Source organism: Alicyclobacillus contaminans DSM 17975, from assembly GCF_000429525.1.
GTDB lineage: Bacteria > Bacillota > Bacilli > Alicyclobacillales > Alicyclobacillaceae > Alicyclobacillus_A > Alicyclobacillus_A contaminans.
The window spans coordinates 1-55,087 of the sequence record NZ_AUCA01000013.1; the positions used below are offsets into that span (position 1 = coordinate 1).

Annotated in this window: 70 protein-coding genes, 1 rRNA gene and 1 other annotated feature; of the genes, 69 read left to right on the top strand and 2 right to left on the bottom strand. The window is 57.8% G+C overall.

The genetic code is table 11. The annotated features are described in order from the left end of the window. Positions 1 to 146 precede the first annotated feature (146 nt). A 5S ribosomal RNA gene (rrf, locus tag G463_RS0106910) occupies positions 147 to 263 on the top strand. A 142-nt stretch (positions 264 to 405) separates the two neighbouring features. Here the strand turns inward: rrf and G463_RS0106915 are convergent. Continuing rightward, positions 406 to 993, bottom strand: a complete 588-nt coding sequence (locus G463_RS0106915) for a TetR/AcrR family transcriptional regulator (RefSeq protein ID WP_026974575.1) — start codon at positions 991 to 993, stop codon at positions 406 to 408. Between the two features lie 272 nt (positions 994 to 1,265). Between G463_RS0106915 and G463_RS0106920 the strand changes: the two genes are divergently transcribed. From G463_RS0106920 to G463_RS0107255, 68 genes are all read left to right on the top strand, one after another. Then, a complete protein-coding gene (locus G463_RS0106920; protein WP_026974576.1) occupies positions 1,266 to 1,739 on the top strand; it encodes a CtsR family transcriptional regulator in 474 nt (157 codons plus the stop codon). Positions 1,740 to 1,760: 21 nt separating this feature from the next. Next, positions 1,761 to 2,273, top strand: a complete 513-nt coding sequence (locus G463_RS0106925) for a UvrB/UvrC motif-containing protein (protein ID WP_026974577.1) — start codon at positions 1,761 to 1,763, stop codon at positions 2,271 to 2,273. Positions 2,274 to 2,316: 43 nt separating this feature from the next. Further along, positions 2,317 to 3,390, top strand: a complete 1,074-nt coding sequence (mcsB, locus tag G463_RS0106930; protein ID WP_026974578.1) for a protein arginine kinase — start codon at positions 2,317 to 2,319, stop codon at positions 3,388 to 3,390. A gap of 2 nt (positions 3,391 to 3,392) precedes the next feature. Further along, positions 3,393 to 5,819: an ATP-dependent Clp protease ATP-binding subunit gene (locus G463_RS0106935; protein WP_026974579.1), complete on the top strand. Its 2,427-nt coding sequence runs from the start codon at positions 3,393 to 3,395 to the stop codon at positions 5,817 to 5,819. 136 nt (positions 5,820 to 5,955) lie between these two features. Then, a complete protein-coding gene (gene radA, locus G463_RS0106940) occupies positions 5,956 to 7,317 on the top strand; it encodes a DNA repair protein RadA (RefSeq protein WP_026974580.1) in 1,362 nt (453 codons plus the stop codon). A 10-nt stretch (positions 7,318 to 7,327) separates the two neighbouring features. Next, positions 7,328 to 8,407 carry a DNA integrity scanning diadenylate cyclase DisA gene (gene disA, locus G463_RS0106945; RefSeq protein WP_026974581.1) on the top strand — a complete coding sequence of 360 codons (1,080 nt, stop codon included), beginning with the start codon at positions 7,328 to 7,330 and terminating at the stop codon, positions 8,405 to 8,407. Positions 8,408 to 8,482: 75 nt separating this feature from the next. Beyond that, positions 8,483 to 9,208, top strand: coding sequence for a CDP-diacylglycerol--serine O-phosphatidyltransferase (pssA, locus tag G463_RS0106950; protein WP_026974582.1), 726 nt, complete (start codon positions 8,483 to 8,485; stop codon positions 9,206 to 9,208). 256 nt (positions 9,209 to 9,464) lie between these two features. Then, on the top strand, positions 9,465 to 10,541 hold the full coding sequence (locus G463_RS0106955; RefSeq protein ID WP_026974583.1) for a PIN/TRAM domain-containing protein: 1,077 nt from the start codon (positions 9,465 to 9,467) through the stop codon (positions 10,539 to 10,541). A gap of 104 nt (positions 10,542 to 10,645) precedes the next feature. Then, on the top strand, positions 10,646 to 11,338 hold the full coding sequence (locus G463_RS0106960; RefSeq protein ID WP_026974584.1) for an IspD/TarI family cytidylyltransferase: 693 nt from the start codon (positions 10,646 to 10,648) through the stop codon (positions 11,336 to 11,338). Beyond that, the gene (ispF, locus tag G463_RS0106965; RefSeq protein WP_026974585.1) at positions 11,339 to 11,833 is read left to right on the top strand and encodes a 2-C-methyl-D-erythritol 2,4-cyclodiphosphate synthase; all 495 of its coding nucleotides are present in this window, start codon (positions 11,339 to 11,341) and stop codon (positions 11,831 to 11,833) included. Then, positions 11,830 to 13,284, top strand: a complete 1,455-nt coding sequence (gene gltX / locus G463_RS0106970; RefSeq protein WP_026974586.1) for a glutamate--tRNA ligase — start codon at positions 11,830 to 11,832, stop codon at positions 13,282 to 13,284. Before ispF ends, gltX begins: the two co-directional genes overlap by 4 nt. Before the next feature lie 455 nt (positions 13,285 to 13,739). Beyond that, positions 13,740 to 15,158 carry a cysteine--tRNA ligase gene (cysS, locus tag G463_RS0106975; protein ID WP_026974587.1) on the top strand — a complete coding sequence of 473 codons (1,419 nt, stop codon included), beginning with the start codon at positions 13,740 to 13,742 and terminating at the stop codon, positions 15,156 to 15,158. Beyond that, positions 15,155 to 15,550 (top strand): Mini-ribonuclease 3, encoded by a 396-nt coding sequence (locus G463_RS0106980; protein WP_026974588.1) that lies wholly within the window; start codon positions 15,155 to 15,157, stop codon positions 15,548 to 15,550. The genes cysS and G463_RS0106980 overlap by 4 nt, the downstream gene beginning before the upstream one ends. A 5-nt stretch (positions 15,551 to 15,555) precedes the next feature. Continuing rightward, entirely contained in the window at positions 15,556 to 16,455 is a 900-nt protein-coding gene (rlmB, locus tag G463_RS0106985; protein ID WP_342663813.1) for a 23S rRNA (guanosine(2251)-2'-O)-methyltransferase RlmB, read from the top strand. Continuing rightward, on the top strand, positions 16,430 to 16,978 hold the full coding sequence (locus G463_RS0106990) for an NYN domain-containing protein (protein WP_035486159.1): 549 nt from the start codon (positions 16,430 to 16,432) through the stop codon (positions 16,976 to 16,978). Before rlmB ends, G463_RS0106990 begins: the two co-directional genes overlap by 26 nt. A gap of 90 nt (positions 16,979 to 17,068) precedes the next feature. Further along, on the top strand, positions 17,069 to 17,695 hold the full coding sequence (gene sigH / locus G463_RS0106995) for an RNA polymerase sporulation sigma factor SigH (RefSeq protein ID WP_051322046.1): 627 nt from the start codon (positions 17,069 to 17,071) through the stop codon (positions 17,693 to 17,695). Positions 17,696 to 17,804: 109 nt separating this feature from the next. Beyond that, positions 17,805 to 17,954, top strand: a complete 150-nt coding sequence (gene rpmG, locus G463_RS0107000; protein WP_026974592.1) for a 50S ribosomal protein L33 — start codon at positions 17,805 to 17,807, stop codon at positions 17,952 to 17,954. A gap of 65 nt (positions 17,955 to 18,019) precedes the next feature. Further along, complete coding sequence (gene secE, locus G463_RS0107005; protein WP_026974593.1) at positions 18,020 to 18,247, top strand: preprotein translocase subunit SecE; 228 nt, start codon at positions 18,020 to 18,022, stop codon at positions 18,245 to 18,247. 96 nt (positions 18,248 to 18,343) lie between these two features. Next, positions 18,344 to 18,889 carry a transcription termination/antitermination protein NusG gene (nusG, locus tag G463_RS0107010; protein WP_026974594.1) on the top strand — a complete coding sequence of 182 codons (546 nt, stop codon included), beginning with the start codon at positions 18,344 to 18,346 and terminating at the stop codon, positions 18,887 to 18,889. A gap of 172 nt (positions 18,890 to 19,061) precedes the next feature. Beyond that, on the top strand, positions 19,062 to 19,490 hold the full coding sequence (rplK, locus tag G463_RS0107015) for a 50S ribosomal protein L11 (protein ID WP_026974595.1): 429 nt from the start codon (positions 19,062 to 19,064) through the stop codon (positions 19,488 to 19,490). 58 nt (positions 19,491 to 19,548) lie between these two features. Beyond that, positions 19,549 to 20,253: a 50S ribosomal protein L1 gene (rplA, locus tag G463_RS0107020; protein ID WP_026974596.1), complete on the top strand. Its 705-nt coding sequence runs from the start codon at positions 19,549 to 19,551 to the stop codon at positions 20,251 to 20,253. A gap of 53 nt (positions 20,254 to 20,306) precedes the next feature. Further along, positions 20,307 to 20,438: a sequence feature (ribosomal protein L10 leader region), on the top strand. A 43-nt stretch (positions 20,439 to 20,481) separates the two neighbouring features. Beyond that, positions 20,482 to 20,982 (top strand): 50S ribosomal protein L10, encoded by a 501-nt coding sequence (gene rplJ / locus G463_RS0107025; protein WP_026974597.1) that lies wholly within the window; start codon positions 20,482 to 20,484, stop codon positions 20,980 to 20,982. A gap of 47 nt (positions 20,983 to 21,029) precedes the next feature. Next, on the top strand, positions 21,030 to 21,407 hold the full coding sequence (gene rplL, locus G463_RS0107030) for a 50S ribosomal protein L7/L12 (RefSeq protein WP_026974598.1): 378 nt from the start codon (positions 21,030 to 21,032) through the stop codon (positions 21,405 to 21,407). A gap of 99 nt (positions 21,408 to 21,506) precedes the next feature. Next, entirely contained in the window at positions 21,507 to 22,112 is a 606-nt protein-coding gene (locus G463_RS0107035) for a class I SAM-dependent methyltransferase (RefSeq protein WP_026974599.1), read from the top strand. A gap of 201 nt (positions 22,113 to 22,313) precedes the next feature. Further along, on the top strand, positions 22,314 to 25,832 hold the full coding sequence (rpoB, locus tag G463_RS0107040) for a DNA-directed RNA polymerase subunit beta (protein WP_425387061.1): 3,519 nt from the start codon (positions 22,314 to 22,316) through the stop codon (positions 25,830 to 25,832). A 160-nt stretch (positions 25,833 to 25,992) separates the two neighbouring features. Continuing rightward, entirely contained in the window at positions 25,993 to 29,616 is a 3,624-nt protein-coding gene (gene rpoC / locus G463_RS0107045) for a DNA-directed RNA polymerase subunit beta' (RefSeq protein WP_026974601.1), read from the top strand. 183 nt (positions 29,617 to 29,799) lie between these two features. Beyond that, the gene (locus G463_RS0107050; protein WP_026974602.1) at positions 29,800 to 30,051 is read left to right on the top strand and encodes a ribosomal L7Ae/L30e/S12e/Gadd45 family protein; all 252 of its coding nucleotides are present in this window, start codon (positions 29,800 to 29,802) and stop codon (positions 30,049 to 30,051) included. 135 nt (positions 30,052 to 30,186) lie between these two features. Beyond that, on the top strand, positions 30,187 to 30,603 hold the full coding sequence (gene rpsL / locus G463_RS0107055; RefSeq protein WP_026974603.1) for a 30S ribosomal protein S12: 417 nt from the start codon (positions 30,187 to 30,189) through the stop codon (positions 30,601 to 30,603). A 96-nt stretch (positions 30,604 to 30,699) separates the two neighbouring features. Beyond that, positions 30,700 to 31,170 (top strand): 30S ribosomal protein S7, encoded by a 471-nt coding sequence (rpsG, locus tag G463_RS0107060; RefSeq protein WP_026974604.1) that lies wholly within the window; start codon positions 30,700 to 30,702, stop codon positions 31,168 to 31,170. Positions 31,171 to 31,200: 30 nt separating this feature from the next. Next, positions 31,201 to 33,276: an elongation factor G gene (fusA, locus tag G463_RS0107065; protein ID WP_026974605.1), complete on the top strand. Its 2,076-nt coding sequence runs from the start codon at positions 31,201 to 31,203 to the stop codon at positions 33,274 to 33,276. 20 nt (positions 33,277 to 33,296) lie between these two features. Then, positions 33,297 to 34,484 carry an elongation factor Tu gene (gene tuf, locus G463_RS0107070; RefSeq protein ID WP_026974606.1) on the top strand — a complete coding sequence of 396 codons (1,188 nt, stop codon included), beginning with the start codon at positions 33,297 to 33,299 and terminating at the stop codon, positions 34,482 to 34,484. Positions 34,485 to 34,744: 260 nt separating this feature from the next. Further along, the gene (gene rpsJ, locus G463_RS0107075) at positions 34,745 to 35,053 is read left to right on the top strand and encodes a 30S ribosomal protein S10 (protein ID WP_026974607.1); all 309 of its coding nucleotides are present in this window, start codon (positions 34,745 to 34,747) and stop codon (positions 35,051 to 35,053) included. A 73-nt stretch (positions 35,054 to 35,126) separates the two neighbouring features. Further along, entirely contained in the window at positions 35,127 to 35,756 is a 630-nt protein-coding gene (gene rplC, locus G463_RS0107080; RefSeq protein WP_026974608.1) for a 50S ribosomal protein L3, read from the top strand. Between the two features lie 29 nt (positions 35,757 to 35,785). Then, positions 35,786 to 36,406, top strand: coding sequence for a 50S ribosomal protein L4 (gene rplD / locus G463_RS0107085; RefSeq protein WP_026974609.1), 621 nt, complete (start codon positions 35,786 to 35,788; stop codon positions 36,404 to 36,406). Then, entirely contained in the window at positions 36,406 to 36,690 is a 285-nt protein-coding gene (rplW, locus tag G463_RS0107090) for a 50S ribosomal protein L23 (RefSeq protein ID WP_026974610.1), read from the top strand. Before rplD ends, rplW begins: the two co-directional genes overlap by 1 nt. Positions 36,691 to 36,723: 33 nt before the next feature. After that, positions 36,724 to 37,554 (top strand): 50S ribosomal protein L2, encoded by an 831-nt coding sequence (gene rplB, locus G463_RS0107095; RefSeq protein ID WP_026974611.1) that lies wholly within the window; start codon positions 36,724 to 36,726, stop codon positions 37,552 to 37,554. Between the two features lie 53 nt (positions 37,555 to 37,607). Next, on the top strand, positions 37,608 to 37,889 hold the full coding sequence (gene rpsS, locus G463_RS0107100; protein ID WP_026964700.1) for a 30S ribosomal protein S19: 282 nt from the start codon (positions 37,608 to 37,610) through the stop codon (positions 37,887 to 37,889). Positions 37,890 to 37,917: 28 nt separating this feature from the next. Beyond that, positions 37,918 to 38,259 carry a 50S ribosomal protein L22 gene (rplV, locus tag G463_RS0107105; protein WP_026974612.1) on the top strand — a complete coding sequence of 114 codons (342 nt, stop codon included), beginning with the start codon at positions 37,918 to 37,920 and terminating at the stop codon, positions 38,257 to 38,259. A 15-nt stretch (positions 38,260 to 38,274) separates the two neighbouring features. After that, a complete protein-coding gene (gene rpsC, locus G463_RS0107110; protein ID WP_026974613.1) occupies positions 38,275 to 38,940 on the top strand; it encodes a 30S ribosomal protein S3 in 666 nt (221 codons plus the stop codon). Positions 38,941 to 38,943: 3 nt separating this feature from the next. After that, positions 38,944 to 39,378: a 50S ribosomal protein L16 gene (gene rplP / locus G463_RS0107115; RefSeq protein WP_026974614.1), complete on the top strand. Its 435-nt coding sequence runs from the start codon at positions 38,944 to 38,946 to the stop codon at positions 39,376 to 39,378. Then, entirely contained in the window at positions 39,368 to 39,565 is a 198-nt protein-coding gene (gene rpmC / locus G463_RS0107120) for a 50S ribosomal protein L29 (protein WP_026974615.1), read from the top strand. Before rplP ends, rpmC begins: the two co-directional genes overlap by 11 nt. Before the next feature lie 43 nt (positions 39,566 to 39,608). Next, a complete protein-coding gene (gene rpsQ / locus G463_RS0107125; RefSeq protein ID WP_026964695.1) occupies positions 39,609 to 39,869 on the top strand; it encodes a 30S ribosomal protein S17 in 261 nt (86 codons plus the stop codon). Between the two features lie 28 nt (positions 39,870 to 39,897). Next, entirely contained in the window at positions 39,898 to 40,266 is a 369-nt protein-coding gene (gene rplN / locus G463_RS0107130; protein WP_026974616.1) for a 50S ribosomal protein L14, read from the top strand. A gap of 107 nt (positions 40,267 to 40,373) precedes the next feature. Then, complete coding sequence (gene rplX, locus G463_RS0107135) at positions 40,374 to 40,694, top strand: 50S ribosomal protein L24 (protein ID WP_026974617.1); 321 nt, start codon at positions 40,374 to 40,376, stop codon at positions 40,692 to 40,694. Between the two features lie 25 nt (positions 40,695 to 40,719). Beyond that, positions 40,720 to 41,262, top strand: a complete 543-nt coding sequence (rplE, locus tag G463_RS0107140) for a 50S ribosomal protein L5 (RefSeq protein ID WP_026974618.1) — start codon at positions 40,720 to 40,722, stop codon at positions 41,260 to 41,262. Between the two features lie 32 nt (positions 41,263 to 41,294). Further along, the gene (locus G463_RS0107145) at positions 41,295 to 41,480 is read left to right on the top strand and encodes a type Z 30S ribosomal protein S14 (RefSeq protein WP_026964691.1); all 186 of its coding nucleotides are present in this window, start codon (positions 41,295 to 41,297) and stop codon (positions 41,478 to 41,480) included. 30 nt (positions 41,481 to 41,510) lie between these two features. Further along, positions 41,511 to 41,909: a 30S ribosomal protein S8 gene (gene rpsH / locus G463_RS0107150; RefSeq protein ID WP_026974619.1), complete on the top strand. Its 399-nt coding sequence runs from the start codon at positions 41,511 to 41,513 to the stop codon at positions 41,907 to 41,909. Between the two features lie 28 nt (positions 41,910 to 41,937). Beyond that, positions 41,938 to 42,477: a 50S ribosomal protein L6 gene (rplF, locus tag G463_RS0107155; RefSeq protein WP_026974620.1), complete on the top strand. Its 540-nt coding sequence runs from the start codon at positions 41,938 to 41,940 to the stop codon at positions 42,475 to 42,477. 29 nt (positions 42,478 to 42,506) lie between these two features. Further along, entirely contained in the window at positions 42,507 to 42,875 is a 369-nt protein-coding gene (rplR, locus tag G463_RS0107160; protein ID WP_026974621.1) for a 50S ribosomal protein L18, read from the top strand. 20 nt (positions 42,876 to 42,895) lie between these two features. Continuing rightward, the gene (rpsE, locus tag G463_RS0107165) at positions 42,896 to 43,393 is read left to right on the top strand and encodes a 30S ribosomal protein S5 (RefSeq protein WP_026974622.1); all 498 of its coding nucleotides are present in this window, start codon (positions 42,896 to 42,898) and stop codon (positions 43,391 to 43,393) included. 11 nt (positions 43,394 to 43,404) lie between these two features. Beyond that, the gene (rpmD, locus tag G463_RS0107170; RefSeq protein ID WP_026974623.1) at positions 43,405 to 43,596 is read left to right on the top strand and encodes a 50S ribosomal protein L30; all 192 of its coding nucleotides are present in this window, start codon (positions 43,405 to 43,407) and stop codon (positions 43,594 to 43,596) included. 21 nt (positions 43,597 to 43,617) lie between these two features. Then, complete coding sequence (rplO, locus tag G463_RS0107175) at positions 43,618 to 44,061, top strand: 50S ribosomal protein L15 (protein WP_026974624.1); 444 nt, start codon at positions 43,618 to 43,620, stop codon at positions 44,059 to 44,061. Between the two features lies 1 nt (position 44,062). Further along, a complete protein-coding gene (gene secY / locus G463_RS0107180) occupies positions 44,063 to 45,346 on the top strand; it encodes a preprotein translocase subunit SecY (RefSeq protein WP_026974625.1) in 1,284 nt (427 codons plus the stop codon). A gap of 25 nt (positions 45,347 to 45,371) precedes the next feature. Beyond that, on the top strand, positions 45,372 to 46,022 hold the full coding sequence (locus tag G463_RS0107185; RefSeq protein WP_026974626.1) for an adenylate kinase: 651 nt from the start codon (positions 45,372 to 45,374) through the stop codon (positions 46,020 to 46,022). 9 nt (positions 46,023 to 46,031) lie between these two features. Next, on the top strand, positions 46,032 to 46,334 hold the full coding sequence (locus G463_RS0107190) for a KOW domain-containing RNA-binding protein (protein WP_026974627.1): 303 nt from the start codon (positions 46,032 to 46,034) through the stop codon (positions 46,332 to 46,334). Between the two features lie 19 nt (positions 46,335 to 46,353). Next, positions 46,354 to 46,572, top strand: coding sequence for a translation initiation factor IF-1 (gene infA / locus G463_RS0107195; protein ID WP_026964681.1), 219 nt, complete (start codon positions 46,354 to 46,356; stop codon positions 46,570 to 46,572). 97 nt (positions 46,573 to 46,669) lie between these two features. Then, positions 46,670 to 46,783 carry a 50S ribosomal protein L36 gene (gene rpmJ / locus G463_RS0107200; protein WP_021296640.1) on the top strand — a complete coding sequence of 38 codons (114 nt, stop codon included), beginning with the start codon at positions 46,670 to 46,672 and terminating at the stop codon, positions 46,781 to 46,783. A gap of 110 nt (positions 46,784 to 46,893) precedes the next feature. Continuing rightward, entirely contained in the window at positions 46,894 to 47,262 is a 369-nt protein-coding gene (rpsM, locus tag G463_RS0107205) for a 30S ribosomal protein S13 (protein ID WP_026974628.1), read from the top strand. 67 nt (positions 47,263 to 47,329) lie between these two features. After that, entirely contained in the window at positions 47,330 to 47,737 is a 408-nt protein-coding gene (gene rpsK, locus G463_RS0107210; RefSeq protein ID WP_026974629.1) for a 30S ribosomal protein S11, read from the top strand. An 87-nt stretch (positions 47,738 to 47,824) separates the two neighbouring features. After that, positions 47,825 to 48,451 carry a 30S ribosomal protein S4 gene (rpsD, locus tag G463_RS0107215; RefSeq protein ID WP_026974630.1) on the top strand — a complete coding sequence of 209 codons (627 nt, stop codon included), beginning with the start codon at positions 47,825 to 47,827 and terminating at the stop codon, positions 48,449 to 48,451. 164 nt (positions 48,452 to 48,615) lie between these two features. Then, positions 48,616 to 49,554, top strand: a complete 939-nt coding sequence (locus tag G463_RS0107220; RefSeq protein WP_026974631.1) for a DNA-directed RNA polymerase subunit alpha — start codon at positions 48,616 to 48,618, stop codon at positions 49,552 to 49,554. Between the two features lie 41 nt (positions 49,555 to 49,595). Continuing rightward, on the top strand, positions 49,596 to 49,958 hold the full coding sequence (gene rplQ, locus G463_RS0107225; RefSeq protein ID WP_026974632.1) for a 50S ribosomal protein L17: 363 nt from the start codon (positions 49,596 to 49,598) through the stop codon (positions 49,956 to 49,958). Between the two features lie 43 nt (positions 49,959 to 50,001). Continuing rightward, positions 50,002 to 50,748 carry a tRNA pseudouridine(38-40) synthase TruA gene (gene truA, locus G463_RS0107230; RefSeq protein ID WP_026974633.1) on the top strand — a complete coding sequence of 249 codons (747 nt, stop codon included), beginning with the start codon at positions 50,002 to 50,004 and terminating at the stop codon, positions 50,746 to 50,748. Positions 50,749 to 50,845: 97 nt separating this feature from the next. Next, positions 50,846 to 51,286 carry a 50S ribosomal protein L13 gene (gene rplM / locus G463_RS0107235; RefSeq protein ID WP_026974634.1) on the top strand — a complete coding sequence of 147 codons (441 nt, stop codon included), beginning with the start codon at positions 50,846 to 50,848 and terminating at the stop codon, positions 51,284 to 51,286. Between the two features lie 18 nt (positions 51,287 to 51,304). Beyond that, the gene (rpsI, locus tag G463_RS0107240) at positions 51,305 to 51,697 is read left to right on the top strand and encodes a 30S ribosomal protein S9 (protein ID WP_026974635.1); all 393 of its coding nucleotides are present in this window, start codon (positions 51,305 to 51,307) and stop codon (positions 51,695 to 51,697) included. 127 nt (positions 51,698 to 51,824) lie between these two features. Beyond that, the gene (locus G463_RS19255) at positions 51,825 to 52,550 is read left to right on the top strand and encodes an N-acetylmuramoyl-L-alanine amidase (protein WP_051322047.1); all 726 of its coding nucleotides are present in this window, start codon (positions 51,825 to 51,827) and stop codon (positions 52,548 to 52,550) included. Then, on the top strand, positions 52,547 to 53,044 hold the full coding sequence (locus G463_RS21665) for a hypothetical protein (RefSeq protein WP_051322048.1): 498 nt from the start codon (positions 52,547 to 52,549) through the stop codon (positions 53,042 to 53,044). Before G463_RS19255 ends, G463_RS21665 begins: the two co-directional genes overlap by 4 nt. Positions 53,045 to 53,118: 74 nt before the next feature. Then, positions 53,119 to 54,204 carry an Mrp/NBP35 family ATP-binding protein gene (locus G463_RS0107255; RefSeq protein ID WP_026974636.1) on the top strand — a complete coding sequence of 362 codons (1,086 nt, stop codon included), beginning with the start codon at positions 53,119 to 53,121 and terminating at the stop codon, positions 54,202 to 54,204. A gap of 66 nt (positions 54,205 to 54,270) precedes the next feature. On the opposite strand, the gene gerD is transcribed toward G463_RS0107255, so the two are convergent. Beyond that, positions 54,271 to 54,933 carry a spore germination lipoprotein GerD gene (gene gerD / locus G463_RS0107260; protein WP_035486166.1) on the bottom strand — a complete coding sequence of 221 codons (663 nt, stop codon included), beginning with the start codon at positions 54,931 to 54,933 and terminating at the stop codon, positions 54,271 to 54,273. Positions 54,934 to 55,087 lie beyond the last annotated feature (154 nt).

Here is a 55,087-nt window from a genome sequence, read left to right on the forward strand (position 1 = left end):
AGGGTACCTTGGAGAAAGGATGTAGCGTGAGCGCAGGGCGGAATGCAAAGCAGAAGCCCAGGCAATCACGATACACATAGAGGTTCGCGGGGTGTCTGCGAACGGCTCGCTTGAGCGCAGGAGTGAGCAGACACCCACGAACCGGGTCTGGTGGCGATAGCGGAGGGGAAACACGCGTACCCATCCCGAACACGACCGTTAAGACCTCCAGCGCCGAGGATACTTGGGGCGGGAGCCCCTGGGAACGTAGGACGCTGCCAGGCGAAGGAACATGAGCCCAACAGGTCTTCACCTGTTGGGCTCTTTGTGTGTTCAAGTGACCAAAGTGTTCCGCCCGCTCATCCAAAATTGGGCCGAGGGTTACAACGGGCGAATCGAATCGGCGCGGATGGCGCTGCTGCGCCTTCACGGCCGGTCAGACTCTGCCTTGAGCAGGCCGTTCAGAAACAGTGACGAAAAGACTTCGGCCACCTCTTCTGCGGAGAGCTGTCCGTCTGGATTGAACCACCGGTAGACCCAATTGCACGAGCCGAGGATGGCCAGTGCCGTAACTTTGGGATGGGTGACTTGAAACTCTCCATTGGCATTGCCCTCTTCGAGGATGCGGGTCCACAGGTCCACATATTTGTCCGTGAGATCTTGAATCATCTGATGTTGGTTTTCACCCAAAGAAAACGCTTCTCGCAGCAATACGGTCGTCGTCTGCAGATTCGACACAGAGACGGTCAGATGGTTCGCAATCGCTTGAACCAGCTTTTGCTTCGCCGACATATTCGTTGCAAGGGTTCGTTCGAGGCGCTGATTGAATTCTGAAATGGCCTGATGCGCGATTTGCAGCAGCAGATCCTCTTTGGAGTGAATGTAATGGTACAAGCTGCCCTTCTGCAGACCGACCGCATCCGCGATATCCTGCACGGAAGTGGCATGGTAGCCCTTCTGTTCGAAAAGCTTCACCGCCGCTAACGCAATTTCCATGTGTTTATTGGAAGGCATTGTGGACAACCTTTCTGTCTGACGAGTTCAAATGGCTTTCATTGTGCTATTAATCAAGAAGTGTAGACGGAATCGTCCCTTCGGTCAACGAACCCTGTGAACCGCAAGAATCCGGGCCGCGCGGTTTGGTCATCATAGTACAAGCGGACGATTGCATTTTGACGGCGTGTGGAGTAATATAGTCAACAAACATCAAGGTCAACAAAAGTCAAAGTCAAGGAGCTTATTGCCCGAGAGGGACGGCATCGTTTGGAGTAACGGAGGAGGAGTTCATGGGTAACAACATCTCAGATTTTATCGAGAGATATCTGAAGCAGATCTTGCAGCAGAGCCAGACCGGCGTTGTGGAACTGCAACGGAGTGAACTCGCCGAGTTGTTTCAATGTGTGCCTTCCCAAATCAATTACGTCATCAGCACACGTTTTTCGGTTGATCACGGCTATATGGTGGAGTCTAAACGCGGCGGCGGCGGGTACATCCGGATTCGGCAGATCCGGCTCGACCAAAACGAGCCCTTGCTGCGCGTGGCGCAATCGGTTGGCAACGCGGTCAGTCAGCGTGAAGCCGAGGGCATGATTGATCGGTTGCGCCGCGAGGATGTCATCACAGACCGGGAAATGGCCATGTTGAAGAGCGCGGTGAGCAGAGAAGCGCTTCCCGTCGATCTACCGCTTCGCGACGAGTTGCGCGCCCGTCTCGTGACGCAGATGCTTGTGGCTTTAGCCGGGGCGCGCAAGGAGACTTGAGGTGACAAGGAGGGAGCCGAAATGCTCTGTCAGAGATGTCATGAGCGACAGGCGACCGTTCATTTGAAAAAGGTTGTCTCGGGAGAAGAAACCGAGTACCACCTGTGCGAAGTTTGCGCAATGGAGCAGGGAGATTGGATTGCAAAAGCGATGAAGGCGTTCGACTTCAACCACCTTCTCAGTGGGCTTTTGAACACCGATTCATCACCTGGAATCCCCTCTCAGGTTCAGGCTCCGTTGCGTTGCGATGTCTGCGGTATGACGTATCAGCAGTTCACGGATGTGGGGCGATTTGGCTGCCCGCACTGTTACAAGAGCTTTGCGCCCAGACTGAACGCGTTGTTGCGGCGGATTCAGAGCAGCACGACGCATACGGGGAAAGTTCCGAATCGTGCGGGCGAAGCCGTGCAGCGGCGACGGCGGTTGGAGCAGCTGCGAAAGCAACTCAATCAAGCCATTGCTGCGGAACGGTACGAGGAGGCCGCACACTTACGGGATCAAATTCGTCAACTGGAGCAGGCGTCCGGCCACTGAGTGTGGAATGGTTGTACTGCCCTGGAAAGTGAGGCGAAGAACGATGTCGCTCAGCGATTTCATGCAGCAAGCCATGAGCCGCTGGATGAAAGGAGGCGGGCCGCAGGACGACATCATCCTGTCCAGCCGCATACGGATTGCGCGGAATCTGCAGGACCTGCCGTTTCCCATCCTTCAGACGGACGTGCATGCGGAGCAGGTCATCTCCGATGTCCAGAACGCCATGGCACACCCTGATGTGCAAAAACTAGGTACGTTTGAATTTGCGCGCTGCCGTGAGATGTCCCAGTTGGATCGGCACGTATTAGTAGAAAAACACCTCATCAGCAAGGACTTGGCAGATCAGGTTCGTCACGGTGCGGTCGTTTTGCGGAACGACGAAGTGATGAGCATTATGATCAATGAAGAGGACCATCTTCGCATACAGGTGATCATGCCCGGTTTTCGCCTGACGGAGGCTTGGCAACTCGCGAATGCTATGGACGATGCCCTGGAGGGGCAACTTCCCTACGCCTTCGATGATACGCTGGGCTACCTGACGGCCTGCCCGACCAACGTCGGAACGGGCATTCGAGCATCCGTGATGATGCATCTGCCCGGATTGGTTCTGTCAGGACAGGTGAATCGCATGCTGTCCGCCGTCTCTCAGGTCGGGCTGACCGTGCGCGGCCTGTACGGCGAGGGGAGTGAGGCGGCCGGCAATATCTTTCAGGTTTCAAACCAGGTCACTTTGGGCGAATCTGAAGAAGAGATCATCAACAACCTGTCGAGCGTGGTGCAGCAATTGATTGATCATGAGCGCGCGGCGCGACGGGCGCTCCTGCAGCAAAACCGCGAGGTGTTGGAGGACAGGGTGTGCAGATCCTTCGGTATTCTCGCCTACGCGCGTCGGATGGATTCCAAGGAATCGCTGCAGCGCCTGTCCGATGTTCGCCTGGGGATTGATCTCGGGATCATCAAGGGCGTCTCCGCTGGAATCCTGCAGGAACTCACAGTCATGACGCAACCGGCGTTCTTGCAGAAATACTATGGACAAGAATTGGGACCTAGTGAACGAGATATCCGTCGCGCCACTTTGATTCGCGAACGCTTGCGATTAGATACGGAGGTGCGTTGACTATGTACACCCGCTTCACGGAACGTGCGCAAAAGGTGCTCGCATTGGCTCAAGAGGAGGCGTCTCGACTGCACCACCCCGGCGTTGGCACCGAGCATATCCTGCTCGGTCTGGTCCGCGAAGGTGATGGCATTGCGGCCAAGGCACTGTCTTCGTTGGGTGTCAGCGCCGAGAAGGTTCAGCAGGAAGTGGAAAAAATCATCGGTCCCGGTCAGAGTCAAACCAGCGCCATGACGTACACCCCCCGCGCCAAAAAGGTGATTGAGCTATCCATCGACGAAGCGCGCAAGCTCAATCACACTTACGTCGGCACCGAGCACATTTTGTTGGGGCTAATTCGTGAAGGCGAGGGTGTGGCGGCACGGGTGCTGGCCAACCTGAACATCAGCCTCAACAAGGCGCGTCAACAGGTTCTGCAGTTGCTCGGTGGCGAGCATGTGGATGCGGGTGGAGACAAGGACTCGGCGGCGGGAACGCCCACGTTGGATTCGCTCGCCCGAGACTTGACTCAAATGGCGCGGGACGGCAAGCTCGATCCGGTGATTGGCCGCAGCACTGAGATTGAACGCGTCATCCAGGTTCTGTCCCGACGCACCAAAAACAACCCTGTGCTGATTGGCGAACCGGGGGTTGGGAAAACGGCGATTGCCGAAGGTTTGGCCCAGCGCATTGTGGCAGGAGACATTCCGGAAACCCTGCGCAACAAACGGGTTATGGTGCTGGACATGGGAACAGTGGTGGCCGGCACCAAGTACCGCGGTGAATTTGAAGATCGGCTGAAGAAAATCACGGAAGAGATCCGTCACGCCGGCAATGTGATTCTGTTTATCGATGAACTGCACACACTGATTGGCGCTGGAGGCGCCGAGGGGGCCATCGATGCGTCCAACATTCTGAAGCCCGCGTTGGCCCGCGGCGAACTGCAGTGTATCGGCGCGACGACGCTGGACGAATACAGGAAACACATTGAGAAAGACGCAGCGCTCGAACGTCGTTTCCAACCCATCACGGTGGATCAGCCGTCACCGGAAGAAGCGGTGTTGATTCTAAAAGGTCTGAGGGACCGGTACGAAGCGCATCATCGCGTGAAAATCACGGATGAAGCGCTGGAGTCGGCGGTGCGCTTGTCCGACAGGTACATCACGGATCGGTTCTTGCCGGATAAAGCGATAGATCTGATTGACGAAGCGGCCTCGCGCGTCCGTCTGCAGAGCCATACGGCACCGCCGAATCTAAAGGAACTGGAAGCGCAGTTGGAAAAGGTCCGCAACGAGAAAGACGCGGCGGTGCAGAGCCAGGAGTTTGAGAAGGCGGCGGCGATGCGGGACCAGGAGCAGAAGTTGAAACAGGAACTGGAGTCCCGCAAGAACGAGTGGAAACGAATGCAGGACGACAACGACATCAAGGTCACGGCGGAAGATATCGCCCACATCGTGGCCGCGTGGACGGGCATTCCCGTCAAGCAATTGGCCGAGGAAGAATCGGAGCGGCTGCTCAATATGGAAAAGATTCTTCACGACCGGGTGATTGGCCAGCAGGAAGCGGTGCAGGCGGTGTCCCGGGCCATCCGTCGGGCGCGGGCCGGGCTGAAGGATCCGAAGCGCCCCATCGGATCATTCATATTCCTCGGGCCCACGGGCGTTGGCAAGACCGAGTTGGCGCGTGCCCTAGCGGCTGCCATGTTCGGGGATGAGGACGCCATGATCCGGATTGACATGTCGGAATACATGGAGCGTCATACGACCTCCCGCTTGGTCGGGGCGCCTCCTGGTTACGTGGGCTATGAGGAAGGCGGACAACTCACGGAGAAAGTTCGCCGTAAGCCGTACTCCGTTGTGTTGCTGGACGAGGTGGAAAAGGCGCATCCCGAGGTGTTCAACATTCTCCTGCAAGTGTTGGATGACGGGCGGTTGACCGACGGGAAAGGCCGTACCGTGGACTTCCGGAATACGGTGATCATCATGACGTCCAACGTCGGTGCGGAAATGATTCGCAAAGGCAGCAGTCTCGGCTTCAGGCCAGACACCGCCAACCAGTACGACGACATGAAAACGAAGGTGATGGACGAACTGAAAAAGTCATTCCGGCCCGAGTTTCTCAACCGGATTGACGAAATCATTGTGTTCCATCCGTTGAACGAGTCGGAAATTGGAGAGATTGTCGATCTGCTGGTGCGCGAATTGCAAAAGCGTCTGGAGGAACAGGATATTCGCTTCCAATTGACCGACAAGGCCAAGGCGTTCCTGGCCAAAGAAGGTTTTGACCCGCAATACGGTGCGCGGCCGCTGAAGCGCGCCATTCAGCGCCACATCGAAGACAAGTTGTCCGAGGCGCTGTTGGCGGGGAAGGTGAAGCGCGGCGACCGGGTGACCATCGACGCAGACGATACGGGCTTGGTGATTCAGCCGGCAGCCGTGCAGGCCACCTGACCGTCTCTCGGTGTCCGTTGAAATCCGCAGTGGACTTCGTTTCCACTGCGGATTTTTAACACCTGACGATGTCCATTCGGGCGAAGATTCGGTATGATGGTGCATACAACCAAGCACGGACAGGTGGGGAATCAGGTTGGCCAAGTTGTCCACGAAGTTTGTCTGCCAAGAGTGCGGTTACGAGTCCGTTAAGTGGAACGGTCGCTGCCCAGGGTGCGGCCAGTGGAACACGTTCGTCGAAGAAGTGGCGGCTCCCCGCGCTCGAGCCCATGCGGCGGAGAACCAGGCGGTGCGTGTGCACCCGCTGCCGATAGGGGATATTCCGTCTCAGCAGGAGCGAAGGTTCACGACAGGGATGGCGGAGACCGACCGGGTGCTCGGAGGCGGCGTGGTCGCCGGGTCGCTGGTGTTAATTGGCGGGGATCCCGGTATCGGGAAATCCACGTTGCTGTTGCAGCTGTCACATCATCTGGCGGCAGCAGGCAAGAAAGTGTTGTACGTTTCGGGGGAAGAGTCCGCAACGCAGTTGAAATTGCGCGCGGAGCGCCTGCAAACGATGCATGACAATATCTACGTGTTGGCGGAAACGGACTTGGATGCGGCGATGTTTACGGTGGAACAGATGAAACCGGAATTTCTGATTGTGGACTCCATTCAGACCGTGTATCGACCCGCCATGACGTCGGCGCCTGGAAGTGTGTCGCAGGTCAAGGAATGCACCGGCCTGCTGCTCAGGACCGCCAAGTCGCTGAACATTGCCACGTTCATCGTGGGGCACGTTACAAAGGAGGGCAATCTGGCGGGCCCGCGAATGCTGGAACACATGGTTGACGCGGTGCTATACTTTGAGGGGGAGCGGCACCATACGTATCGAGTGCTGCGCGCTGTCAAGAATCGATTTGGTTCAACGCATGAGCTGGCGATTTTTGACATGGTTGAAGACGGTCTCCGAGAAGTCTCCAATCCGTCGGAGATGTTTCTGTCAGAGCGTGCGGACATGTTGCCGGGATCTGCTGTCGTGGCGGCGATGGAAGGATCTCGGCCATTGCTGTTGGAAGTGCAAGCGCTCGTGGCGCCGACCACGTTCGCCACGCCGCGGCGGATGGCGACCGGCGCTGACCCAAATCGTGTCAGTTTGATCATGGCAGTGCTCGAAAAGCGGCTGGGGCTGCGTTTGCAGGCGTTGGATGCGTATGTCAACCTGGCCGGAGGTGTGCGTATCGACGAGCCGGCGTTGGATTTGGGGGTGGCGATGGCCATCGCGTCCAGCCTGCGGGATGTGCCTCTGCCTGCCGGAGATGTGTACATTGGGGAAGTTGGATTGACAGGCGAGGTTCGGTCGGTGTCCAAGTTGGAACAGCGATTAAAGGAAGCGGAAAAACTGGGGTTCAGCCGCTGCATTGTGCCTGCGTACAGTCTGCGCGGGCGGCGACGGCCGGGGAACATCGACGTTGTCGGGGTGCAATCAGTGGCGGAGGCTATGGGAATGGTCATGTAGGGGTGTGCGCATGAGGGACGACACGAAGCGGGAAACGACCATTAACAAAATTCTGAGAATGGTGGCGCCGGGCACGGTGCTTCGCGAGGGCATCGAAAACATCTTGCGTGCCAAGACCGGCGGGTTGATTGTTGTGGGCGCCACGGACGCGGTGCTCAGCATCGTGGACGGAGGGTTTACGATTCAGTGTGATTTGACGCCATCCCACCTCTACGAATTGGCCAAGATGGATGGCGCCATCGTCATCAGCGAAGATCTCAAAAAAGTGTTGTACGCCAACACGAACTTGAATCCAGATCACACCATTTCGACGTCGGAAACGGGAACGCGCCATCGCACTGCGGAGCGTGTGGCCAAGCAGACCGGACAGCTGGTCATCTGTATTTCACAGCGACGCAATGTCATCACGCTGTACCAAGGCAACTTCAAGTACAGCTTGAAGGATATCGGTGTGATTCTAACCAAGGCAAATCAGGCGATTCAAACCCTGGAAAAATACAAAGCCGTTTTGGATCAGGGTCTGACCAATCTGAGTGCCCTGGAGTTTGAGGAATTGGTGACGCTTCAGGAGGTCACCCTGGTTCTTCAACGTTTTGAAATGGTGCTTCGCATTAAATCGGAGATTCGGCGATATATTACCGAATTAGGCAGCGAAGGTCGGCTCATCAGCATGCAGTTGGATGAGTTGGTGGCCCGTGTGGACGAAGAGGCGTACCTGTTGGTCAAAGACTACGCCAGGTTGGATGCGGATCAGACGCCGCACCAAGTGCTCTCCGCGATTCACGAGCTCTCGTCAGAGGAGCTGTTGGACGGTGCGACGTTGGCGAGAATTTTGGGGTATCCCAACACCACCAACATTGGCGACGAGCCGGTGGCGTCGCGGGGGTATCGGATCTTGAACAAGATTGCGCGCCTGCCGCAACCGGTCATTGAGAATTTGGTCGAGCACTTTGAAACGCTGTCCAACGTGTTGTCCGCGACCATTGAGGAATTGGACGCGGTGGAAGGTATCGGTGCGGTGCGCGCCCGGGCGATTCGCGACGGATTGAAACGAATTCAGGAACAGGTGTTTGTAGACAGGCATATCTAGCACGAGGAGTGGAGTGACAAGAAGAGTTCGGCGCACAGAGCATGGTTTGCGTTGCATCTCAAGGGGGATTTTCTCATGATAACGAAAGCCGTCCCGAGTCTGTTGACTGTGGCGAACCTGGTTCTTGGACTCATTGCCTTGATCTTATCGTACCAGGGTTTCACCGCAAACGCTGCGCTGTTGGTTGTGATTGGCATGGTGCTGGATGGTATGGACGGCCGGGTGGCCCGCTGGTTGCACGCGGAAAGCCTGTTCGGCAAAGAGCTGGATTCGCTGTCCGATATCGTCACGTTCGGTGTGGCGCCGGCATTCATCATGTACAACACCTCGCTGCACTACGAGGGATGGATGGGGCTCTTTTTGACCGTGATGTTTCCCGTCTGCGGGGCGCTCCGGTTGGCTCGCTTCAACCTGCAGACCAAATCCACGAATTATTTCGTCGGACTACCCATCACGGCTGCGGGGGGTATCCTCGCGACCATGGCGCTGTACCATGGTTTGCTGAATCAGGCAGACATCATCCTGCCACTGGCCATGCTGGTGCTGGCCTTACTGATGGTGAGCCAAGTTCGGTATCCGAACTTTAAGAAGGTCGCCTTTCCAAAGTCGGCGGTGGTGGTGGTTCCACTGCTCGCGATCTTGGTGTTTGTGGTCTTCCGCTATCACCACTCGGCGGTCAATCGATTGATTTTCATTCCCCTCGCCGTCTACGCGCTGTACGGTATCCGGCGCATGTTCAAGAAAGGCAAGTTGGCCGACGATGAAGCAGATGCGCAGATCTATAAGACAAGCATGAAGTAAGCGTATCTGTGATGTAGCCGCCGATAGGCGGCTTTCATACTTTCTGAGACCTTTTGACGGTTTCTCGGGCGGATGTTACACTAGGGGCACTACACCAGAAATTGTTAGACTTTATCGGGCGCGTTATGGTTTCTACGAGAATTGGGTTCGTCCTGATTTGCGCTCACGGGCTGCGTGTTCAGCGGAGGCAATGAGGGTTGAAGTTTGGTTGTGTTGGTGATTGCCCATACTAGTACCAGGAGGTGACGGTGTCATTATGGTACGAAAAATGGTTCAGCTATTTTTTGCGGTCATTGGGGTGGTTCTTGGCTATGAGTTCTGCCCGGACTTATTCCGCCTTCTTCACCTGGATTATCCACCGTTCAGTTACCGATGGTTTGGCGCCCTCCTCGGGGGCAGTGTGTTCGTTTTATGTACCTTTTGGTTGGTCAACTACACCACCACGCTCATCAAATGGGTGGAAGAGAAACTGTTGAAGACGCCGGTGGCGGACATTCTGTCGGGGACCATCGGAATGGTCATCGGCCTTTTGGTCGCCTATCTGTTTGCGCCGGCGATTCGGGTCATCCCCGTGGTGGGGCTGCCCATTCAGTTTTTCGTCAGTATTCTTTTGGCATACCTGGGTTTGCGGATTGGATTCACCAAGCGTGGGGATTTACTGGCCCTGTTCTCGGGGAAACTGTCGTCCAAGGAGAAGGACAAGGACAAGAAAGGATTCCGGGCCGGTGAGGCCAAACTGCTGGATACCAGTGTGATCATTGATGGGAGAATTGCGGACCTGGTGCAGACCGGCTTTCTTGACGGCACACTGGTGATTCCGTCGTTCGTCCTCGAAGAACTGCAGCATATCGCTGACTCATCGGATGTTCTCAAGCGGAATCGAGGACGCCGCGGGCTGGACGTCCTGAATCGCATCCAGAAGGAATCGAAAGTCAAGGTGCAGGTCTACGAGATTGACTTCGATGACATTCAGGAAGTCGATTCGAAGTTGGTGCGCCTGGCCAAACAGATCCACGGGAAAGTGGTGACCAACGACTTCAACCTGAATAAAGTGTGCGAGCTGCAGGGGGTCTCCGTGCTCAACATCAACGATTTGGCGAACGCCTTAAAACCAGTGGTTCTCCCAGGAGAGGAACTGAACGTCCAGGTCATCAAGGACGGAAAGGAACAAAACCAAGGCGTGGCGTACCTGGATGATGGCACCATGATTGTCATCGAAGGGGGACGGGATTATATCGGCGGTCGGGTGGATGTGCTGGTGACCAGTGTGCTGCAAACGTCCGCCGGGCGGATGATTTTTGCGAAGCCCAAGCTGCTGGAGAAAGCACTGTGACCAAGAGGAATGGAACGGGACCGGTGGAGTGCACCGGTCCCCTTTTTACAACCTGCTTGCAATTGAAGGCTGGGCGTGGTGTGATGTAGAACGGGTGAAGTCACGTGGTGCATGGCATTGTGGTTGCGGGCGGGCAAGGGACCCGCATCGGTTTTCAGAAGCAGTTCGCGCAACTGGCCGGCAAAGCCGTGTGGCGCAGATCCGCTGAGGCGTTGCGTGCCGGCGGCGTGGCGCGTATTTGGCTGGCCGTACCGGAAGCGGATGTGGAGCGTTTGTGCCAGGAGATCTCATCGTCGGCGGATGCGGCGTGGCTTACCGTCACAGCCGGTGGCAACAGTCGGTTTGAGTCGGTGCGCAACGCCCTCGCCGCATTGCTGCAAGATGACGAAGGTGCGCGCTGCGACTTCGTGGCCGTGCACGATGCGGCTCGTCCGTTTGTTCACCCCGACGACGTGCGCGCGGTGATTGCCGCCGCGAGATCATGTGGTGGGGCCATTCTGGCCGTGCCGTCACCCGACACGGTGAAATCGGTTCGCGACGGCCGAGTGGTTCACAGCATTCCGAGGGAACAGGTGTGGCTTGCGCAAACGCCGCAGGTGTTCGCGTTGGAGTGGATGCGGAGCCGGTATTTTTCGACGGAGCCTTCCGCCGCGCTGACCGATGACGCGTCGCTGTTTGAAAATGCGTCGCACGAGATTCACGTCGTTCCGGCAACCCAGGAAAATCGAAAGATCACCACGCCCGCGGACTGGGCGTATGCGCAGTGGCTGGCTGCGCAGCGGTGGGGAGGTGTGTAAATGGACAGAGTGGGACTGGGGTTTGATGTCCATGCGTTCGCGCCCGACCGCAGATTGGTTCTCGGCGGTGTGGAAATTCCATTCACACACGGATTGGCCGGGCATTCGGATGCGGACGTGGTGCTGCATGCGGTCATGGACGCGTTGCTTGGCGCCCTGGCATTGGGGGACATCGGGCAACACTTTCCAAACACCGATGAGCGCTATCGAAACGCCGACAGCAAGCTGCTGTGCGAGCAGGTGTACGCGATGATTCGCAGTCGGGGCTATCAGGTGGGGAATATTGACGTTATGATCATGGCGGAACAGCCGAAGATTGCGCCGCACACCACGGCGATGCGCGCGTGCATCGCTGAGTTGGTTGGATGCACCATGGACGCCGTCAGTGTCAAAGCAACGACCATGGAAAAAATGGGGTTTGTCGGCCGACGGGAGGGCATTGCCGCGCAGGCCGTGGTGCTGCTGACGCCAAGCGGGAAGGATGTGCATCAATGACAGTACGGGTTCGGTTTGCCCCGAGTCCGACGGGACACTTACATATTGGCGGTATTCGCACCGCGCTGTTCAACTATCTGTACGCGAAGCACCACCATGGGCAGTTCATCCTGCGGTTCGAGGACACCGATTTGGAGCGGAATATGCCCGGTGCGGAAGAGGAAATTCTGGAGGGATTCCGCTGGCTCGGATTCACCTGGGACGAAGGTCCTGATGTGGGCGGAGAACACGGTCCCTATCGTTGTACGGAACGTCTGGAGATTTACCAACAGTATGCGGACAAGCTGCGCGCTGAGGGCCGCATCTACCCCTGTTTCTGCACGCCTGAGGAGTTGGAGGCGGAACGCGAACAGGCGCAGCGGGAGGGGCGCATGCCGCGCTACAGTGGCAAGTGCCGACACCTCTCGGAGGCAGAACGGGCAGCCAAACTCGCGGAGGGGCGAGTGCCCAACTGGCGATTTGCCATACCCGCCCACCAGGAGATTGCATTCCATGACTTAATTCGCGGCGACGTCCAGTTCCACACAGACGACATGGGGGACTTCGTCGTCGTCAAGTCCAACGGGATCCCGACCTACAATTTCCAGGTGGTGATTGACGACGCGCTGATGGGGATCACGCACGTCATTCGGGGAGAGGAACACCTGTCCAACACCCCGCGCCAGCTGCTGATTTTCCGCGCCCTCGGCTGGGATGAACCGCAGTTCGCACACCTTCCGCAGGTGCTGAACACGGACCGGAAGAAGTTGAGCAAGCGCGATCCGAACGTGATGCCGGTCGCCGCGTATCGCGAGAAGGGCTATCCGCCTGAGGCCATCGTCAACTTCCTGGCACTGCTCGGATGGTCGCCGGGCGGGGAAGAAGAGATCATGAGTCTGGAGGAAATCGCCGAACGCTTCGACCTGGACCGAGTCAGTCGAAGCGGTGCGGTCTTTGATGCCGACAAACTTCGGTGGATGGCTGGACAGTACATCAAACGGATGCCCTTGGCGACCCTGGTGGAAAGCGTATCGCACCAATTGCAAGCGCATGGAATCTCCATTCCGGCGGGCAGGGATGAGCATTGGCTGGATCACGTGGTCTCGTTGTATCAGGAACAGATGAGCTGTGCGGAAGAATTTGTGTCGCTCGCTCGCCGGTTCTTTACTCCGGATGTGACATGGAGCGACGAGGCCACAGCGGTGCTGCGGGAACCGGGCGCGAGCGCGGTGGTGGCCCGCTATTTGGATCTGGCCAAAGCGGACAGCGAGTGGACCGCGGATGCGAGTCGGGCGCGATTCAAAACGATTCAACAGGAACTGGGCGTGAAAGGCAGACAGCTGTACATGCCGGTTCGCGCAGCGGTGACCGGAGAAGTTCACGGGCCGGACTTACAGTTGTCCATCGCCTGTCTGTCGAAGGACTGGGTGCTGCGCCGGCTCCAGGCCGCCTTGCAACGAGCCGCTGAGTGAGACGTTCCGCGATACATTTCTTAGCGGCCACAGCAGCGGGTTGCATCCGATGGGCGTACGGTTTGACAAAACGGCCGCCTTTTGCACAAAATAACGTGTGAGCCAGCGTGGAGATTCCTCTGCGCTTGATATCATGAACGGCAAGGCACTGGGCGGGAGAAATCGCGGGGAACGCGTAGGGTACAGAGAGAGGACGCCGGAGGACCCCGGCTGCAAGCGTCCTTCCCTGCGTTCGCGACGTGCGCCCGTCCGCTTCGGAAGGAACCATCCACCGCGCGGCGGATGCAGTAAAATCCGACGGAATGGCCCCGTTATCGGTCACGTGAGCGGCTGCCCTTGGCAGCAATTCAGAGTGGAACCGCGGTCAACACCGTCTCTGTTGGAGAGACGGTGTTTTTTCACAAGACAGTATCCGGCCATGTTTGTGGGACTGACAGGTGAAGGAAGGGTTGCGTATGACCATACAGTTGTACAATACGCTCACAGGGAAGAAGGAGCCGCTGCAGACGTTGGAACCGGGCAAGGTTCGGTTCTACGCCTGCGGGCCTACGGTCTACAACTATTTTCACGTGGGCAATGCGCGGATGTTCGTCGTGTTTGATACTGTCCGACGGTATCTCGAATACCGCGGTTACGATGTCACGTTCGTGCAAAATTTCACGGACGTCGACGACAAGATTATCCAGCGGGCGATTGAGACAGGCAGCGATGTGCGCAGTGTGGCCAACCATTACATCCAGACGTACTTCGAAGACGCCGATGCGCTCGGCATCCGCCGAGCGACCGTTCATCCCCGTGTTACGGAATGCATTCCGGACATCATTCAATTCATTCAGGATCTGATTGACTCCGGTCATGCATACGTGCGGAATGGAGACGTGTACTTCGATACCTCGTCGTTCCCGGAGTACGGCAAGCTGTCCGGCCAGTCTCCCGAGGATCTGCGCGCGGGATTTCGGATTGAGGTGAATGAAGAAAAGGACGATCCCACCGATTTCGCCCTCTGGAAAGCGGCCAAACCGGGCGAAGAGTTCTGGGAGAGCCCCTGGGGGCCGGGGCGACCGGGATGGCACATCGAGTGCTCGGTGATGAGTCAGAAGTATTTGGGGAAACAGATTGATATACACGGCGGTGGCCGGGATCTCGTTTTCCCGCATCACGAAAACGAGATTGCTCAGAGCGAAGCCCACTCCGGGACCTGGTTCGCGCGGTACTGGATGCACAACGGGACGCTCAACATCAACGGAGAAAAAATGTCGAAGTCGCTAGGGAATTTTATCATGACTCGGGATTTGTTGGCGCAGCGGCCGGCGCGGGCGGTTCGGTTCTTCCTGCTCAGCGCACAGTACCGACATCCCCTGAACTACACGGAGGAGGCCATGGACCAGAGCGAACAGGCCATGGAGCGAATAGATAGGGCGCTCCGGAATCTGTCGTACCGCCGGCAGGTCCTTGAACAGGCCGCAGGCGGATTTCCGCAGGTGGACGACGCTGCGGAACAGCGGGCTCTGGTGGAGGAGGTTCGGCAGCAGTTCATCTCCGTGATGGATGACGATTTCAACACCGCGGACGGCATCTCTGCATTGTTTGAGGGCGTGCGTCGCGCGAACACCTATCTGGCGCGGGATGCGGTATCCACGCAGGGCTTGGACATCTGGGCCGCTTTAATCCGAGAACTGCTGGATGTCCTCGGATTGTCGGCCCCTGCAGCCGAGAATGACCTCACGGCGGAAGTGGAACGGTTGATAACAGAACGCAACGAGGCCCGCAAGCGCCGCGACTTCGCCCGCGCGGATGAAATTCGCCAGCAGCTTCAGACTTGGGGCATCGTCCTGGAGGACACCGCCCAGGGAACGAGATGGTACAGGCGATGACCTCCTGGCAGCCTGGTGTGCTCTCCCCGCTGGAACTGGCGTTCATCGGGGACGCGGTGTGGGAACTGTATGCCCGCAACCATGTCCTCGGAAAGGGTGTGCGGCGCCCTGGACAACTGCACCGGGAGACCACGCGCTACGTTCGGGCGGATGCGCAGGCTGCCGCTGCCGCAGCGCTGTGGGATGACCTGACCTCGGAGGAACAGGCGATTGTGCGCAAAGGTCGTAACGCCAAGTCGGGAACTGTCCGCAAGAACGCGGCGGTGCTCGATTATCGACACAGCACAGGGTTTGAGGCGTTGATTGGATATCTGTATGGACAGGCGGATCGAACGCGTTTGGACGAGGTGTGTGCTCAAGCGCTGAAGTATCTCGACAATCGGGAAGGATGATGCAGATGCCGCGTGGAGGCAGAATTGCAAAGGCCGGAGGGAGGTCCGGTCGAAACGCGGGGGAAGACCGCCGGCGTGGCCGAAAGCTTGAAGATCCGGGAGCGAACCGGAAACGACTGGGTGCGGTGCGAACGGCACCGGCGCAGATGGACGGGCGAGGGACGGCGGAGGCGACTTCACCCCGCGCCAATCTGGTGCACGGACGCCATCCGGTGTTGGAAGCGTTGAAAGCAGGGCGCCCTATCAACAAAATTCTCGTCTCCGACGCGTCGGAAGGCGGAAGTTTGCTTGAAATCCTCGGGAAAGCGCGTGCCGCTGGCGTGGTGGTCCAAACGGTTCCCAAGGCACACCTGCAGAAAGTGGCGGGAGAAAACCACCAGGGCGTGGTCGCGTTCGTGGCGCCGCGAGACTACGTGGAGCTCGACGACCTGGTGGCTCGCGATACGGGACAGCAGCCCCTCATCCTGTTGTTGGATGAAGTGTCCGATCCGTACAACTTTGGCGCCATCCTCCGCACCGCGGAAGCGGTCGGCGCGCAGGGGGTGGTGATTCCCAAGCGGCGGGCCGTGCCGTTGACGGAAACGGTGGCCAAAGCCGCCGCGGGCGCGGTCGAATACGTGCCGGTGGCGCGCGTGTCCAATCTCGTGCAGGCCATCGAGCGTCTTCAGAGTGCCGGATATTGGGTGGTCGGCGCCGACGTGGCGGGGGAGTCTCTGTATACGGACGTGGACTATCGCGGGGCGATTGCGGTGGTGATTGGCGCGGAAGGCAAGGGGCTCAGCAGACTGGTGAAAGAGCGCTGCGACTACTTGGTGAAGTTGCCCATGCACGGCAAGCTGCAGAGCCTGAACGCGTCTGTCGCGGCGGGCGTGTTGTTGTATGAAGTGGTCCGGCAGCGCGGATAAGCGTCGGAGGCGCGGATTGGCCTGTGTGATTGTGGATGGATACAATGTCCTCCCGCACTTGTTTCAATCCGCGCTGGACACTCTCTCGAACATCGAAGAGGCCAGAGGCGAATTGTTGGAGTGGTTGAAAGAATACCGGGCATTCTCAGGGCAGGATGTCATGGTGGTGTACGATGCGCATCAAACCAAGCAGCCCGGATCAGACGAGGACATTGGCGGGGTTCGCGTCATCTTCACGGCCTATCAGGAAACGGCGGATGAACGGATTGAACGCTTGGTCTATGAATTGAGGGATGCGTATCGGAACATCACGGTGGCGACGTCTGACTTGGCAGAACAGCAGGTCGCGTTTGGCGGTGGCGCGCTGCGCATTTCTTCGCGGGAGTTCGCACAGCAGTTGCGGGCGATGAAACAGTCCATTCGGGGGGTGGTCGAGGGGCAGCATCAGCCGCTCCGCAATCCATTGTCTGACAGCGTCCGACAGGATATCGCAAAGATTCTCGAAAAATGGCGGCGGGGGTAATCGATAGATTGACCTTCGTAGATTACATAATGTATAATGCTCACATCGCGACAGCCGATTCGGGGTGATTCCGTGACAACTCAGACAGAAATGTTGAAACATGTTCCTGCCCTTGAGGATCGCACCGACGAAGATCTCGTTGAAGCTGTTCGGAATGGAGATAACGAGGCGCTGGAGTACCTCATTCACAAGTACCGAAATTTTGTTCGTGCGAAGGCGAGAGCCTATTTCCTGATAGGTGCCGACCGCGAAGATATCGTTCAGGAAGGCATGATTGGACTCTACAAGTCCATCCGTGATTTTCGAGAGGATAAGTTGACGTCGTTTAAGGCGTTTGCTGAATTGTGCATCACGCGTCAAATCATCACCGCCATCAAGACGGCGACGCGGCAAAAACACATTCCGCTCAACTCCTACGTGTCACTGGACAAGCCCATCTACGACGAAGATTCGGATCGGACACTGCTGGACATCATTTGCGCAGCGCGCGTGACAGATCCGGAGGAACTCATCATTCACCAAGAAGAGTTTGATGACATCGAGGTCAAAATGTCCGAATTATTAAGCGACTTGGAGCGCAAGGTCTTGATGCTGTACTTGGATGGGCGTTCCTATCAAGAAATCGCGGTGGACTTGGATCGGCATGTGAAGTCGATTGACAACGCGTTGCAGCGCGTGAAGCGAAAATTGGAGAAATATTTGGCTGGTCGAAGGTGAACTGAACACTTCTTGACACGGCGCGGGTCGCTGTGCTACTTTTAAAAAAGTGTATGGGGGTCGAACCCCTTTTATTTATGATGTTGCCCTTTTGAGGGAGGTGTGCCTGATGCGCGTCATTATTACCCTTGCTTGCACGGACTGCAAACAGCGGAACTATACCACGACGAAGAACAAGAAGAACGATCCGGACCGGATTGAACTGAAGAAGTTCTGCCGTTACTGCAACAGCCATACGGTTCATCGTGAAACCCGCTGAACGCGAGGCGCCGTTGCCTGTGTCTCGCGACGAGCGCTCAGGGTAGGAGAAGTGAGGTAGGAGTCATGGCAAAGCCGAACGAAAAAGTCGTTGAACGCAAGGGGAAGCGCGCGGGCATCGCGGCCTTTTTTGTGGAAACGTATCACGAACTGCGCCGCGTGCGTTGGCCGGGGCGCAAAGAGGTCGTGAATCTGACGACCGCTGCCTTGCTCGTGTGCTTTGTCATGGGGCTGCTGGTCTGGGCGTTTGACTTGGGCGTCGCGAAACTGCTGTCTTTGATTGGGTTGATTTAGGCTCGGTCAAACGGGGAATACCGTTTACTGAAATGCGGTCTCTGTGCGGCCGGCGCAAAGTTGAAGTCGGGGGGTGCGGGGCATTCCGCCCTCAACATGGATAACCTTGAGAAACAGTGGTATGTGATTCACACGTACTCCGGTTATGAGAACAAGGTCAAAAACAATCTGGAAAGCCGCGTTCAGACCATGGGCATGGAGGACAAGATCTTCCGTGTGCTCGTACCAACCGAGGAAGAGTTGGAGGTCAAGAACGGCAAGAAAAAGGTCGTTCAGCGCAAGGTGTTTCCCGGATACGTCCTCGTGGAAATGATTATGACCGACGACTCTTGGTACGTCGTGCGCAATACGCCCGGTGTAACGGGGTTTGTGGGGTCCGCTGGCGGTGGCTCCAAACCGGTTCCTCTGCTGCCGAACGAGGTTCGCGACATTCTGCGGTCTACCGGCAAAGAGGAAGTGCGGACGCGAGTCGACTACGAGGTTGGGGAAGTTGTGCGCATTGTGGAGGGTCCGTTCGCGGATATGGTTGGCAATGTTGAGGAGATTCACGCGGACCAGCAGAAACTGCGCGTGTTGGTTTCCATGTTTGGCCGCGAGACACCCCTGGAAGTCGACTTCTCACAGGTCGAGAAGCTGTCATAGCTTGAATGCGGCAGATCATAGGGGGAGCAGACTGCTTTCGCCTATTTTCTGTGACGCCCGTTGGGCGTCCATATAGCAGTGCTGTCGTTGGTCGCGAGATGGTCGCGGCGAACGGCGAGTGGGAGGGCGAATGCCCGAAATAACCACGTTACGTGGCAGGGAGGTGGACGTGTTGCCGAAGAAGATTATCAAGGTTGTCAAACTGCAGATTCCTGCAGGGAAGGCCACCCCAGCGCCGCCGGTCGGTCCGGCTCTCGGTCAAGCGCAAGTCGGTAACATCATGGGTTTTTGTAAGGAATTCAACGCGCGCACGGCAGATCAGGTCGGCCTCGTAATTCCTGTTGTGCTGTACGTTTACGAGGACAGGTCCTACACCTTTGACCTGAAGACGCCGCCGGCTGCGGTATTGCTGAAGAAGGCTGCCGGGATTGAGTCCGGTTCGTCCGAGCCGAACAAGAAGAAGGTTGCGACCGTGAAGCGCGCCAAAGTGCGCGAAATCGCGGAACAGAAGATGGCAGACCTGAACGCGGCGACCGTGGAAGCAGCGATGCGGATGGTCGAAGGCACCGCCCGGAGTATGGGTATTCTGATTGAAGACTGACGCGGCAGCGTCAGGCGTGGGAGGCCTCGTGCCGCTCAACCACATGGAGGTGGAAAGAATGGCTCGTATTTCTAAGCGCCGGGCGGCGGCGGAGAAGCTGGTGGACAAGAACAAAATCTACGATCCCGCCGAAGCCATGGCCCTCGTAAAGCAGACGGCGTCTGCGAAGTTCGATGAGACCGTCGAGGTCGCCGTCCGTTTGGGCGTTGACCCGAAAAAGCAAGACCAACAGATCCGCGGTGCGGTGGTCCTGCCGCACGGAACGGGGAAGACGGCACGCGTCCTGGTTTTCGCAAAAGGCGAGAAGGCAAAGGAAGCGGAAGCGGCTGGTGCCGATTATGTCGGCGATGACGACTACATTCAAAAGATTTCGCAGGGATGGTTTGATTTTGACGTGGTCGTCGCAACGCCGGACATGATGGGCGCTGTGGGGCGCCTTGGTCGGGTGTTGGGTCCGAAGGGCCTGATGCCAAACCCGAAAACCGGCACGGTCACCTTCGAGGTGGCGCGCGCAGTGTCGGAAATCAAAGCCGGTAAGATTGAGTATCGCGTGGATCGGCAAGGGAATGTCCACGCACCGATTGGCAAGGCTTCGTTTGAAGCCGAGCAGTTGCTGGAGAACTTCCGCACGCTGATAGATGCGTTGCAGAAGGCGAAGCCGGCTGCAGCCAAGGGGACGTTCTTCCGGAATGTGAGCATTTCCACAACGATGGGCCCTGGCATCAAGGTGAACCCGTTGCGTGTGAGTGCGATTGCGGAGTAATCCTTGATTATGGAACTTGACGACAGCTGTGCAGTCCGTTAGGATAACGGTATTGCATAGATAAGGATGAACCAGAGACAGTAGGTCCAGCGATGGATAATGGGAGACCGCCTACCGAGGTTCGCGACGATAGATGGATATGTCGCGCCCTCCGGTTGGAGTGGCGCGACATTTTTATCGGGAAGGTTCATCCGAAGAGAATGGAAAACGGGAGGTGCGTCCACAGGCATGGCAGTTCGCGAGGAAAAGCAACAACTGGTCCGGGAAATTGCGGATCGACTGACGCGAAGCAAGGCCACCATCGTCACTGACTATCGCGGTCTGACGGTGGCCGAAGTCACTGAACTCCGCAAGCAGTTGCGCGAGGCAGGCATCGAGTACCACGTGTACAAGAACACGCTGACCCGCCGCGCTGCAGCGGAAGCGAATGTGGAAGGCATTGATCAATACCTCACAGGTCCGTCCGCCATTGCGTTTGGATTTGACGATGTGGTGGCTCCGGCGAAGGTTCTGTTCGACTTTGCCAAGAAGCATAAGGCGCTCGAACTGAAGGGCGGTATTGTGGAAGGTCGGGTTGTGACGGCGAAGGAAGTGGAGAGCCTCGCCAGCCTGCCGTCCCGCGAAGGGCTGCTGTCCATGCTGCTCAGCGTCCTGCAGGGGCCGATGCGGAATTTTGCCTACGCGGTCAAGCAGGTTGCAGAAAAGCAGGAAGGTGCCGCCACCGAGTGAGATTGCGGTTTGAAACTTTGGAACGAACATCATAGGAGGCGTTGATAATGGCAAACGAAAAAGTTGCAGGCATTCTGGAAACCATCAAAGGCATGTCTGTTTTGGAACTGAACGACCTGGTCAAGGCCATTGAAGAGGAATTCGGCGTAACGGCGGCTGCTCCGGTGGCTGTGGTTGGCGGCGCTGCAGCAGGCGGCGACACTGCGGATGAGCAGACCGAATTCGACGTCATTCTGGCGAACGCGGGCGCGTCCAAGATCAATGTCATCAAGGTTGTCCGCGAGATCACCGGTCTCGGCCTGAAGGAAGCCAAGGAATTGGTCGATGGCGCGCCGAAGCCGTTGAAGGAGAAGGTTGCGAAGGAAGAGGCGGAAAGCATCAAGGCGAAGCTCGAAGAAGCTGGCGCGACCGTCGAAATCAAGTAATCAAGCTTCCACACCATTGGGCACCCTGCGGAAGGGTGCCTTTTCTGTATCGGCGCAGAGCCCGCCGACTTGACCGTTCATCAGAAATGAGGGATTGGCATGGATGGGAACCACTACTATTCCACAAACCCGAGTTCAGACCGGCGCCCGGGACAGATTTCTGTACGGGTGCGCGGTGTGTCGCTGACGCTGCACACGGACGCGGGCGTGTTCAGCCGCCGGGGGTTGGATTTCGGGACCCGGCTGTTGTTGGAAACTGTGGATCTGGATGCGGCGAGGGAGGTTGTGGACCTCGGCTGCGGCTATGGCGTGGTGGCGGCGGTGCTCGGCCGCGTGTATCCAGAGACACACTGGACATTGGTGGATGTGAATGCCCGCGCGATTGAACTGGCGGAGCAGAATACGCGGCATCTGGGGGATCGGCGTTTGGTGGTGCAGAGCGACGGATTCGCGGAACTGCCTGGGCTGATGGTCGATGCGGTGTTGCTGAATCCCCCCATCCGGGCGGGGAAAGCCGTAGTATACAGATTGTTTGAGGAAGCGAAGGCGCATTTGGTGGACGGTGGGAGTCTGTGGATTGTCATTCAGAAGAAGCAGGGGGCGCCGACAGCGCAGCGGAAGTTGGAAGAACTGTTTTCGGACGTCACCCTGGTGGAGCGCGCATCAGGCTATCACATTTTTCGCGCCGATAAATTGCGCCCTTGACAGTCTTGAAGCCCTTTGATAAAGTTATTCAATGCAAACTCATTTGTAGGTGAAGGAATGAATAAAAATCCTCCACTTTGGCGATAGGTGAATAGTACTGCGTTTTCTGAAAATGTGGTTCCGCTGCGGCCTCATTTCTTTTTTGTTTGATCCTATAGACATTTCAACTTCACATGAGGGGTGACGTATTTGCAGGGACACATGGTCAAGTACGGGTGGCGTGAACGGCGCTCCTATTCGCGCATCCGCGAAGTGCTGGATCTGCCCAACCTCATTGAAATCCAGCAGAAGTCCTACGAATGGTTCCTTCGCGAAGGGCTGCGAGAGATGTTTGCAGACATTTCTCCCATTCAGGACTTCACTGGGAACCTCGTGCTGGAGTTCATTGACTACAGCTTGGGAGAACCGAAGTACGACGTGGAGGAGTGCAAAGAGCGCGACGTTACATATGCGGCGCCGCTTCGTGTGAAAGTTCGTCTGATCAACAAGGAGACGGGCGAGGTCAAGGAACAGGAAGTGTTCATGGGAGACTTCCCGCTCATGACCGAAACGGGTACATTTGTGATCAATGGAGCGGAACGCGTCATTGTCAGCCAATTGGTCCGTTCGCCAAGTGTGTATTATAACAGCAAGATTGACAAGAATGGCAAGCGTACCTTCGCCGCCACAGTCATTCCGAACCGTGGAGCTTGGTTGGAGTTTGAAACCGACGCCAAGGATGTGGTGTACGTTCGCATAGATCGGACGCGCAAACTCCCCATCACGGTTCTTTTGCGTGCGTTGGGCCTCAGCACCGATGCGGAGATTATCAATTTGCTCGGTGAGGATGAGTACCTGCGCAATACGTTGGACAAAGACACAACCGACTCCACGGAACGCGCCCTGGTGGAGATTTACGAGCGGTTACGTCCCGGTGAACCGCCAACGTTGGAGAACGCTCGGGCGCTGTTGGCGTCGCGTTTCTTTGATCCAAAACGCTACGATCTCGCCAGTGTCGGCCGCTATAAGATCAACAAGAAGCTGCACATCAAGAACCGCCTGTTGAATCAGCGGTTGGCCGAGACGCTGGTGGACCTGGACTCCGGTGAAATCATCGCGGAGGCGGGGCAGGTCATCGACCGCCGTCTGTTGGACAAAATCATCCCGGCGTTGGAACGCAACGTCGGCCGTCTGGAGCTGAAGGCTACGCCGGAATTGACCGAAGACGAGGCGATTCGCCTGCAAATGGTGAAGATCTTCAGCCCGGTGGAGGACGGGAAGGTCATCCATGTCATCGGCAATGGATCTATTCCACGCAACGTGAAGCATATCCTGCCTGCTGACATTCTGGCGGCAGTGAGTTATTTCTTCAACTTGCTGCACGGGGTCGGTACGACGGACGATATCGACCATTTGGGCAACCGGCGTCTGCGTTCGGTCGGGGAACTCCTGCAGAACCAATTCCGCATCGGGCTGTCGCGGATGGAGCGGGTGGTCCGCGAGCGGATGTCGATTCAGGATGCCAGTGCCATCACGCCGCAGGCGCTCATCAACATTCGTCCGGTGATTGCGGCCATCAAAGAGTTTTTCGGATCGAGCCAGCTGTCCCAGTTCATGGATCAGACCAACCCGCTGGCGGAGTTGACGCACAAGCGGCGTCTGTCCGCGCTTGGGCCTGGCGGCTTGACCAGGGAACGCGCCGGTTTCGAAGTCCGCGACGTGCACTATTCGCACTATGGGCGGATGTGTCCGATTGAAACGCCGGAAGGTCCGAACATCGGGCTCATCAACTCGCTGTCCACGTACGCGCGGATCAACGAATACGGGTTTATTGAAACACCGTATCGCCGGGTGAATCCGGACACGGGTGAAGTGACGGATCAAATCGATTACCTGACCGCCGACGAAGAGGAAAACTACATCGTGGCACAGGCGAACGCAAAGTTGACCGAGGACAACTTCTTTGCGGAGCAGGAAGTTGTGGCGCGGTATCGCGGCGACATTCTGTCCGTGCCGCGGGAGCGGATTGACTACATGGATGTGTCGCCGAAGCAGGTCGTCTCGGTGGCGACGGCGCTGATTCCATTCCTCGAAAACGACGACGCCAACCGCGCGCTGATGGGTTCGAACATGCAGCGCCAGGCCGTGCCGTTGCTGGTTCCGGACGCTCCTTATGTGGGCACGGGCATGGAACACCAGGCGGCCAAGGATTCCGGGGTTTGCGTGGTGGCGAAACGCGACGGTGTGGTGGAACGCGTCACCGCTCGTGAGATTTGGGTGCGCGCCAAGCATGAAGTGGACGGCAAAGTGGTCTTGGGCGATTTGGATAAATATCACCTGCTGAAGTTTACGCGCTCCAACCAAAACACGTGCATCAACCAGCGCCCGATTGTGTCCGAGGGACAGGAGGTCAAGGCGGGCGACATCATCGCCGACGGGCCGGCAACGGACCAGGGCGAACTGGCGCTCGGACGCAACGTGCTGGTCGCGTTCATGACATGGGAAGGGTACAACTACGAAGACGCCATCCTTCTATCCGAGAAGGTGGTGAAAGAGGACATCTACACCTCCATTCACATTGAGGAATATGAGTTGGAGGCGCGGGATACGAAGCTCGGGCCGGAAGAAATCACTCGCGATATTCCCAACGTGGGCGAGGACGCGCTGCGCAACCTCGACGAACGCGGCATTATCCGGATTGGGGCCGAGATCCAGGCGGGCGACATTCTGGTGGGCAAGGTGACGCCGAAGGGCGTGACCGAGCTGACCGCTGAAGAACGGTTGCTGCATGCCATCTTTGGCGAAAAGGCCCGCGAAGTGCGCGACACGTCGCTGCGGGTGCCGCACGGCGGCGCGGGCATCGTGGTGGACGTGAAGGTGTTCACCCGGGAGAATGGAGACGAGCTGCCGGCGGGTGTGAACCAACTCGTACGCGTCTACATTGCGCAGAAACGGAAGATTTCCGAAGGTGACAAGATGGCGGGCCGCCACGGAAACAAAGGTGTGGTGGCGCGGATTCTGCCGGAAGAGGATATGCCGTTCCTGGCCGATGGAACGCCCGTCCAAATTGTGTTGAATCCGTTGGGCGTGCCTTCCCGCATGAATATCGGGCAGGTGTTGGAAACCCACCTGGGCATGGCCGCCAAGGCGCTCGGAATTCGCATTGCGACGCCGGTGTTCGACGGGGCGCATGCGGAAGACGTGTTCGACACACTGGAGGAAGCGGGGTTTCCGCGGGACGGAAAACAGGTGCTGTACGACGGGCGGACGGGTGAACCGTTCGACAACCGGGTCACCGTCGGATATGTGTACATGTTGAAACTGCATCACCTGGTTGACGATAAAATTCACGCTCGCTCCACCGGTCCGTACTCGCTGGTTACGCAGCAACCGCTCGGCGGTAAAGCGCAATTCGGTGGGCAACGCTTCGGTGAAATGGAAGTGTGGGCGCTCGAGGCATACGGCGCGGCATACACACTGCAGGAGATCCTCACCGTCAAGTCGGACGATGTGGTGGGCCGCGTGAAGACGTACGAAGCCATTGTCAAGGGCGAGAACGTGCCTGAACCCGGCGTGCCGGAGTCGTTCAAGGTGTTGATTAAAGAGCTTCAAAGCCTGGGCATGGACGTCAAGATTCTCAGTGAAGATGAGCAAGAGATCATCATGCGGGAGATGGATGAAGACGAGGACGCGGGAGAGAAGCTGAACCTCAATCTGGAAGCCCACGAGGTGGGAGAGTAACGCCGCGTGAAGGACGCATGATCCTGCACCACGGTCGGCCTGTGGCAAAGCGATAGCGCAGGTTGGACGCGCGTGTCTCGCATCAGGATTCCGTCAGGGGATGCCGCCGGCCCAAGGGGTGCGGGCGGCATGCCTGCAGTGATGAAAGGGAGGGTGCCCCTTGCTGGACGTTAACAACTTTGAGTTCATGAAAATTGGGCTCGCTTCACCGGAGAAGATTCGCTCCTGGTCGCATGGTGAAGTCAAAAAGCCGGAGACCATCAACTACCGAACCCTTCGCCCGGAAAAAGAGGGCCTGTTCTGTGAACGCATTTTTGGTCCTCAACGCGACTGGGAGTGTCATTGCGGCAAATACAAGCGCGTGCGGTACAAGGGTGTTGTCTGTGATCGCTGCGGCGTTGAGGTGACGCGCGCGAAGGTGCGTCGCGAACGGATGGGGCACATTGAACTGGCCGCGCCCGTTTCGCATATCTGGTACTTCAAGGGCATCCCGAGCCGTATGGGTCTCGTCCTGGATATGTCCCCGCGGGCCCTGGAAGAAGTGATTTACTTCGCTTCCTATGTTGTGACGGACCCGGGGGATACGCCGCTGGAGAAAAAGCAATTGCTCAGCGAAAAGGAGTACCGCTCCTACCGCGAGAAATACGGATACGCGTTCGAAGCCGGCATGGGCGCGGAAGCCATCAAGAAGCTGCTGGTGGATATCGACCTGGACAAAGAGGTCGAGCTCCTGAAGGAAGAACTGCGGACCGCGCAGGGGCAGCGGCGGAACCGCGCCATCAAGCGGCTGGAGGTCCTCGAAGCGTTCCGGACGTCCGGCAATGAGCCGAGCTGGATGATTCTCGAGGCCCTGCCGGTGATTCCGCCCGACCTGCGGCCGATGGTGCAGTTGGACGGTGGACGGTTCGCAACGTCCGACCTGAATGACCTGTATCGGCGGGTGATTAACCGAAACAACCGCCTGAAGCGGTTGTTGGATCTGGGCGCGCCCGACATCATTGTGCAGAACGAGAAGCGCATGCTTCAGGAGGCGGTCGACGCCCTGATTGACAACGGTCGTCGTGGACGTCCGGTCACCGGCCCCGGCAACCGCCCGTTGAAATCCCTGTCGCACATGCTGAAGGGGAAACAGGGGCGGTTCCGTCAGAACCTGCTCGGTAAGCGCGTGGACTACTCCGGCCGTTCCGTCATCGTGGTGGGACCGGAACTGCGCATGTACCAGTGCGGTCTGCCGAAGGAAATGGCGCTGGAGCTGTTCAAGCCGTTTGTTATGAAGGAATTGGTGGCCCGCGGATTGGCGCATAACATCAAGAGCGCGAAGCGGAAAGTGGAGCGTGTGTCGCCGGAAGTGTGGGACGTGGTGGAGGATGTCATCAAGGAACACCCGGTTCTGCTCAATCGCGCCCCCACGCTGCACCGTCTGGGTATTCAGGCGTTTGAACCGGTGTTGGTGGAGGGCCGCGCCATCAAACTGCACCCGTTGGTGTGCACCGCCTATAACGCGGACTTCGACGGGGACCAAATGGCCGTGCACGTTCCGCTCTCCGCGGAAGCGCAGGCTGAGGCGCGTTTGTTGATGTTGGCGGCACACAACATTCTCAACCCGAAAGATGGCAAGCCCGTGGTCACGCCGACCCAGGACATGGTCCTTGGGCCGTACTATCTGACCATCGAAATTCCGGGAGCGAAGGGCGAAGGCAACGTCTATGCCGATCCGGACGAGGTGTTGTACGCCTATCAGCAGGGGCTGATTGACGTTCACGCCCGGGTCGCTTTGCCGGCTCGTTCTCTCGGGAAGACGTCGTTCACAGCGGCGCAGCAGGATGCCATGCTGATCACGACGGCCGGGAAGCTGATTGTGAACGAAATTTTCCCGAAGGACTTCCCGTACCTGCACAGCGGCAGCAAGCAGAACCTGTTGGTTGGCACGCCGGACGAGACGTTTGTGTTTGAGAAGGGTGTCAATCTGCGGGAGCGCATTCAGCAGCGCCCGATTCCGAAGGCCATCATCAAGAAGGACCTGGGAAATATTCTGGCCGAGTGCTTCCGGAGATATGGCACCACCATGACGTCGGAAATCCTCGACCGCGTCAAGCGGCTCGGGTTCCATTACTCCGCGCAGGCGGGCATCACCATCTCCGTCGCAGACATTGTTGTGCCGGAGCAAAAGGCGACCATCATCGCCGAGGCGGAGGCCAAAGATCGGAAATTGGTCCAACAGTACCGCCGAGGCCTGATCACGGACGAAGAGAAGTACGTCTCGTTCAGTCAAATCTGGAGCGAGGCGAAGGAACGCCTGTCCGAGACGTTGATGGAAAGCATGGACGAGTTGAACCCGATTTACATGATGGCCACCTCCGGTGCCCGCGGGAGCAATTCGCAGATCACGCAGCTGGCTGGTATGCGCGGATTGATGGCGAACCCGTCCGGCGAGATCATTCAGATGCCCATTAAGTCCAACTTCCGTGAGGGTCTGTCGGTGTTGGAGTACTTCATTTCCACCCACGGGGCCCGGAAGGGCTTGGCGGACACGGCGCTGCGGACGGCGGACTCTGGATACCTCACCCGACGGTTGGTCGACGTGGCGCAGGACACGATTGTACGCCAGATTGACTGCGGCACCGACAAAGGGCTGCGCGTGGCGGAGATCCGGGATGGTCGAGAGGTCATCGAAGATCTGTATGATCGCCTGGAGGGCCGCGTGGCGTTCCAGGATGTGTACCATCCGGAGACGGGCGAAAAACTGGTGTCCAAGAACGAGTTGATTGACGCGGCGACCGCAACACGTATCGTGGAAGCGGGCATCAAGGAAGTGTACATCCGCTCCGTGCTCACCTGCCGCACGCGCCACGGCGTCTGCGTGAAGTGCTACGGCAAGAACCTTGCGACGGGCAAGATGGTGGAAATCGGCGAAGCAGTCGGTATCATTGCCGCTCAGTCCATCGGTGAGCCGGGTACGCAGTTGACGATGCGCACGTTCCACACCGGCGGCGTCGCCGGCGACGACATCACCCAAGGTTTGCCGCGTATCCAAGAGCTGTTCGAGGCGCGCAACCCGAAGGGTCAGGCCGTCATCGCGGAATTCGACGGTGTCATCAGCGAAATTCGCGAAACCAAGGACAAGCGGGAAATCGAAGTCACCGGCGAATCGGAGACGAAGGTGTACGCCATTCCGTACGGATCGCGCGTTCGTGTCAGCCTGAACCAGCGGGTGGAGGCGGGCGACGAACTGACGGAAGGCTCGGTGGACCCGAAGGAGATGCTCCGGGTCAAAGGCCTGCAGGGCGTGCAGAACTACCTGCTGCGCGAAGTGCAGCGCGTCTACCGGCTGCAAGGCGTGGACATCAACGACAAGCACGTGGAGGTCATGGTGCGCCAGATGCTGCGCAAGGTGCGCGTGCTCGATGCCGGCGACACCGACCTGCTGCCCGGAACCTATGCGGACCTGTTCGATTATGAAGAGGCCAACCGCAAGGTCCTGCTGGAAGGCAAGGAACCAGCCGTGGCCCGTCCGGCGCTGCTCGGTATCACGAAAGCGTCGCTGGAAACCGACTCGTTCCTGTCGGCCGCGTCCTTCCAGGAGACCACCCGCGTGCTCACGGAGGCCGCCATCAAGGGCAAGGTGGACCGCCTGCTCGGCCTGAAGGAGAACGTGATCATCGGCAAGCTCATCCCTGCCGGAACGGGGATGTCTCGGTATCGCCACGTGGAGATCACGAGCGAGGACGATCCGCAGCCAAACGCCAACGACGAGGTTTCCGACGAGGCGGTCACCGTCGAATAAAAGCATCTGCCTTGGGATCCACCGTTGGCCAGGGCCGCCCGGCTTCGGCTGGGCGGCCGCGCTTTGGCCGCCGGTCGGACCGCGGAAGTTTTACACTTTCAAGTTGACAGCCCGTTCTACAGGGTGATAGAATCTTTGAGTGTGCCATGAGCATGGGTGTTTATTCTGGGGGAGGCTTTTGCGATGTCACTCGATCGCATACGCCTGGCGAAAAAGCGGACGATTGGGACCAATCAAACCACAAAGGCGCTCCAGCAAGCTGCGGCGAAGGTCCTGTACGTTGCGCGGGACGCGGAGTCGCGGGTGACCACGCCGGTGATCGCATTGGCGCGGGAGCAGGGCGTTGCGGTGGAATGGGTGGACACCATGCGTCAGCTCGGAAAGGCTTGTGGCATCGAGGTTGGAGCGGCAATGGCTGCCATCATCGAAGAATAAACGTCAAACGACGAACGGCGGAGGAACCGGGGCAACCCGTGTTTGTCTACTCTTTTTATGCCAAAGTGTGAACCACCAGGCTCTGTGGACTTGATGACATCCGCTGTTCTTGAAATGTTGGAAGGAGGTGCAGTGATGCCGACCATTAATCAGCTTGTACGCAAAGGGCGCAAGGCGGTGGAGAAGAAATCGACGGCTCCGGCACTGCAAAAGGGATATAACAGCTTTTTGAAGGATCAGACGGACCTTCCGTCTCCTCAGAAGCGCGGCGTGTGCACGCGTGTGGGCACGATGACGCCGAAAAAGCCGAACTCCGCGCTGCGTAAGTACGCTCGTGTGCGTCTGACGAACCAAATCGAGGTGACTGCGTACATCCCGGGGATTGGCCACAACCTGCAGGAGCACTCCGTGGTGCTCGTTCGCGGCGGCCGTGTCAAGGACCTGCCGGGTGTTCGCTATCACATTGTCCGCGGGGCGCTTGACACCGCGGGTGTGAAAGACCGGATGCAAGGTCGCTCCAAGTACGGCGCGAAGCGCCCGAAGAAGAAGTGACCACGTTTCAATGAGAAATCCGGTGCAACCGGATGGCGTGCGGACGGCGCGGGGTACGCCCTGCGCTGTACCTTGGTGTGAAAGGAGGCATTTTCGTTGCCACGGAAAGGTCCTGTTCCAAAACGTGACGTGATGCCGGACCCGATTTACGGGAACAAGATGGTGACGCGTCTGATTAACAAGGTGATGCTCGACGGTAAGCGCGGCACGGCGCAACAAATCGTGTACGGCGCGTTTGATGAAATCCGTCAACGCACCAACAAAGACCCGATGGAAGTCTTCGAAGAAGCGATGCGGAATGTGATGCCGGTGTTGGAAGTCAAGGCGCGCCGCGTCGGCGGCTCCAACTACCAGGTGCCGGTGGAAGTTCGGCCGGAGCGCCGCATCACACTCGGTCTGCGTTGGTTGGTGAACTACGCTCGTCTGCGCGGCGAGAAGACGATGGTCCAGAAACTGGCCAACGAGCTGCTCGACGCGGCGAACAACACGGGCGGCGCTGTGAAGAAGAAGGAAGATACACACCGGATGGCCGAAGCCAACAAGGCGTTCGCGCACTACCGCTGGTAGGACTGCGGGGATCCGGAAGGAGGGTGCTTTTTGGCACGTCAGTTTCCGTTAGAGAAAACGCGTAACATCGGAATTATCGCGCACATTGATGCCGGTAAGACGACCACGACGGAGCGCATCCTCTTTTACACGGGCCGCGTGCACAAGATTGGCGAAGTCCATGAAGGTGCAGCGACGATGGACTGGATGGTGCAGGAGCAGGAACGGGGTATCACCATTACCTCTGCTGCAACCACCGCTCAGTGGAAGGGCCACCGCATCAACATCATCGACACGCCGGGCCACGTCGATTTCACGGTCGAAGTGGAGCGCTCCCTGCGCGTCCTGGACGGCGCGTCGGCGGTGTTTGATGCGAAAGGTGGCGTGGAACCACAGTCGGAAACGGTCTGGCGCCAGGCCGATAAGTACAAGGTTCCGCGGATTGCGTATGTCAACAAGATGGACATCATCGGCGCAGACTTCCTCGGCACGGTTCAACAAATGAGGGAGCGCCTCGGTGCCAATGCCGTGCCGATTCAACTGCCGATTGGCGCGGAAGACACCTTTGTCGGCATGGTGGACCTGGTTGAAATGAAGGCCATCATCTACACCGACGACCTCGGTACGACATCGGAAGCGCGCGATATCCCAGAGGATATGCGCGAGCTGGCGGAGGAGTATCGGGCGAAGCTGCTCGAAGCGTGTGCGGAAGTTGATGAGGACCTGATGATGAAATACCTGGAGGGTGAAGAAATCACCGTCGAGGAAATCAAGGCCGCGCTGCGCAAGGGGACGTGCTCGGTGCAACTGTTCCCGGTGCTGTGCGGATCGTCTTACCGGAACAAAGGGGTTCAGCCGATGCTGGACGCGGTCGTCGACTATCTGCCGTCGCCGCTGGATGTTCCGGCCATCAAGGGCGTGACAGCAGACGGCGAGACGGTGGAGAGCCCGTCTTCGGACGACGCTCCGTTCGCTGCGCTGGCGTTCAAAATCATGACCGATCCGTTTGTTGGGAAGTTGTCCTTCTTCCGCGTGTACTCGGGCACGCTGTCGAGCGGGTCATACGTCCTCAACTCGAACAAGGGCAAGCGCGAACGCGTCGGCCGCATCGTGCAGATGCACGCGAATCACCGTGAGGAAATTGAAACGGTGTACGCCGGCGACATCGCGGCGGCGGTCGGTTTGAAGGACACGACCACCGGGGATACGCTGTGCGACGAGAAGCATGTGATCATTCTCGAGTCCATGGAATTCCCGGATCCGGTTATCGACATTTCCGTCGAGCCCAAGACCAAAGCGGACCAAGATAAGCTGGGCGTTGCGTTGAGCAAGCTGGCGGAAGAAGATCCGACGTTCCGGACCTTCACGGATCCGGAGACGGGTCAGACCATCATCTCCGGTATGGGTGAGCTTCACCTGGAGATCATCATCGACCGCTTGAAGCGCGAGTTCAAGGTCGAATGCAATACCGGCGCGCCGCAGGTTGCCTACAAGGAGACCATCACCAAGCGGGTCGAACAGGAAGGCAAGTTTGTGCGGCAGTCCGGTGGGCGCGGGCAATACGGCCACGTCAAGATCATCCTGGAGCCGCTCGAACGCGGGCAGGGTTACGTCTTCGAGAACAAGATTGTCGGCGGTGCCATTCCGAAGGAATACATCCCGGCGGTCGACGAAGGCATCCAGGAAGCCATGCAGAACGGCGTCATCGCTGGTTACCCGATGCTCGACGTGAAGGTCACGCTGTTTGACGGTAGTTACCACGACGTCGACTCCTCGGAAATGGCGTTTAAGATCGCCGGTTCCATGGCGTTGAAGCAAGGCGCTGCCAAGGCGGATCCGGTGCTGCTGGAACCCATCATGAAGGTGGAGGTCACGGTTCCGGAAGAGTACATGGGCGACATCATGGGCGACATCAACTCTCGCCGAGGCCGCGTCGAAGGTATGGAGCCGCGCGCGAACGCGCAGGTCATTCGCGGCTACGTGCCACTGGCTGAGATGTTTGGTTACTCCACGAGTTTGCGTTCCAGGACGCAGGGCCGCGGAACGTTCTCGATGGTGTTCCATTCATATGAAGAAGTACCCAAGAATATTGCCCAAACCATCATCGCCAAGAATAAGGGCGAATAAGGACAAGGAGTGAATTGTTCATGGCAAAAGCTAAGTTTGATCGCAGCAAGCCGCACGTAAACGTGGGCACGATTGGTCACGTCGACCATGGCAAGACGACGCTGACGGCTGCCATCACCACTGTTCAGGCTGCGAAGGGTAAGGCTCAGGCGCAGAAGTACGACGAAATCGACAAGGCTCCGGAAGAACGTGAACGCGGTATTACCATCAACACCGCGCACGTCGAGTACGAAACCGATGCTCGTCACTATGCGCACGTGGACTGCCCGGGCCACGCTGACTATGTCAAGAACATGATCACCGGTGCTGCTCAGATGGACGGCGCAATCCTGGTTGTGTCCGCGGCTGACGGCCCGATGCCGCAGACCCGTGAACACATCCTTCTGTCCCGTCAAGTCGGTGTGCCGTACTTGGTCGTCTTCCTGAACAAGTGCGACATGGTCGACGACGAAGAGCTCTTGGAACTGGTTGAGATGGAAGTTCGCGAGCTGCTGAACGAGTACGAATTCCCTGGCGACGAAGTGCCGGTCATCCGCGGTTCCGCGTTGAAGGCGCTCGAAGGGGATCCGGAATACGTCAAGAAGATTGAAGAGCTGATGGAGGCGGTCGACAACTACATCCCGACGCCGGAACGCGATACCGACAAGCCGTTCTTGATGCCGGTCGAAGACGTGTTCACCATCACCGGCCGCGGTACCGTTGCCACCGGTCGTGTGGAACGCGGTACGCTGAAGGTTGGCGACGAAGTGGAAATCGTCGGTCTGGCTGAAGAGAGCCGCAAGACGGTTGCCACGGGTATTGAGATGTTCCGCAAGCTGCTCGATTCTGCGCAAGCTGGCGACAACATTGGCGCACTGCTGCGCGGTATTGAACGCAAGGACGTAGAACGCGGGCAAGTTTTGGTCAAGCCTGGCTCCATCAAGCCACACACCACCTTCAAGGCTGAGGTGTACGTGCTGACGAAGGAAGAAGGCGGTCGTCATACCCCGTTCTTCAACGGCTACCGTCCGCAGTTCTACTTCCGCACCACCGACGTGACGGGCGTTGTCAAACTGCCGGAAGGCACCGAAATGGTGATGCCTGGCGACAACATCACGATGGATGTGGAATTGATTGCGCCGATTGCGTTGGAAGAAGGTACCCGCTTCGCAATTCGCGAAGGTGGTCGCACGGTCGGTGCGGGCGTGGTCAGCGCCATCACGAAGTAATCCGCAGACGTCAACAACTGAATGCGGTGAGGGGCAGGGCATTGGCTCTGCCCCTGTTTGTTTGGTGTGATCGAGCGGAGATGACTGCCAGTTGGGGCGCCGCACTTGTTTTCTTAGAAAACGTCTAGTATAATCTCGAATGTTGGTCTCTGACAGCGGTGAGGCGAAAGGTTGCTCATGTGTCCTCAGCCATATGGGGCACCAATGAGGGAATTTTCGCGGAGCATGTCCAAACATTGGGCGACGAAGGAGGGAAACATATGGCGAAGCAAAAGATTCGCATCCGGCTGAAGGCGTATGATCATCAAATTCTCGATCAGTCCGCAGAAAAGATTGTGGACACGGCGAAGCGTTCCGGAGCGCAGGTGTCCGGGCCGATTCCGCTGCCGACCGAGAAGCAGATCATCACCATTTTGCGGGCACCCCACAAGTACAAGGATTCCCGCGAACAGTTCGAAATGCGTACACACAAGCGCATGATTGACATCCACAATCCGACGCCGCAGACGGTGGACTCGCTGATGCGTTTGGATTTGCCGTCCGGCGTTGATATTGAAATCAAACTGTGATTGAAGCCGCGCCCAGAGTGACACGCTCGGCGCAGTTGTGATACGTGTGATGAATGTATGAGGAGGTGCGCATATGAAAGGCATTCTGGGGCGGAAATTGGGTATGACCCAAGTGTTCACGGAAGACGGGACGGTTATCCCGGTGACCGTGATTGAAGCAGGCCCCTGCATTGTGTTGCAGAAGAAGGATGCGGCGACCGACGGTTACACCGCGGTGCAGCTCGGGTTCGGCGACAAGAAGCAGAACCGGGCCACCAAGGCGGAACAGGGTCACGCACAAAAAGCCAACACCGCTGCAAAACGCTATGTGCGCGAATTGAGAGACGTCGACCTGACGCAGTACGAAGTCGGCCAACAGCTGGGTGCTGACGTGTTCGCGGCTGGCGAAATCGTGGACGTCATCGGCACTTCCAAGGGGAAGGGCTACGCGGGTCCCATCAAGCGCCATAACCAGGCGCGTGGTCCGATGGCGCACGGTTCGAAGTACCACCGGGGCGTAGGTTCGCTCGGTGCGATTGCGCCGAACCGCGTGTTCAAGGGCCAGACGATGGCTGGCCGCATGGGCGGCGTGCGGACGACGGTGCAGAACCTTGAGGTTGTGCGCGTCGACGCGGATCGCAATCTGTTGTTGGTGAAAGGTGCAGTGCCAGGGCCGAAGAACTCGTTTGTGACGATTCGGTCTGCGGTGAAGAAGAGCAAGTGATTGAAGATGGAGAGAAAGGAGGCAGACGCATGCCGAAAGTAGCGGTTTACAACATGAACGCTGAGCAAGTCGGAGAAATCGAGCTGGATGAACGCCTGTTCGGAGCCGCGATTCGTCCGGATTTGATGCATGACGTGGTTCTGATGTATCTGGCTGGGCAGCGGCAGGGCACCCACAAGGTGAAGGGGCGTTCCGAAGTCCGCGGCGGCGGCCGCAAGCCGTGGCGTCAAAAAGGCACAGGGCGCGCCCGTCAGGGCAGCACACGGGCTCCGCAGTGGGTTGGCGGTGGCACGGTGTTTGGTCCCACGCCGCGCAGCTATAAATACAAACTGCCGAAAAAGGTGCGTCGGCTGGCGTTGTACAGTGCGCTGAGCTCCAAAGTTGACGCGGGTCGCCTGGTGGTTCTGGAGGATCTGCAGGTTCCGGAAATTAAAACGAAACACATGGCTGCGTTGCTTAAGAAATTCAACCTGCAAAAGGCTCTGATTGTAGATGCGGAGAAGCAGGAAAGCGCGGCGTTGTCGGCGCGCAATCTGCCGAATGTGAAGTACACGGACGCCAACGGTGTGAACGTGTATGACTTGCTGCGCCACGACCATCTGGTCCTGACGACGGCTGCGATTCAAAAGGTGCAGGAGGTGTTCGCGTAATGGATCCGCGTGACCTCATCAAGCGCCCGGTGATCACGGAGCGTTCGACGGAACTGATGGAGCAGGGAAAGTACGTGTTTGAAGTGGACCGGCGGTCGAACAAGACGGAAATTCGCCAGGCCGTTGAGAAACTGTTCGGTGTGAAGGTGGAGTCGGTCAATACGCTGCGCGTTCCCGGCAAGAAAAAGCGCGTCGGCCGTCATGTTGGCTACACGTCCGAACGGAAAAAGGCGATTGTCAAACTGACGCCGGATTCCAAGCCGATTGAGATCTTTAATTCGTAATCCTGACTTGCCAAGGTAAAGGAGGTTGTCCCGGTGGGTATTAAAAAATACCGCCCCACCTCTCCTGGCCGGCGCTTCATGTCCGTCTCGACGTTCGAAGAAATCACGACGGATCAGCCGGAAAAGTCGCTGCTGGCTCCGCTGCCGAAGCGGGCTGGCCGCAACCACCAGGGGAAGATCACGGTTCGCCACCACGGTGGTGGGCACAAGCGGCAATACCGCATCATTGACTTCAAGCGCAACAAGGACGGAATTCCGGCCAAGGTTGCGACCATTGAATACGATCCGAACCGTTCCGCGCGGATTGCGCTGCTGCACTATGTGGACGGCGAAAAACGGTACATCTTGGCGCCTCATACCCTCAAGGTTGGGGACACCGTCATTTCCGGCAGCGGCGTGGATATTCGCGTGGGGAACGCGTTGCCGTTGGCTGACATTCCGGTCGGTACCACAATTCACAACATCGAGTTGAAGCCGGGCAAGGGCGGTCAGTTGGCACGTGCTGCCGGCGCGTATGCGCAGCTGATGGCGAAAGAAGGCGCGTATGCGAACATTCGCCTATCCTCTGGCGAGATGCGGCTGGTGCGTTTGGAGTGCCGCGCGACCATCGGACAGGTCGGCAACCTGGATCACGAAAACGTGAATATTGGTAAGGCTGGCCGATCCCGTTGGTTGGGTCGCCGTCCGACGGTTCGCGGTGTTGTCATGAACCCGGTTGACCACCCGCACGGCGGTGGCGAAGGTCGCGCGCCGGTTGGTCGCAAGTCGCCGATGTCCCCGTGGGGCAAGCCGACGTTGGGTAAGAAGACCCGGAAGAAGAACAAGGAATCCGACAAATACATTGTGCGCCGCCGCAAGAAGTAAGTGCGGTCTGAAACGGTGTTTGATGGGGATTCACGGTGGAAGGAGGTCGTATCATGGGGCGTTCGCTGAAGAAAGGCCCGTTTGTGGATGACCATCTCATGAAGAAGGTCGAGGCGCTGAACGCGTCCGGCGAAAAGCGCGTGATCAAGACTTGGTCTCGGCGTTCGACGATTTTCCCGCAGTTCGTCGGTCACACGTTCGGTGTTCACGATGGACGGAAACATGTGCCGGTATATGTAACGGAGGACATGGTGGGCCACAAGCTCGGAGAGTTTGCACCGACCCGTACGTTCAAGGGGCACGCTGGCGACGAGAAGTCCTCGCGTTCCCGGTAATCACGCCTAATGGAAAGGAGGATGTGGCATGGAAGCAACACAAACGCGCGCGCGCGCAAAGTACATTCGCATTGCACCGCGGAAGGTTCGCCTGGTCGTTGACCTGATTCGCGGCAAGCGGGTTTCGGAAGCGTTGGCGATTCTCAAGCTGACCCCGCGTGGTGCGTCGCCGGTGGTGGAGAAGGTATTGAAATCTGCCATCGCCAATGCCGAGAACAACCACAACATGGATGTGAATCGGCTGTTCATTAAGGAAATCTACGTGGATCCGGGTCCGACCCTGAAGCGGTTCCACCCACGCGCGCAAGGTCGTGCGTACAGCATCATGAAGCGTACCAGTCATATCACCGTCGTGGTGGCGGAGAAGTAAGGAGGGATAAACGGCATGGGTCAAAAAGTAAACCCTGTAGGTCTGCGGATTGGCATCATTCGGGACTGGCAGTCCAAGTGGTTCGCTGGCAAAAAGGACTATCAGGACCTGCTGCACGAAGACCTGCAGATTCGCAAGTTCATCGCCAATCGGCTGAAGGACGCTGCCGTTGCGCATGTGGATATTGAACGGGCGGCCAACCGCATCAATGTCATCATCAACACCGCGAAGCCGGGTATGGTCATTGGTAAGGGCGGCGCCGAAGTGGATGCGCTGCGCAATCAACTGAACGCGTTGACCGGGAAGCGGGTGCACATCTCCATATCCGAGATCAAGGCACCGGATTTGACGGCGCAGTTGGTGGCGGAAAACATCGCAGGGCAGCTGGAACGCCGCGTGTCTTTCCGGCGCGCGATGAAGCAGGCGATTCAACGCACCATGCGCGCGGGGGCCAAAGGGGTTCGCGTGCAGGTGTCCGGACGCTTGGGCGGTGCGGAAATCGCTCGGACAGAAGGCTATTCCGAAGGGACGGTTCCTCTTCACACACTGCGGGCGGATATCGACTACGCGTTGGCGGAAGCGCACACCACGTATGGCCGCATTGGTGTGAAGGTATGGATTTATCGCGGCGAAGTACTTCCGCAGCGGCCGCGCCAAGGTGCCGAGGAAGGAGGAAAGTAAACCATGTTGATGCCAAAGCGGGTTAAACACCGCAAGGAACATCGCGGACGCATGACGGGCCAGTCCAAGGGCGGCAATGAAGTGACCTTTGGACAGTATGGCTTGCAGGCGTTGGAACCTGCATGGATTACCAACCGTCAGATTGAAGCAGCCCGTATCGCCATGACGCGTTACATCCGCCGTGGCGGTAAGGTTTGGATTAAGATTTTCCCGAGCAAACCGGTCACCCAGAAGCCGGCGGAAACCCGTATGGGTAGCGGTAAGGGCTCTCCGGAAAAATGGGTTGCCGTTGTCAAGCCGGGGCGGATTTTGTTTGAGCTGGCTGGTGTGAGCGAAGAAGTGGCGCGGGAAGCGATGCGCCTTGCTGCACACAAGCTGCCGATTAAAACGAAGTTTGTTCTTCGTGAAGAGGTAGGTGGTGAGGCGGATGAAAGCTAACGAACTTCGCGGACTGTCGACCGAGGAAATCGAAAGCCGCATTGATCAGTTGAAAGACGAGTTGTTCAACCTCCGCTTCCAGCTCGCCACCGGTCAGTTGGAGAATCCCATGCGGATTCGCCAGGTGCGCAAGGACATTGCGCGGGCGAAAACGATTCTCAAGCAGCGTGAATTGGGCATCGGTTGAGCGTTAAGAGGTGAACGTGGTGAGTCAGGAAGGAGGTTTTTCGATGGAACGCAACTATCGCAAGGTGCGCGTGGGCAAGGTCGTCAGTGACAAGATGGATAAGACCATCGTGGTAGCTGTCGAGGAGAACGTGAAGCACCCGCTGTACGGCAAGACGATTCGCCGGACCAAGAAGTTCAAGGCGCATGACGAGAACAACGAGGCGAAAATCGGCGATACCGTGCGCATCATGGAGACGCGCCCGCTGAGCAAGGAAAAGCGCTGGCGTTTGGTCGAGATTGTCGAGAAAGCTGTTGTGATTTAATCTTCCCGACAGGAAGGAGGCTGCTCCCGTGATTCAACCTCAAACGAGACTGGTTGTGGCGGACAACACGGGCGCTAAGGAAATCATGTGTTTCCGCGTGCTCGGTGGCTCGAACCGCAAGACGGCGAACATTGGCGACATCATTGTCGCATCGGTTAAGAGTGCAACACCCGGCGGCGTTGTCAAGAAGGGCGATGTCGTGAAGGCTGTGATTGTCCGGAGCCGCCGCGGTGTGCGTCGGAACGACGGCAGCTACATTCGCTTTGACGAAAATGCAGCGGTCATCATTCGAGAGGACAAGAGCCCGCGCGGTACCCGTATCTTCGGGCCCGTGGCGCGTGAACTGCGCGATCGGGATTTCATGAAGATCATCTCCTTGGCGCCGGAAGTGCTGTAATTCCCCGGTGTGCGAGGAGTTCAGCCCGCGCGGTGAGGCGCGCGGCAGATACTGTGTTTCGAGTGGCAGGGGCCTCGAGAGCCCGCGTTGCGAGGAGGTGTCGACAAGTGCCGAAGCTACACGTGAAAAAGGGTGACAAAGTCGTCGTCATTGCTGGCAAAGACAAGTCGAAGACTGGCACCGTGCTCGCGGTGTTCCCGAAGGAACAGCGCGTTCTGGTGGAGGGCGTGAACATCGTGAAGCGCCACACCAAGCCGAATCCGGCGAATCCGGAAGGCGGCATTATCGAAAAGGAAGCGCCGATTCACGTTTCAAACGTGTTGCACGTAGATCCGAAGACGGGAGAGCCGACTCGGATTGGGCGGAAAGTGTTGGAGGACGGTACAAAGGTCCGTTACGCGAAAAAGTCTGGCGAAGTGATTGACTAGTAGCCAGGTGAAAGGAGGGCTCACTGTGTCCCGGTTGCAGGAGCACTACAAGAATCACGTGGTGGGGGAACTGATGAAGAAGTTCAACTACACCACTGTGATGCAGGTGCCTCGAATTGAGAAAGTGGTTGTGAATCTCGGCCTGGGTGAGGCCGTTCAAAATCCAAAGGTGATTGATTCTGCGGTGGAAGACCTGGTGGCCATCACCGGTCAACGCCCGGTCGTCACCCGCGCGAAGAAGTCGATTGCGCAGTTCCGCGTTCGCCAGGGGATGCCCATTGGCGTCAAGGTGACACTGCGCGGGGAGCGGATGTTCCACTTCCTGGACAAGTTGATGAACGTTGCGCTGCCGCGGGTTCGCGACTTCCGCGGTGTATCTCCGAAGGCGTTTGACGGCCGCGGAAATTACACGCTGGGTCTGCGCGAGCAGCTGATTTTCCCTGAGATTGAATACGACAAGGTCGACAAGGTTCGCGGTATGGAAGTGGTGGTCGTCACGACGGCCAACACCGACGAGGAAGCGCGTGAACTGTTGGCATTGATGGGCATGCCGTTCCGGCAGGCGTGAGAACGCAGATTGAATGTGGGAGGGACGATGACTTGGCGAAAAAATCCATGATTGCGAAAGCAAACCGGCCCGCAAAGTTCAGCACACGAGCGTACACGCGCTGCCGCATCTGCGGGCGTCCGCACTCGGTGCTTCGCAAGTTCGGCATTTGCCGCATCTGTTTCCGGAACTTGGCCTACAAAGGCCAGTTGCCCGGCGTGAAAAAGGCGAGCTGGTAATCCGGCTCGTACGGAAGGAGGTTACGTTTCATGGTTATGACTGACCCTATCGCCGACATGCTTGCCCGGATTCGCAACGCCAATCTGGTGGGCCACGAAAAGGTCGAGATTCCATCTTCGAAGGTGAAGCGCGCGATTGCGGAAATCCTGAAGAATGAGGGTTTCGTTCGCGACGCGGAATTTATTGACGACGACAAGCAGGGTGTCATCCGCCTGTTTTTGAAATACGGCAAGAATCAAGAACGCGTCATCACCGGACTGAAGCGGATCAGCAAACCGGGGCTGCGCGTGTACGTGAACCATGACAACATTCCGCGCGTGCTGGGTGGTCTCGGTGTGGCCATCATCTCCACGTCGAAGGGGATTGTCACCGACCGGGAAGCTCGGAAGCTGCACGTGGGTGGAGAGGTTCTCTGCTACATCTGGTAAACACGGGGAACAGAACGGAGGTGTAAGCATGTCCCGTATTGGTAAGAAGCCAATTCCGGTTCCAGCCGGTGTTGAAGTGAAGTTGGACGGTACGGCCATCACGGTGAAGGGTCCGAAGGGGACGCTCACCCGCAATCTTCACCCGGACATGAAGGTCACGGTGAACGGACAGGAAATCCTGGTGGAACGGCCGAGTGATGACAAGCTGCATCGCAGCCTGCACGGCACCACCCGCAGTGTGATTGCCAACATGGTTGAAGGTGTGAGCAACGGATTTTCCAAGAGCCTCGACCTGGTCGGCGTGGGTTATCGCGCTGCCAAGAGTGGCAGCACAGTGACGCTGTCGCTGGGATTCTCGCACCCGGTTGTGCTTGAGAACGTTCCGGGGATTGAGGTGGAAGTACCGGCTCCGACAAAGTTGGTCATCAAGGGCATTGACAAGGAACTGGTCGGCATTTACGCGGCGAAGGTGCGTGCTATCCGTAAGCCCGAACCGTACAAGGGCAAAGGGATCAAGTACGAAGATGAGGTCATTCGCCGCAAGGTCGGTAAGACTGGTAAGAAATAAGGCTGGTTGAGAGAAAGGAGTGACACGGCATGATTACCAAAGTTGACCGGAATGAAGCCCGGAAACGCCGCCACCTGCGGGTGCGCAAGCGTGTTTCGGGGAATGCGGACCGCCCGCGACTGAACGTGTATCGTTCGAACAAACACATCTACGCCCAGGTCATCGACGACGTGAGCGGAACCACTTTGGTGAGCGCGTCCACGCTGGACAAGGAGCTGCGCGACGCGGTGAGCAACGGCGGAAATGTGGAAGCGGCTCGCAAAGTGGGAGAACTGGTCGCGAAGCGCGCTTTGGAGAAGGGTCTGAAGTCGGTCGTGTTTGACCGCGGTGGCTATTTGTACCACGGGCGCGTGCAGGCATTGGCAGACGCCGCGCGCGAAGCGGGGCTGGAATTCTAATCAGAGAGGAAGGTGTTCTTGTGCGCATAGATCCGAATCAACTCGAGCTGTCTGAGAAAGTTGTGTCGGTCAATCGCGTGGCGAAGGTTGTCAAGGGCGGACGTCGTTTCTCCTTCTCCGCGCTGGTGGTTGTCGGCGACGGCAACGGTTACGTTGGCGCCGGACTGGGCAAGGCTCAGGAAGTGCCCGACGCCATTCGAAAAGGGATTGAAGACGCGAAGAAAAACCTGATTCACGTTCCGATGAAGCACACGAGCATTCCGCATGAGACGCTCGGTCATTTCGGGGCTGGTCGGGTTCTGCTGAAGCCGGCGCCGGCAGGTTCCGGAGTGATTGCCGGCGGTCCGGTGCGCGCGGTGCTGGAGCTCGCCGGTATCAAGGACATTGCGACCAAGTCGCTCGGATCGAACAATCCCATCAACATGGTCCACGCGACGCTCGATGCGCTCAAGCAGTTGAAGCGCGCGGAAGAAGTGGCGCGGCTGCGCGGCAAGAGTGTCGAAGAAATTCTCGGTTAGGAGGGTTGAACATGGCGAAAAAATTGCAAATCACGCTCATCCACAGCCCTATCGGCCGACCGGAAAATCAACGCAAGACGGCGTTTGCGCTGGGCCTCCGGAAGTTGCATCAAACCGTGGTACGCCAGGACACGCCGGTGATTCGCGGAATGGTGAACCGGATTTCCCATTTGGTGTCCGTTCAGGAAGTAGAAGCAGAGTAACCAACAAGGAGGTGCGCCAATATGCAAATCCACGAGTTGAAATCCCCGGCGGGTGCGCGCAAGAGCCGTAAGCGGGTGGGACGTGGCACCAGCTCTGGTCACGGAAAGACGTCCACGCGCGGGCACAAAGGTCAGTGGGCTCGTTCGGGCGGTGGCGTTCGTCCGGGCTTTGAAGGCGGTCAAACGCCGCTGTTCAAGCGGTTGCCGAAGCGTGGCTTCACCAATGCGCGGTTTAAGAAGGAATACGCTGTCGTCAACCTCGAACAGTTGAACAACCTGCCGGAGGGTACGGTGGTTACGCCGGAATACCTGCTGGAGAACCGTTTGGTTCGCAAGTTGCTGGACGGCGTCAAGGTGCTCGGCAAAGGCGAATTGACGAAGAAGTTGACGGTTCGCGTGAACGCCTACTCCGGCACTGCGAAGGAAAAGATTGAAGCGGCTGGTGGAACTGCCGAGGTGATATAAGGTGGGGCACACCATCGCGAACCTTTGGCGATTGAAACATCTGCGGAACCGCATCCTGTTTACACTGTTCGTGATTGCCGTGTACCGGATTGGGACGTACCTTCCGGTACCGGGCATGAACGTGAGCGCCCTGAACCAGTCGAACACGAACAACGCCCTGTTCAATTTGCTGGAAATGTTCTCAGGCGGCGCGTTTTATCGTTTTTCCATCTTCGCGATGAGCGTGACTCCGTACATTACGGCGTCCATCATCGTGCAGCTGCTTCAGTCCGGCGTGGTGCGCCGGTTTGAAGAGTGGCAGAAGGAAGGCGAATCCGGCCGCCGCAAATTGACGCAGGTGACCCGTTATCTGACGGTGGTGTTCGGGGTGATACAGGCCGCCGGGTTGACCTACACGTTCGCCCGGGAAGGTGTACTTTACACCAACGACTGGTGGACGTATATTGTCATCGTCATCGCGCTGACGGCCGGAGATACACTGTTGATGTGGTTTGGTGAAATGATCACGGACAAGGGCGTGGGGAACGGGATTTCGGTGATCATCTTCGTGAGCATCATCTCCCGTTTCGGCCAACTGATTCAAGAAGTGTACCAGAATTGGTTCTATGGGCATCCTGGAGAACTGTTTCTGGGAATCCTCAAGGTGATTGCGCTGATTGTGGGGGTTATCGTCATCTTCGCCCTGATTGTCTTTGTACAGCAGGCCGAGCGAAAAATCCCAGTTCAGTACGCAAAGCGTGTGGTGGGGCGCACGGTGTACAGCGGTCAGCAGACGCACATTCCGCTGAAGGTGAACGCGGCGGGTGTCATTCCGGTGATTTTCGCAACATCGTTGCTGATTATCCCATACACCGTGGCGACGTATTTTTCCACGCACACCTGGGCCGAGGTCATCCTTCGCGTCCTGTATCCAAACTCGGTTTGGTACATTGTCCTGGAAGTCCTGCTGATTGTGGCGTTTACGTTTTTCTATACGCATGTGCAGATCAATCCACAGCAATTGGCGGAACAATTACAGAAGCACGCTGGCTACATCCCAGGGGTACGGCCGGGTATTGAGACGGAGAAGTACATCATCCGCGTTGTGAACCGGATTACCGTGTTCGGCTCGATATTTCTCGGCGTCATTTCTGTACTTCCGTTCTTGCTGTTACAGGGCGCCAACTTGACGTCCGTGTATTTCGGAGGCACGTCGCTGCTCATCATCGTGGGGGTTGCGCTCCAGACGTTGCAGCAATTGGAAGGCCAGTTACTGCAGCGGCACTATCGCGGGTTCATACGTTGACCCGGACCGTCAGGGAGGAATGGCCATGCAATTAATGCTGTTGGGCTTGCCGGGTGCCGGAAAGGGGACTCAGGCGGAGCGGATCACAGCGGACTACGGTGTGCCGCACATTTCCACCGGGGACATGTTTCGCAAGGCAATCGCCGCCGGGACGGAACTGGGCAACGAGGTCAAAGCCTACCTCGACAGCGGGCGTCTGGTCCCGGATGAACTGACCATTCGCGTGGTGCGGGATCGATTGGAACAATCGGACGCGAAGGACGGGTTTCTTCTGGATGGCTTTCCTCGTACGCTGCCGCAGGCGGAAGCGCTGGATGCAACGCTGGGGTCGATGGAACGTCCACTGAGTGCAGTGCTCTATATCCATGTGCCGCAAGATGTGCTGTTGGCCCGGCTGACGGGACGCCGCATCTGCAAATCGTGCGGAAGCACCTATCATGTGGTGTTTCAGCCGCCCGCTGCGGAAGGCGTGTGCGACAAGTGCGGCGGTGAGTTGTATCAGCGATCCGACGATACCGAGGAAGCTGTCGCAACACGCTTGGAACAGTACGCCCACACGGCGCCGTTGGTAGGCTACTATCAGCAGCGGGGCATTCTGCATCAGGTGGATGGCACGCGTTCGATTGATGACGTGTACGCCGAGATTCGACAGATTCTGTCGCCCCTTCGGCGGTGAGGTGTTTGCATGTCTACTCTTCCGACGTTACCGGAGCTGGGGAGAATGGTGGAGATCACGCGTGGACGAGATGCCGGTCTGGTGTGTGTGGTGATAGGACAGGAGGCGGACCGATTCGTCTACGTGGCCGATGGCGACAAACGTAAGGCGGAGCGACCGAAGAAGAAAAACGTCCTGCACGTGCGCAACCTGCCAGCCGTTGCCCACGAGGTGGTTGATGACCTGGCTCGGCACGGCAAGGTGACGAACGCGAAATTGCGTCACGCAGTCCGTGAGTTCGAACGCGTACGCGCGGAAACGAAAGAAGCCTGAGCGGAAGGGGGCCAGACAGATGGCAAAGGACGACGTCATTGAAGTCGAAGGCACGGTGATTGAGCCACTGCCCAATGCCATGTTCCGAGTGGAGTTGGAGAACGGGCACAAGGTATTGGCGCACGTGTCCGGGAAGATCCGGATGCATTACATCAAGATTCTCCCGGGCGATCGCGTCACGGTGGAGCTGTCTCCATACGACCTCAGTCGTGGCAGAATTACGTATCGGTACAAGTAAAACCACCTGGCTGTTTGGACCGAAATTCGGTATGATAGTCGAATGAGGGTCTGGAGCAAGATGACGTGCGCCGGACCTCAAGTGAGGAGGGTGTCTGGTGAAAGTTCGTCCGTCGGTGAAACCGATTTGCGAAAAGTGCAAGGTGATCCGCCGCAAGGGCAACGTGATGGTCATTTGCGAAAACCCGAAACACAAGCAACGCCAGGGATAATGGCGTTGCCGTTGTTGCGCTTGGTCACGGTGCGGCAGCGGCTGGTCCTTTGCGGACGCCGCATCGTGTTGCAATAGATTGAAGGATATCAGTGGAGGTGGATTCCCAGCATGGCTCGTATCGCAGGCGTTGACTTGCCGCGCGACAAACGGGTGGAGATTGGGTTGACGTACATCTTCGGGATTGGCCGCACGACGGCAAACAAGATCCTTGAAGCAACTGGAATCAATCCGGACACTCGAGTTCGCGATTTGACGGAAGATGAAGTGATTCGTCTTCGCGACTACATTGACAAGAATTACAAGGTGGAAGGTGACCTGCGGCGCGAAATCGCGCTGAACATCAAGCGCCTTGTGGAAATCGGCTGCTACCGTGGCATTCGGCACCGCCGCGGATTGCCTGTGCGCGGACAGCGGACGAAGACCAACGCGCGTACTCGCAAGGGTCCGCGTCGCACAGTTGCCGGGAAGAAGAAGTAAGCAGAAGTGAGCGAGGTGTCCAGCGGACACCCAACGAGCTCTTCCATGTAAGGAGGGAAAACATTCGATGGCGAAGGCGCAACGCAAAGGCGCGACTGCAACTCGGACACGCCGCCGTGACAGAAAGAACGTCGAAGTGGGCGTGGCACACATCCGCTCGACGTTTAACAATACCATCGTGACGATTACCGACACTGCCGGGAATGTAATTTCCTGGTCCACCGCGGGCAACGTCGGATTTAAGGGCTCTCGCAAGAGCACCCCGTTCGCCGCGCAGATGGCTGCGGAAGCGGCAGCGCGGACCGCGATGGAGCATGGCATGAAGTCGGTGGAGGTCAACGTGAAGGGACCTGGCGCAGGACGCGAAGCCGCGATTCGTTCGCTTCAGGCTGCAGGGCTTGAGGTCAGCGGGATTCGTGACGTGACGCCGATTCCGCATAACGGCTGCCGTCCGCCCAAACGCCGCCGCGTCTGACGCGGTGGTTTGCAACTGTAAATCTACTCACCGCGCTGTGAGTTTCTCGTATCGGGTATAGACTGGGTTGGAGGTGTCAAGACTAGAATGGCAAGATATACCGGTTCGGTCTGCCGTTTGTGCCGTCGTGAAGGCACCAAGCTCTATTTGAAGGGCGAGCGTTGCTACAGCGAAAAGTGCGCGGTGGACAAGAGGCCATTTCCGCCAGGACAACATGGACAGGGGCGCCGGCGGAATTCCGAGTACGGCCTCCAATTGCGGGAAAAGCAGAAGGCACGCCGCTACTATGGTGTCTTGGAAAAGCAGTTTGAAGCGTACTACGACGAAGCGGCGCGCCGGCAGGGCATCACCGGTGAGAACCTGCTGCAGATTTTGGAGAGCCGGCTAGACAACGTGGTGTACCGTTTGGGCTTTGCGGCATCGCGGGCCGAAGCCCGGCAGTTGGTGCGCCATGGTCATTTCACGGTGAACGGCCGCAAGGTGGACATTCCGTCCTATCTGACCAAGCCGGGTGACGTGATTGCGATTCGTGAGAAGAGCCAGCAGGTTGCCCGAATCAAGTTCTTGGTAGAGGGTGCGGAAGCGAAGACGATTGCGCCGTGGCTTGAACTGGATGTCGCGAACAAGAGCGGCAAGGTTGTCCGCGTGCCTGCGCGTGAAGAAATTGACACGCCTGTGGCCGAGCAGATGATTGTTGAGCACTACTCGCGCTAATCCGGCCCACGTTCAGGGGAAGGTTGCATGCCGGTCCAAGAGGGGCTCGGGTACGAGCGGAGAGCCTGTTCGTGCCAGGGTCCGTGTACGCGAAGGGGCCAGGTGGGGGGCGATGACCATCGCCGCCTGTGCCGTGCAGCCCCGCGAAGCGAGGAGGGTTACGGATGATCGAAATTGAGAAGCCGAAGATTGAGGTCGTCGAGGCTACCGACAATTACGGTAAGTTTGTGCTTGAACCGCTGGAACGTGGATACGGCACCACGATTGGGAATTCCCTGCGGCGCATCCTGCTGTCGTCGATTCCGGGGGCGGCGGTGCGCTCGGTGAAGATTGAAGGCGTGTTGCACGAGTTCTCCACCATTCCAGGGGTGAAAGAGGACACGACGGAAATCATCCTCAATCTCAAACGGCTCTCGCTCAGAATACATTCCGACGAAGACAAGGTGCTTGTCATCGACGCGGAAGGGGCCGGCGAAGTGACAGCCGCCGACATTCGCGCGGACTCCGACGTGGACATTGTGAATACGGATCTTCACATCGCCACGTTGTCGGAGGGCGCTCGGTTTTACGCGGAATTGGTGGCGGGCCGTGGCCGTGGCTACGTTCCGGCGGATCGGAACAAATCGGGGGACGAGGAAATCGGGGTCATTCCCATTGACTCCATTTACTCGCCGATTACCCGGGTCAACTTTTCCGTGGAAAACACGCGTGTCGGGCAGGTCACGGACTACGACAAGCTCACCCTCGAAGTATGGACCGACGGCAGTATTGCACCTGAGGAAGCGGTGAGTTTGGGTGCAAAGATCTTGACGGAGCACCTGTTCTTGTTTGTTGGGTTGACCGAGCATGGCAAGGAAGCGGACATCATGGTCGAGAAGGAGGAAACGGCGTTTGACAAGACATTGGACATGCCGATTGAAGAACTCGATCTGTCCGTTCGCTCGTACAACTGCCTGAAGCGCGCCGGCATCAACACCGTCGGCGAACTGTGCTCAAAGACCGAGGAAGAAATGATGAAGGTGCGCAACCTCGGGCGGAAATCGCTCGAGGAAGTGGTCGAAAAGCTGAACGGTCTGGGATTGTCTCTGCGTGAAGAAGACTGACCGAAGAATGTTACATCCAAGGCAGAGGAGGGAGAATTCGAATGCCGTATCGTAAACTGGGACGTACATCCAGTGCTCGCAAGGCGTTGTTCCGGAGCCTGGTAACCGACTTGTTCCTGTATGAACGGATTCAAACCACAGAAGCCAAGGCGAAAGAGCTGCGCAAGATTGCTGACAAGTTGATCACGCTGGCCAAGCGCGGGGATTTGCACGCGCGTCGGCAGGTGGCAGCGTTCGTCCGCGCGGAACAGGTGAGTGACGAATCCACGCAGGACGTGGTGCAAAAGCTGTTCACGGAAATTGCTCCGCGTTTCAAGGAGCGCAACGGTGGTTACACGCGCACGGTGAAAATTGGTCCGCGTCGAGGCGACGCCGCTCCGATGGTGTTGATTGAACTCGTCTGATGGGACGGAAATGGTGACGCCGTAACCTGGACGGTGACGCGCGATGACAAAAATCAAGTTGACCATCGCATATGATGGAACCGACTTCCACGGGTTTGCCCGCCAACGCGGGCTTCGAACCGTGCAGGGGACGTTGGAAAGTACTCTGCAGCGGATTCTTCGGACGCCCGTGGAAGTTTTCGGGTCTGGACGCACCGACGCCGGAGTCCATGCCAGGGCGCAGGTGGTGCATTGGACACAGGCGCAGGGGCCGCCGGCGGACAGGTATCCGTATTTGTTGCGCCGCGCGCTGCCGCCGGATATCGTGCCCATTGAGGCGGTGGAGGTTCCGGACTGGTTTCACGCGCGATTCTCGGTCATTCGAAAGACGTACCGATATTGCATCCAGCGGGCTCCGGTGCCCGACGTCTTCACACATCGGTACACTTGGCATCAACCGCAACCACTGTCTTTGGAGGCCATGGAACGAGCGGCCGCCGTGCTGGTGGGGACGCATGATTTCACCAGCTTTTGCGCAGTCGCCACGCCCGTGGGGGACAAGCGGCGAACCATTTACGAAATCCGCCTTGAGGAACGGGGATCGTATCTGGATATCTATTGCACCGGCAATGGATTTCTCCAGTACATGGTTCGCATCATCGTGGGGACGTTGGTTGACATTGGGCAAGGGCAATTGCGACGGGAGATTGCCGACATCCTCGCCGCGCGGGATCGGACACGTGCCGGTAGAACCGCACCGGCCAGCGGGTTGACGCTCTGGGATGTGCAATATTCGCTGGAGAGTCCTTGACCGGAGGGCAGGATTGCTATAGAATATTCGCTAGTGTTTTTCTCACTGACCCCCGTTACAAACAGTGATGAAGAACGTGATTTCAGGAGGGACTCCCATGCGGACGACGTACATGGCTAAGCCAAACGCCGTGGAACGCAAGTGGTATGTGATTGACGCAGCGGGCAAGCGCGTTGGCCGTCTCGCGAGCGAAATTGCATCCATTTTACGCGGTAAGCACAAGCCGGAGTTCACGCCGCACGTTGACACGGGCGATTTCGTGGTCGTTGTCAATGTGGAAAAGGTCGTGTTCACCGGACAGAAGTTATACAAAAAAATCTATCGTCGCCACTCCGGTTACCCCGGGGGACTGAAGGAAACCCGCGCAGTGGATTTGCTGCAACAGCACCCGGAACGCGTGCTGTACTCTGCGGTGAAGGGCATGCTGCCCCACAATTCGCTCGGTCGGCAGCAGTTGACGAAGTTGAAGCTGTACGCGGGTCCTGAACATCCACATCAAGCGCAGCAGCCGATTCCGTGGGAATCTGCGAGCAACTAACCGAGGAGGGACTTTGCCATGGCACAATTGCAATATCTTGGCACAGGCCGTCGGAAGCATTCCGTTGCTCGCGTACGGTTGGTGCCTGGTGACGGAAAGATTTTTATTAACCGTCGCGACATGAATGAGTACTTTGGGTTGGAAACGCTTCGTTTGATTGTGAAGCAGCCGCTTCTCCTGACCGAGACGTTGAATCGCTATGACGTGTATGCCAACGTCTATGGCGGCGGTACGGCGGGCCAGGCGGGTGCGATTCGTCACGGCATCGCTCGGGCGTTGCTGAAGGTCGACCCGGAACTCCGCGGTCCGTTGAAGAAGGCTGGATTCCTGACCCGAGACGCTCGGATGAAGGAACGGAAGAAGTACGGCTTGAAGGCTGCGCGTCGCGCGCCGCAGTTCTCGAAGCGGTAATCAAAAATCTGGATGTTCGATGCCGACGTATGTCGGCATCTTTTTTATTTCTCCACTTTCATACATGGCGCTGTCCACTTTTTCATACACTGTACGGGAACAGTCACGGTTTGAGTGAGGTGTTCCCATGGTGTGGAAACGATGGGCGGCCGCAGTATCGTGTATGGCCGCGTTTGTGATGATGGGGCTGGGGAGCCAGCCCGCCAAGGCATACACGCTTTCGGGAAGAGTGGTGGTGGTGGATGCGGGTCACGGCGGTCCGGACGGCGGCGCGCGGACTGCGGATGGGCGTCAGGAAAAGGTGGTCACGCTGGCGATTGCGAACTGGCTGCGGCAGTATCTGCAGCAGGCGGGCGCGATTGTGTATATGACTCGGGTCACGGATGACGACTTGGCGTCCGATGAGGACACGGCCAGCGGCCGGCGTCATCAAACCGATTTGCGGAATCGCACTCGGTTTGTGTTGTCCAAGCATCCGGACGCATTTGTGAGCATTCATTGCAATGCCATGCCGTCACCCGTTTGGCGGGGAGCGCACACCATTTATATGGAAGGGAATGCGGAGGGGGAGCGTCTTGCAAAAGAGATGCAGGCTCGCTTCAAAGAATTGTTGCTCCCGACGGAGCGGGAAGCGGACGATATGGATACGTTGTATCTCTTGAAACGGATCCCGGGGCCCGCAGTTCTGGCGGAGGTGGGATTCTTGTCGAACCCTGAAGAAGCCGCGGCGCTGCACAATCCCGCGTATCAGCGGCGGATTGCATTCGCCATGTACTTGGCGTTGATGGATGAATTCCAGGCCCAGCACGTGGATGCGGATCGACCGGATGAGCCACAGGAGACGTCGCCATGAGGATGGGCGGTTCTCACCGGTTTCGGCCCCGCGGCGCGAAGCGCGGAGTGTCCCGCCGTCTCGGATGGGGGGCCGCAATCGCGTTGGCCTTCGCCACAGGGGCTGCCGCAGAATGGGTGCATGCGACGACCTCGACTTCGAGTTCCCAAGCGGCCCCGGCGGCAACCGCTTCGTCGCCTCCGCTGTCCGTTGAACGGATGTCCGCCACGTGGCACGGGCAATCGGTTTATATGCTGCACAACGAGGGTTCATCGGCCATGCAGTATGTCAATGTCTACAGTTGGAGTGAGTCTCTCCTCCCGGTTCTATACGTCGGTGCGCATATCCCCCACGACCTGAATCGTATTTCGGCGCTGGCTCATCCTCCCTACACGCTGCAGTCTGGTCAGTCTCTCTGGTTTATCGGTCCACCCGACACGAAGGGGCCGTTCACCGTGATATGGCGAACGGAGGACCGGACCTATTACGCCAGCGTCCGCGAGACGAGCGCCTGACGGTGATTTGTCCCCCTTGTCAGATTGAGGTACACTGAAAAGTGTGCGTGATAGCTTGCTGGGAGGGCCGTTTTATGGTGACCGAAGAACAGGTGCTCGAAGCGTTGAGGGATGTTGAAGATCCCGAGATCCATAAAAGCATCGTTGAGTTGGATATGGTGAAAGACCTCAAGGTGGAGGACGGCAAAGTCAGTGTCACCGTGCTTGTGACGATTGCCAACTGCCCTCTGCGAAATACCATCGAACACTCCGTGCGGGAAGCGTTGGCAAACTTGTCCGGGGTTTCAGAAATTGATCTGACCATTGAGACAATGACCGACGAACAACGCGCGAAGTTTGCCGAAAAACTGCGCGGGGGAAAGCCGGCGCAGAGCAAACCGCCGATTTTGGACATGGATGATCGCATCCTGTTTCTCGCTGTGGCTTCCGGCAAAGGGGGCGTCGGTAAATCCACGGTCACGGCCAACCTGGCTGTAGCCTTGGCGCGAGCGGGCCTGCGCGTCGGCGTGGTGGACGCCGATATCTACGGGTTCAGCATCCCGTCCATCTTCGGCATCAAGCAGCAGCGACCGACGGTCATCAATGACCTCATCATTCCGATTGAGGTCGAGGGCGTGAAACTGATATCCATGCACTTCTTCGTCCCCGAGAACAATCCCGTCGTGTGGCGCGGACCGATGCTTGGGAAAATGCTTCGGAACTTCTTCGGCGAGGTGCATTGGGGAGAGTTGGATGTGATGCTCCTCGATCTTCCGCCGGGAACCGGGGATGTCGCGATGGACGTTCATCAGCTGCTGCCGAAGAGCAAAGAGTTGATTGTCACGACCCCGCAGAAAAACGCGGCCGAAGTGGCCGTACGCGCTGGGGTGATGGGGATCCGCACCAACCACGAAATCGTGGGTGTGGTCGAGAATATGTCTTACTTCGAATGCCCTGGTTGCGGAGAAAAGGCGTATCTGTTCGGGCGTGGCGGAGGCGACGAGGTGGCTCAGGCACTGCGCACCGAGGTGTTGGCGCAAATCCCGGTGGCCAGCATGGACGAGGGTCTGCAGCGGCGGGCGCTGTTTGCCGAAGAGACGCCGCAGGGGCAGGCCTACAGCCGGTTGGCTCGCGAAGTCATTCGCCGAACCGGCCTTCATGCGACCGTTTCGCAGCGATAATTCACCAAGAAAAACGGATGGCTGTCCCAATCTTGGGTCAGCCATCCGCATTCGGGCCAGCGTGGTTCAGCTGCCGCTGCCATCGCCGGATTCGTCCGATCCGCTCTGGGAACCGCCGCTTTGCTTGTTCTGTTGTCCCTGTCCTTGACCGCCACCGGCTTGAGGCATGGATTCGGCCACCGCGGCTTTCAGAGCGTCTTGAAACTGCATGCGGAAACTCGGCGTCTGCAGGGCCTCGGTCATGATTTTCATGACCTGACTGCGGAATTGGGGGGTCTGCAGGAGCGATTGAAGCTGCTGTGTGAACTCGGGCGATTTTAGCAATACCATCATGTCGTTCTGGTATTGCGGGTCTTTCATGAGCTGCTTCTGCAGCTGGACCAAATCCGGCTGCACCGCTTTGGCGAGTGCGTTGGCGAACTGCGGATCTTTGGCCGCGTTGCTGAGAAACGACTGGTTTTTGCTGTTTTGCAGCGACTTTTCCACCGCTTTGGTGATATCCGTATCCGAAACGACGATTTGCTGTTTCAGGCTGGGATCTTGAAGAATATCGGCGACGGCCTTCTTGCCGTCCGGTGAATGCAAAATATCGACGACCATCTGTTTGATTTGTCCGTAATCCTGCTGTTGATTTTGTACGCCGCCTGCTTCGGCCCCCATGCTCCCCTGGCCGCATCCGGAAAGCAGCATGCAGGCCGCGAGCGAAGGCAACCAAACGCGCATACGCATGGCAAGGCACCTCGTTTCGCATACGATTCCCACGGCTTGAGTATGCATCCAACGAGGGCGAGATATGCAGGCGTGTGGGGAACATCCGGCGTTTCCATACGCGAGTCCAGGCATGATTATCTGTATTGCGCGAAGATTGTGCAGTATCATGAAG

Coding starts and splice junctions, on each gene's coding strand:
- G463_RS0106915 (WP_026974575.1), bottom strand. CDS start 993: ATGCCTTCCAATAAACACATGGAAATTGCGTTAGCGGCGGTGAAGCTT.
- G463_RS0106920 (WP_026974576.1), top strand. CDS start 1,266: ATGGGTAACAACATCTCAGATTTTATCGAGAGATATCTGAAGCAGATC.
- G463_RS0106925 (WP_026974577.1), top strand. CDS start 1,761: ATGCTCTGTCAGAGATGTCATGAGCGACAGGCGACCGTTCATTTGAAA.
- mcsB (WP_026974578.1), top strand. CDS start 2,317: ATGTCGCTCAGCGATTTCATGCAGCAAGCCATGAGCCGCTGGATGAAA.
- G463_RS0106935 (WP_026974579.1), top strand. CDS start 3,393: ATGTACACCCGCTTCACGGAACGTGCGCAAAAGGTGCTCGCATTGGCT.
- disA (WP_026974581.1), top strand. CDS start 7,328: ATGAGGGACGACACGAAGCGGGAAACGACCATTAACAAAATTCTGAGA.
- pssA (WP_026974582.1), top strand. CDS start 8,483: ATGATAACGAAAGCCGTCCCGAGTCTGTTGACTGTGGCGAACCTGGTT.
- G463_RS0106955 (WP_026974583.1), top strand. CDS start 9,465: ATGGTACGAAAAATGGTTCAGCTATTTTTTGCGGTCATTGGGGTGGTT.
- ispF (WP_026974585.1), top strand. CDS start 11,339: ATGGACAGAGTGGGACTGGGGTTTGATGTCCATGCGTTCGCGCCCGAC.
- gltX (WP_026974586.1), top strand. CDS start 11,830: ATGACAGTACGGGTTCGGTTTGCCCCGAGTCCGACGGGACACTTACAT.
- cysS (WP_026974587.1), top strand. CDS start 13,740: ATGACCATACAGTTGTACAATACGCTCACAGGGAAGAAGGAGCCGCTG.
- G463_RS0106980 (WP_026974588.1), top strand. CDS start 15,155: ATGACCTCCTGGCAGCCTGGTGTGCTCTCCCCGCTGGAACTGGCGTTC.
- rlmB (WP_342663813.1), top strand. CDS start 15,556: ATGCCGCGTGGAGGCAGAATTGCAAAGGCCGGAGGGAGGTCCGGTCGA.
- G463_RS0106990 (WP_035486159.1), top strand. CDS start 16,430: ATGAAGTGGTCCGGCAGCGCGGATAAGCGTCGGAGGCGCGGATTGGCC.
- sigH (WP_051322046.1), top strand. CDS start 17,069: ATGTTGAAACATGTTCCTGCCCTTGAGGATCGCACCGACGAAGATCTC.
- rpmG (WP_026974592.1), top strand. CDS start 17,805: ATGCGCGTCATTATTACCCTTGCTTGCACGGACTGCAAACAGCGGAAC.
- secE (WP_026974593.1), top strand. CDS start 18,020: ATGGCAAAGCCGAACGAAAAAGTCGTTGAACGCAAGGGGAAGCGCGCG.
- nusG (WP_026974594.1), top strand. CDS start 18,344: ATGGATAACCTTGAGAAACAGTGGTATGTGATTCACACGTACTCCGGT.
- rplA (WP_026974596.1), top strand. CDS start 19,549: ATGGCTCGTATTTCTAAGCGCCGGGCGGCGGCGGAGAAGCTGGTGGAC.
- rplJ (WP_026974597.1), top strand. CDS start 20,482: ATGGCAGTTCGCGAGGAAAAGCAACAACTGGTCCGGGAAATTGCGGAT.
- rplL (WP_026974598.1), top strand. CDS start 21,030: ATGGCAAACGAAAAAGTTGCAGGCATTCTGGAAACCATCAAAGGCATG.
- G463_RS0107035 (WP_026974599.1), top strand. CDS start 21,507: ATGGATGGGAACCACTACTATTCCACAAACCCGAGTTCAGACCGGCGC.
- rpoB (WP_425387061.1), top strand. CDS start 22,314: ATGGTCAAGTACGGGTGGCGTGAACGGCGCTCCTATTCGCGCATCCGC.
- G463_RS0107050 (WP_026974602.1), top strand. CDS start 29,800: ATGTCACTCGATCGCATACGCCTGGCGAAAAAGCGGACGATTGGGACC.
- rpsL (WP_026974603.1), top strand. CDS start 30,187: ATGCCGACCATTAATCAGCTTGTACGCAAAGGGCGCAAGGCGGTGGAG.
- tuf (WP_026974606.1), top strand. CDS start 33,297: ATGGCAAAAGCTAAGTTTGATCGCAGCAAGCCGCACGTAAACGTGGGC.
- rpsJ (WP_026974607.1), top strand. CDS start 34,745: ATGGCGAAGCAAAAGATTCGCATCCGGCTGAAGGCGTATGATCATCAA.
- rplC (WP_026974608.1), top strand. CDS start 35,127: ATGAAAGGCATTCTGGGGCGGAAATTGGGTATGACCCAAGTGTTCACG.
- rplD (WP_026974609.1), top strand. CDS start 35,786: ATGCCGAAAGTAGCGGTTTACAACATGAACGCTGAGCAAGTCGGAGAA.
- rplW (WP_026974610.1), top strand. CDS start 36,406: ATGGATCCGCGTGACCTCATCAAGCGCCCGGTGATCACGGAGCGTTCG.
- rpsS (WP_026964700.1), top strand. CDS start 37,608: ATGGGGCGTTCGCTGAAGAAAGGCCCGTTTGTGGATGACCATCTCATG.
- rplV (WP_026974612.1), top strand. CDS start 37,918: ATGGAAGCAACACAAACGCGCGCGCGCGCAAAGTACATTCGCATTGCA.
- rpsC (WP_026974613.1), top strand. CDS start 38,275: ATGGGTCAAAAAGTAAACCCTGTAGGTCTGCGGATTGGCATCATTCGG.
- rplP (WP_026974614.1), top strand. CDS start 38,944: ATGTTGATGCCAAAGCGGGTTAAACACCGCAAGGAACATCGCGGACGC.
- rpmC (WP_026974615.1), top strand. CDS start 39,368: ATGAAAGCTAACGAACTTCGCGGACTGTCGACCGAGGAAATCGAAAGC.
- rpsQ (WP_026964695.1), top strand. CDS start 39,609: ATGGAACGCAACTATCGCAAGGTGCGCGTGGGCAAGGTCGTCAGTGAC.
- rpsH (WP_026974619.1), top strand. CDS start 41,511: ATGGTTATGACTGACCCTATCGCCGACATGCTTGCCCGGATTCGCAAC.
- rplF (WP_026974620.1), top strand. CDS start 41,938: ATGTCCCGTATTGGTAAGAAGCCAATTCCGGTTCCAGCCGGTGTTGAA.
- rplR (WP_026974621.1), top strand. CDS start 42,507: ATGATTACCAAAGTTGACCGGAATGAAGCCCGGAAACGCCGCCACCTG.
- rpmD (WP_026974623.1), top strand. CDS start 43,405: ATGGCGAAAAAATTGCAAATCACGCTCATCCACAGCCCTATCGGCCGA.
- rplO (WP_026974624.1), top strand. CDS start 43,618: ATGCAAATCCACGAGTTGAAATCCCCGGCGGGTGCGCGCAAGAGCCGT.
- G463_RS0107185 (WP_026974626.1), top strand. CDS start 45,372: ATGCAATTAATGCTGTTGGGCTTGCCGGGTGCCGGAAAGGGGACTCAG.
- G463_RS0107190 (WP_026974627.1), top strand. CDS start 46,032: ATGTCTACTCTTCCGACGTTACCGGAGCTGGGGAGAATGGTGGAGATC.
- infA (WP_026964681.1), top strand. CDS start 46,354: ATGGCAAAGGACGACGTCATTGAAGTCGAAGGCACGGTGATTGAGCCA.
- rpsM (WP_026974628.1), top strand. CDS start 46,894: ATGGCTCGTATCGCAGGCGTTGACTTGCCGCGCGACAAACGGGTGGAG.
- rpsK (WP_026974629.1), top strand. CDS start 47,330: ATGGCGAAGGCGCAACGCAAAGGCGCGACTGCAACTCGGACACGCCGC.
- rpsD (WP_026974630.1), top strand. CDS start 47,825: ATGGCAAGATATACCGGTTCGGTCTGCCGTTTGTGCCGTCGTGAAGGC.
- G463_RS0107220 (WP_026974631.1), top strand. CDS start 48,616: ATGATCGAAATTGAGAAGCCGAAGATTGAGGTCGTCGAGGCTACCGAC.
- rplQ (WP_026974632.1), top strand. CDS start 49,596: ATGCCGTATCGTAAACTGGGACGTACATCCAGTGCTCGCAAGGCGTTG.
- truA (WP_026974633.1), top strand. CDS start 50,002: ATGACAAAAATCAAGTTGACCATCGCATATGATGGAACCGACTTCCAC.
- rplM (WP_026974634.1), top strand. CDS start 50,846: ATGCGGACGACGTACATGGCTAAGCCAAACGCCGTGGAACGCAAGTGG.
- rpsI (WP_026974635.1), top strand. CDS start 51,305: ATGGCACAATTGCAATATCTTGGCACAGGCCGTCGGAAGCATTCCGTT.
- G463_RS19255 (WP_051322047.1), top strand. CDS start 51,825: ATGGTGTGGAAACGATGGGCGGCCGCAGTATCGTGTATGGCCGCGTTT.
- G463_RS21665 (WP_051322048.1), top strand. CDS start 52,547: ATGAGGATGGGCGGTTCTCACCGGTTTCGGCCCCGCGGCGCGAAGCGC.
- G463_RS0107255 (WP_026974636.1), top strand. CDS start 53,119: ATGGTGACCGAAGAACAGGTGCTCGAAGCGTTGAGGGATGTTGAAGAT.
- gerD (WP_035486166.1), bottom strand. CDS start 54,933: ATGCGTATGCGCGTTTGGTTGCCTTCGCTCGCGGCCTGCATGCTGCTT.